At 41.3% G+C, this 57,671-nt stretch carries 53 protein-coding genes; 31 read left to right on the top strand and 22 right to left on the bottom strand.

Annotated elements, in window-relative coordinates:
* The first annotated feature begins 53 nt into the window (after positions 1 to 53).
* Together ACU0NF_RS08805 and ygfZ are read left to right on the top strand one after the other, a co-directional pair.
* On the top strand, positions 54 to 2,159 hold the full coding sequence (locus ACU0NF_RS08805) for a multicopper oxidase family protein (RefSeq protein WP_445660855.1): 2,106 nt from the start codon (positions 54 to 56) through the stop codon (positions 2,157 to 2,159).
* A gap of 128 nt (positions 2,160 to 2,287) precedes the next feature.
* Positions 2,288 to 3,013: a CAF17-like 4Fe-4S cluster assembly/insertion protein YgfZ gene (ygfZ, locus tag ACU0NF_RS08800; protein WP_445660854.1), complete on the top strand. Its 726-nt coding sequence runs from the start codon at positions 2,288 to 2,290 to the stop codon at positions 3,011 to 3,013.
* 67 nt (positions 3,014 to 3,080) lie between these two features.
* On the opposite strand, the gene ACU0NF_RS08795 is transcribed toward ygfZ, so the two are convergent.
* On the bottom strand, positions 3,081 to 3,332 hold the full coding sequence (locus tag ACU0NF_RS08795) for a hypothetical protein (protein ID WP_445660853.1): 252 nt from the start codon (positions 3,330 to 3,332) through the stop codon (positions 3,081 to 3,083).
* Between the two features lie 348 nt (positions 3,333 to 3,680).
* Here ACU0NF_RS08795 and ACU0NF_RS08790 point away from each other — a divergent pair, with 348 nt between their 5' ends.
* Entirely contained in the window at positions 3,681 to 4,487 is an 807-nt protein-coding gene (locus ACU0NF_RS08790; protein ID WP_445660852.1) for a tetratricopeptide repeat protein, read from the top strand.
* Between the two features lie 58 nt (positions 4,488 to 4,545).
* Here ACU0NF_RS08790 and ACU0NF_RS08785 read toward each other — a convergent pair whose 3' ends face one another.
* The 4 genes from ACU0NF_RS08785 to ACU0NF_RS08770 all read right to left on the bottom strand — a co-directional run bounded on the left by ACU0NF_RS08785 (position 4,546) and on the right by ACU0NF_RS08770 (position 10,153).
* Entirely contained in the window at positions 4,546 to 5,469 is a 924-nt protein-coding gene (locus ACU0NF_RS08785; RefSeq protein WP_445660851.1) for an AEC family transporter, read from the bottom strand.
* Positions 5,470 to 5,542: 73 nt separating this feature from the next.
* The gene (locus ACU0NF_RS08780) at positions 5,543 to 6,658 is read right to left on the bottom strand and encodes an NADH:flavin oxidoreductase/NADH oxidase (protein ID WP_445660850.1); all 1,116 of its coding nucleotides are present in this window, start codon (positions 6,656 to 6,658) and stop codon (positions 5,543 to 5,545) included.
* 11 nt (positions 6,659 to 6,669) lie between these two features.
* Positions 6,670 to 8,868 (bottom strand): TonB-dependent receptor domain-containing protein, encoded by a 2,199-nt coding sequence (locus ACU0NF_RS08775; RefSeq protein WP_445660849.1) that lies wholly within the window; start codon positions 8,866 to 8,868, stop codon positions 6,670 to 6,672.
* Positions 8,869 to 8,887: 19 nt separating this feature from the next.
* Positions 8,888 to 10,153, bottom strand: coding sequence for a carbohydrate porin (locus ACU0NF_RS08770; protein ID WP_445660848.1), 1,266 nt, complete (start codon positions 10,151 to 10,153; stop codon positions 8,888 to 8,890).
* A 398-nt stretch (positions 10,154 to 10,551) separates the two neighbouring features.
* Between ACU0NF_RS08770 and mutM the strand changes: the two genes are divergently transcribed.
* Together mutM and ACU0NF_RS08760 are read left to right on the top strand one after the other, a co-directional pair.
* Positions 10,552 to 11,406, top strand: coding sequence for a bifunctional DNA-formamidopyrimidine glycosylase/DNA-(apurinic or apyrimidinic site) lyase (gene mutM, locus ACU0NF_RS08765; RefSeq protein WP_445660847.1), 855 nt, complete (start codon positions 10,552 to 10,554; stop codon positions 11,404 to 11,406).
* Positions 11,403 to 11,684, top strand: coding sequence for a peptidylprolyl isomerase (locus ACU0NF_RS08760; protein ID WP_131386149.1), 282 nt, complete (start codon positions 11,403 to 11,405; stop codon positions 11,682 to 11,684). Before mutM ends, ACU0NF_RS08760 begins: the two co-directional genes overlap by 4 nt.
* Before the next feature lie 270 nt (positions 11,685 to 11,954).
* On the opposite strand, the gene mscL is transcribed toward ACU0NF_RS08760, so the two are convergent.
* Entirely contained in the window at positions 11,955 to 12,392 is a 438-nt protein-coding gene (gene mscL, locus ACU0NF_RS08755; protein ID WP_445660846.1) for a large conductance mechanosensitive channel protein MscL, read from the bottom strand.
* 226 nt (positions 12,393 to 12,618) lie between these two features.
* The gene (gene typA, locus ACU0NF_RS08750; protein ID WP_131386153.1) at positions 12,619 to 14,454 is read right to left on the bottom strand and encodes a translational GTPase TypA; all 1,836 of its coding nucleotides are present in this window, start codon (positions 14,452 to 14,454) and stop codon (positions 12,619 to 12,621) included.
* A gap of 174 nt (positions 14,455 to 14,628) precedes the next feature.
* Here typA and ACU0NF_RS08745 point away from each other — a divergent pair, with 174 nt between their 5' ends.
* From ACU0NF_RS08745 to ACU0NF_RS08735, 3 genes are all read left to right on the top strand, one after another.
* Positions 14,629 to 15,999 (top strand): uracil-xanthine permease family protein, encoded by a 1,371-nt coding sequence (locus tag ACU0NF_RS08745; RefSeq protein ID WP_445660845.1) that lies wholly within the window; start codon positions 14,629 to 14,631, stop codon positions 15,997 to 15,999.
* 65 nt (positions 16,000 to 16,064) lie between these two features.
* A complete protein-coding gene (locus ACU0NF_RS08740) occupies positions 16,065 to 17,099 on the top strand; it encodes a methyltransferase (RefSeq protein WP_445660844.1) in 1,035 nt (344 codons plus the stop codon).
* Positions 17,099 to 18,565, top strand: a complete 1,467-nt coding sequence (locus tag ACU0NF_RS08735) for an amino acid permease (RefSeq protein ID WP_445660843.1) — start codon at positions 17,099 to 17,101, stop codon at positions 18,563 to 18,565. The genes ACU0NF_RS08740 and ACU0NF_RS08735 overlap by 1 nt, the downstream gene beginning before the upstream one ends.
* 60 nt (positions 18,566 to 18,625) lie before the next feature.
* On the opposite strand, the gene ACU0NF_RS08730 is transcribed toward ACU0NF_RS08735, so the two are convergent.
* On the bottom strand, positions 18,626 to 19,462 hold the full coding sequence (locus ACU0NF_RS08730; RefSeq protein ID WP_445660842.1) for an alpha/beta fold hydrolase: 837 nt from the start codon (positions 19,460 to 19,462) through the stop codon (positions 18,626 to 18,628).
* Positions 19,463 to 19,604: 142 nt separating this feature from the next.
* Positions 19,605 to 20,741 (bottom strand): outer membrane protein Omp38, encoded by a 1,137-nt coding sequence (gene omp38, locus ACU0NF_RS08725; RefSeq protein ID WP_445660841.1) that lies wholly within the window; start codon positions 20,739 to 20,741, stop codon positions 19,605 to 19,607.
* A 378-nt stretch (positions 20,742 to 21,119) separates the two neighbouring features.
* Between omp38 and ACU0NF_RS08720 the strand changes: the two genes are divergently transcribed.
* From ACU0NF_RS08720 to ACU0NF_RS08710, 3 genes are all read left to right on the top strand, one after another.
* On the top strand, positions 21,120 to 21,641 hold the full coding sequence (locus ACU0NF_RS08720; RefSeq protein WP_445660840.1) for a GspH/FimT family pseudopilin: 522 nt from the start codon (positions 21,120 to 21,122) through the stop codon (positions 21,639 to 21,641).
* Positions 21,642 to 21,756: 115 nt separating this feature from the next.
* The gene (locus ACU0NF_RS08715; protein ID WP_445660839.1) at positions 21,757 to 22,932 is read left to right on the top strand and encodes a thiolase family protein; all 1,176 of its coding nucleotides are present in this window, start codon (positions 21,757 to 21,759) and stop codon (positions 22,930 to 22,932) included.
* Between the two features lie 216 nt (positions 22,933 to 23,148).
* The gene (locus ACU0NF_RS08710; protein WP_445660838.1) at positions 23,149 to 23,598 is read left to right on the top strand and encodes a VOC family protein; all 450 of its coding nucleotides are present in this window, start codon (positions 23,149 to 23,151) and stop codon (positions 23,596 to 23,598) included.
* Positions 23,599 to 23,672: 74 nt separating this feature from the next.
* On the opposite strand, the gene ACU0NF_RS08705 is transcribed toward ACU0NF_RS08710, so the two are convergent.
* The 5 genes from ACU0NF_RS08705 to ACU0NF_RS08685 form a co-directional block, all read right to left on the bottom strand.
* On the bottom strand, positions 23,673 to 24,158 hold the full coding sequence (locus ACU0NF_RS08705; RefSeq protein ID WP_445660837.1) for a DUF934 domain-containing protein: 486 nt from the start codon (positions 24,156 to 24,158) through the stop codon (positions 23,673 to 23,675).
* Complete coding sequence (locus tag ACU0NF_RS08700) at positions 24,151 to 25,794, bottom strand: nitrite/sulfite reductase (protein WP_445660836.1); 1,644 nt, start codon at positions 25,792 to 25,794, stop codon at positions 24,151 to 24,153. Before ACU0NF_RS08700 ends, ACU0NF_RS08705 begins: the two co-directional genes overlap by 8 nt.
* Positions 25,795 to 26,124: 330 nt before the next feature.
* A complete protein-coding gene (locus tag ACU0NF_RS08695; protein WP_445660835.1) occupies positions 26,125 to 28,533 on the bottom strand; it encodes a glucose/quinate/shikimate family membrane-bound PQQ-dependent dehydrogenase in 2,409 nt (802 codons plus the stop codon).
* A 169-nt stretch (positions 28,534 to 28,702) separates the two neighbouring features.
* Positions 28,703 to 29,968, bottom strand: a complete 1,266-nt coding sequence (locus ACU0NF_RS08690; protein WP_445660834.1) for a carbohydrate porin — start codon at positions 29,966 to 29,968, stop codon at positions 28,703 to 28,705.
* A gap of 140 nt (positions 29,969 to 30,108) precedes the next feature.
* Positions 30,109 to 31,227: a CaiB/BaiF CoA transferase family protein gene (locus ACU0NF_RS08685; RefSeq protein WP_445660875.1), complete on the bottom strand. Its 1,119-nt coding sequence runs from the start codon at positions 31,225 to 31,227 to the stop codon at positions 30,109 to 30,111.
* Between the two features lie 210 nt (positions 31,228 to 31,437).
* Between ACU0NF_RS08685 and ACU0NF_RS08680 the strand changes: the two genes are divergently transcribed.
* The 4 genes from ACU0NF_RS08680 (at position 31,438) to ACU0NF_RS08665 (ending at position 37,466) form a co-directional block, all read left to right on the top strand.
* Positions 31,438 to 32,448, top strand: coding sequence for an AraC family transcriptional regulator (locus tag ACU0NF_RS08680; protein ID WP_131269321.1), 1,011 nt, complete (start codon positions 31,438 to 31,440; stop codon positions 32,446 to 32,448).
* A 1,056-nt stretch (positions 32,449 to 33,504) separates the two neighbouring features.
* The gene (locus ACU0NF_RS08675) at positions 33,505 to 34,710 is read left to right on the top strand and encodes an acetyl-CoA C-acetyltransferase (RefSeq protein ID WP_445660833.1); all 1,206 of its coding nucleotides are present in this window, start codon (positions 33,505 to 33,507) and stop codon (positions 34,708 to 34,710) included.
* An 11-nt stretch (positions 34,711 to 34,721) separates the two neighbouring features.
* A complete protein-coding gene (locus tag ACU0NF_RS08670; RefSeq protein WP_445660832.1) occupies positions 34,722 to 36,857 on the top strand; it encodes a 3-hydroxyacyl-CoA dehydrogenase NAD-binding domain-containing protein in 2,136 nt (711 codons plus the stop codon).
* Positions 36,858 to 37,145: 288 nt separating this feature from the next.
* Positions 37,146 to 37,466, top strand: a complete 321-nt coding sequence (locus ACU0NF_RS08665; RefSeq protein WP_445660831.1) for a hypothetical protein — start codon at positions 37,146 to 37,148, stop codon at positions 37,464 to 37,466.
* Between the two features lie 75 nt (positions 37,467 to 37,541).
* Here ACU0NF_RS08665 and ACU0NF_RS08660 read toward each other — a convergent pair whose 3' ends face one another.
* Positions 37,542 to 37,973 carry a GNAT family N-acetyltransferase gene (locus ACU0NF_RS08660; protein WP_445660830.1) on the bottom strand — a complete coding sequence of 144 codons (432 nt, stop codon included), beginning with the start codon at positions 37,971 to 37,973 and terminating at the stop codon, positions 37,542 to 37,544.
* Positions 37,974 to 38,040: 67 nt separating this feature from the next.
* Entirely contained in the window at positions 38,041 to 39,267 is a 1,227-nt protein-coding gene (locus ACU0NF_RS08655) for a class I SAM-dependent methyltransferase (protein WP_445660829.1), read from the bottom strand.
* A 102-nt stretch (positions 39,268 to 39,369) separates the two neighbouring features.
* Here ACU0NF_RS08655 and trhA point away from each other — a divergent pair, with 102 nt between their 5' ends.
* Positions 39,370 to 40,011 (top strand): PAQR family membrane homeostasis protein TrhA, encoded by a 642-nt coding sequence (gene trhA, locus ACU0NF_RS08650; RefSeq protein ID WP_445660828.1) that lies wholly within the window; start codon positions 39,370 to 39,372, stop codon positions 40,009 to 40,011.
* A 144-nt stretch (positions 40,012 to 40,155) separates the two neighbouring features.
* A complete protein-coding gene (locus tag ACU0NF_RS08645) occupies positions 40,156 to 41,472 on the top strand; it encodes an MFS transporter (RefSeq protein ID WP_131385841.1) in 1,317 nt (438 codons plus the stop codon).
* A gap of 56 nt (positions 41,473 to 41,528) precedes the next feature.
* Here the strand turns inward: ACU0NF_RS08645 and ACU0NF_RS08640 are convergent, their stop codons facing one another.
* Both ACU0NF_RS08640 and ACU0NF_RS08635 read right to left on the bottom strand, forming a co-directional pair.
* Positions 41,529 to 41,873, bottom strand: a complete 345-nt coding sequence (locus tag ACU0NF_RS08640) for a hypothetical protein (RefSeq protein ID WP_445660827.1) — start codon at positions 41,871 to 41,873, stop codon at positions 41,529 to 41,531.
* An 87-nt stretch (positions 41,874 to 41,960) separates the two neighbouring features.
* Positions 41,961 to 42,971 carry a metallophosphoesterase gene (locus tag ACU0NF_RS08635; RefSeq protein ID WP_171538673.1) on the bottom strand — a complete coding sequence of 337 codons (1,011 nt, stop codon included), beginning with the start codon at positions 42,969 to 42,971 and terminating at the stop codon, positions 41,961 to 41,963.
* Positions 42,972 to 43,082: 111 nt separating this feature from the next.
* On the opposite strand from ACU0NF_RS08635, the gene ACU0NF_RS08630 reads away from it, so the two are divergent.
* Positions 43,083 to 44,717 (top strand): phospholipase D family protein, encoded by a 1,635-nt coding sequence (locus tag ACU0NF_RS08630; RefSeq protein WP_171538672.1) that lies wholly within the window; start codon positions 43,083 to 43,085, stop codon positions 44,715 to 44,717.
* Between the two features lie 37 nt (positions 44,718 to 44,754).
* On the opposite strand, the gene ACU0NF_RS08625 is transcribed toward ACU0NF_RS08630, so the two are convergent.
* A complete protein-coding gene (locus tag ACU0NF_RS08625; protein ID WP_445660826.1) occupies positions 44,755 to 45,564 on the bottom strand; it encodes a lysophospholipid acyltransferase family protein in 810 nt (269 codons plus the stop codon).
* A gap of 384 nt (positions 45,565 to 45,948) precedes the next feature.
* Between ACU0NF_RS08625 and hflX the strand changes: the two genes are divergently transcribed.
* The 8 genes from hflX (at position 45,949) to ACU0NF_RS08585 (ending at position 51,347) form a co-directional block, all read left to right on the top strand.
* A complete protein-coding gene (hflX, locus tag ACU0NF_RS08620) occupies positions 45,949 to 47,280 on the top strand; it encodes a ribosome rescue GTPase HflX (RefSeq protein ID WP_445660825.1) in 1,332 nt (443 codons plus the stop codon).
* 43 nt (positions 47,281 to 47,323) lie between these two features.
* Complete coding sequence (locus tag ACU0NF_RS08615; protein WP_131385850.1) at positions 47,324 to 47,695, top strand: hypothetical protein; 372 nt, start codon at positions 47,324 to 47,326, stop codon at positions 47,693 to 47,695.
* Between the two features lie 10 nt (positions 47,696 to 47,705).
* Positions 47,706 to 48,380 (top strand): LrgB family protein, encoded by a 675-nt coding sequence (locus ACU0NF_RS08610; RefSeq protein ID WP_171534408.1) that lies wholly within the window; start codon positions 47,706 to 47,708, stop codon positions 48,378 to 48,380.
* Between the two features lie 85 nt (positions 48,381 to 48,465).
* Entirely contained in the window at positions 48,466 to 48,912 is a 447-nt protein-coding gene (locus ACU0NF_RS08605; RefSeq protein ID WP_445660824.1) for a DUF2147 domain-containing protein, read from the top strand.
* Positions 48,913 to 49,073: 161 nt separating this feature from the next.
* Positions 49,074 to 49,520 (top strand): DUF2147 domain-containing protein, encoded by a 447-nt coding sequence (locus tag ACU0NF_RS08600; RefSeq protein ID WP_445660823.1) that lies wholly within the window; start codon positions 49,074 to 49,076, stop codon positions 49,518 to 49,520.
* A 149-nt stretch (positions 49,521 to 49,669) separates the two neighbouring features.
* Positions 49,670 to 50,119, top strand: coding sequence for a DUF2147 domain-containing protein (locus tag ACU0NF_RS08595; protein ID WP_445660822.1), 450 nt, complete (start codon positions 49,670 to 49,672; stop codon positions 50,117 to 50,119).
* A 160-nt stretch (positions 50,120 to 50,279) separates the two neighbouring features.
* Positions 50,280 to 50,732 carry a DUF2147 domain-containing protein gene (locus ACU0NF_RS08590; protein ID WP_131317880.1) on the top strand — a complete coding sequence of 151 codons (453 nt, stop codon included), beginning with the start codon at positions 50,280 to 50,282 and terminating at the stop codon, positions 50,730 to 50,732.
* A 165-nt stretch (positions 50,733 to 50,897) separates the two neighbouring features.
* The gene (locus ACU0NF_RS08585; RefSeq protein WP_131317882.1) at positions 50,898 to 51,347 is read left to right on the top strand and encodes a DUF2147 domain-containing protein; all 450 of its coding nucleotides are present in this window, start codon (positions 50,898 to 50,900) and stop codon (positions 51,345 to 51,347) included.
* 72 nt (positions 51,348 to 51,419) lie between these two features.
* Here ACU0NF_RS08585 and ACU0NF_RS08580 read toward each other — a convergent pair whose 3' ends face one another.
* The 3 genes from ACU0NF_RS08580 to pdxA are packed head-to-tail and all read right to left on the bottom strand — an operon-like array spanning position 51,420 to position 54,083.
* The gene (locus tag ACU0NF_RS08580; protein ID WP_445660874.1) at positions 51,420 to 52,253 is read right to left on the bottom strand and encodes a symmetrical bis(5'-nucleosyl)-tetraphosphatase; all 834 of its coding nucleotides are present in this window, start codon (positions 52,251 to 52,253) and stop codon (positions 51,420 to 51,422) included.
* A 15-nt stretch (positions 52,254 to 52,268) separates the two neighbouring features.
* Positions 52,269 to 53,081: a 16S rRNA (adenine(1518)-N(6)/adenine(1519)-N(6))-dimethyltransferase RsmA gene (gene rsmA / locus ACU0NF_RS08575; protein ID WP_370984669.1), complete on the bottom strand. Its 813-nt coding sequence runs from the start codon at positions 53,079 to 53,081 to the stop codon at positions 52,269 to 52,271.
* Positions 53,082 to 53,114: 33 nt separating this feature from the next.
* The gene (gene pdxA / locus ACU0NF_RS08570; RefSeq protein ID WP_445660821.1) at positions 53,115 to 54,083 is read right to left on the bottom strand and encodes a 4-hydroxythreonine-4-phosphate dehydrogenase PdxA; all 969 of its coding nucleotides are present in this window, start codon (positions 54,081 to 54,083) and stop codon (positions 53,115 to 53,117) included.
* A 325-nt stretch (positions 54,084 to 54,408) separates the two neighbouring features.
* On the opposite strand from pdxA, the gene rplM reads away from it, so the two are divergent.
* The 5 genes from rplM to ACU0NF_RS08545 all read left to right on the top strand — a co-directional run bounded on the left by rplM (position 54,409) and on the right by ACU0NF_RS08545 (position 57,350).
* A complete protein-coding gene (gene rplM / locus ACU0NF_RS08565) occupies positions 54,409 to 54,837 on the top strand; it encodes a 50S ribosomal protein L13 (protein WP_067724808.1) in 429 nt (142 codons plus the stop codon).
* Positions 54,838 to 54,849: 12 nt separating this feature from the next.
* On the top strand, positions 54,850 to 55,236 hold the full coding sequence (gene rpsI, locus ACU0NF_RS08560; protein WP_067864908.1) for a 30S ribosomal protein S9: 387 nt from the start codon (positions 54,850 to 54,852) through the stop codon (positions 55,234 to 55,236).
* A gap of 330 nt (positions 55,237 to 55,566) precedes the next feature.
* The gene (locus ACU0NF_RS08555; protein ID WP_445660820.1) at positions 55,567 to 56,220 is read left to right on the top strand and encodes a glutathione S-transferase N-terminal domain-containing protein; all 654 of its coding nucleotides are present in this window, start codon (positions 55,567 to 55,569) and stop codon (positions 56,218 to 56,220) included.
* A gap of 11 nt (positions 56,221 to 56,231) precedes the next feature.
* Positions 56,232 to 56,669: a ClpXP protease specificity-enhancing factor gene (locus ACU0NF_RS08550; RefSeq protein ID WP_445660819.1), complete on the top strand. Its 438-nt coding sequence runs from the start codon at positions 56,232 to 56,234 to the stop codon at positions 56,667 to 56,669.
* 18 nt (positions 56,670 to 56,687) lie between these two features.
* A complete protein-coding gene (locus ACU0NF_RS08545; RefSeq protein ID WP_445660818.1) occupies positions 56,688 to 57,350 on the top strand; it encodes a hypothetical protein in 663 nt (220 codons plus the stop codon).
* Positions 57,351 to 57,671 lie beyond the last annotated feature (321 nt).

The following is a 57,671-nucleotide window of genomic DNA, read 5'->3' as shown; positions in this document are numbered from 1 at the left end:
TTTCGCTCTTCAAGAAATATTCCAAGTACAAAAAAAGATAAAGGTGAGATCAAATGTTAAAAATAGCCATTATTGGAGTCATCGCTGCTGTATTAGCACTATTGATACAGAGTTGGAAAGGTGGCAATAATCCATCTAACCCTGCCAACCCATCTAACCCTGCCAACCCATCTAATCCTTCACATCCATCCAACCCTTCACATCCGGCGCATCCCCTTCCAACCGCATCGGATACCGTGATTAGCAACCCACCCTTATTACAAAAAAATGCCAAGGGTAAATATGAACTTATCGTGGCCTATAAATCGAACAAGTTATACAACCCCAATACCGGATTATGGGATCAGGTGCTGCTGCGTGGTTATTTAACCAAACCTAGTCTATTTAATAAAAAGAAAGCCGGTGATTACGTCAATGACCTGCTGGTGGGTCCGCAAATTCGTGTAAAACAAGGTGAAACGCTTGCAATCAACCTAAATAACCAGCTCCCTGTTGAATCGGCAGATACCTGTCCACACCATGTGGAAAATGTTAATGAACCGCATTGTTTCAATACCACCAATATCCATACGCATGGCTTGTGGGTAAGTCCCCAAGGCAACAGTGATAATGTTTTCCTGAAATTTGCACCCAAAGAAAAATTTGATTATCAGTACAAAATTGAAAAAAACCATCCTGCAGGTACCTATTGGTATCATGCACATCTGCATGGCTCAACCGCCATTCAGGTGTCCAGTGGTATGGCAGGTCCTCTAATTGTTGAAGGCTCCAGAGTGCCGAAAATTAAAAATGGCAAAATCACTGAAACCGGCGATATTGACATTCTCTGGAAAGATAAAGCCAAAAATAGCGATCAGAATGAAAATATCCTGCTGTTCCAGCAAATTCAGTACCATTGCACCAATCCTGACAGTTCTTCTAAAGATCCCAAGAATTGTGTCGGCCTTCTGGAAGATTATTCTGGTCTGGGAGCATTCACCTCCTGGGGAGACAACAATTATTATACCTCCATCAATGGCAAAATTTTAGGTGAGATGAAGGTAGATCAGAACCAATTTAATCGCTGGCGCATGATTCATGGCGGTATTCGAGATACCATTGGCTTGATGATTAAAGAATTGCCGAATTCTAAAAAGTATACTGCCGCACAAACCATTAAAGCCTGTTCAGAATATCAAGCCGCTGATAAAAAGGCACAGTTTGACCAGCTAAAAAGTTTAACTGTGAACACCATTGCTCAAGATGGTTTAACCATGAATTACGTACAAAGCAGAACGCTTTCTGTATTCCAGCCGGGTTATCGTCACGATGCCATGGTTGCCTTCCCGACCACTAATAAATACTGTATTTATGACATGCGGTTAAATGTGGATGATCAAATTAATGCGCCATTGCCAAACCCACAACCGCAAATCGCGCCAACCAATCCTTTAAATGCCCAACTGATTGGATGGGTCAATGTAAATGCCAGCAAAGTGAAGGGACAAACAGCTGCCGAGTACCTGAAAGATCAGGCGAAGAAAATAGGCTTAAGCAAAGAGATTCAGACTCAGTTGTCGCAACTTAATCTTTCTGCATTTACAGATCATGAGTCACTGATGACCCCAGAAATAGATCAGGCTGTCGCTGCAAGACCCAAACAGTTCAATGCCTTTTCAATCAACTTTGCGACAGGTAAATTCGGTATGCGTCATGATGAAAACGATAGAACGATCATCAGTTATGCAGACCTGTTTGAAGGACCGGGAGCCATTGAGGGTCAATATGTCCGTCAGTTAGCACTGGGGCAAACCGATGAATGGGAAATTACCAGTGACAATGCAACCCATCCTTTCCATATTCACGTTAACCCTTTCCAGATTGTCAAAATTTTAGATCCTAGAGGCAATGATGTCAGTGTGGCAGATAACGACGTGAAAGATGGTCCGGAAGGCGCTGTTGATTCGCAATACCGGGGTTTAAAAGGACTGTTCAAAGATACGATCTTTGTGAAACAGGGCTATCGCATCATTGCCAGAAGCAAGTACAAAAAGTTTGAAGGTGATTTTGTCCAGCACTGTCATATTCTGGACCATGAAGATCAAGGCATGATGCAAACGGTGCGAATCTGTGGAGACAAATATCGTTGTGATTCGCCTTTACCGGCTTCTCATCACTAATTCCTTTCTGCTTCATTCCTGCGTCACAACAGCCAGCAATTTATATTGTTGGCTTTTTTATTTGCCTCTATTTAGTGCTTGCTGCACAATAGCTTGATTGATTTGTTGTATTGAAACTGAGGCCAAGCATGACAACGTCTACTGCTTTTACATCCTTCACTTTAAATGGTGTAGATGCGCAAAAATTCCTTCAAGGTCAAGTGACTTTAAATACCGAAGCCTTAGCAGAAAACCTGACTCGCTATACAGCAATCTGTAGTTTAAAAGGCCGTATTCAGTTTGGTTTATGGCTCAAAAAAATCAATCCGGAAAGTTTTGAAATTGTGACGACTCAAGATCAGGCTGAAGAATTTTCCAAACACATTAAAAAATTTGGTGCATTTTCAAAAATGAAACTGGAACAGGTCGGTCCGGTTTTCCCTACGCTCAATGGGGACACCACCGACTTTTCTGCAACTGAAACCGATATTGCAACGTGGCAACTTCAAGCGATCGAAGCAGGTCAAGCCTGGATTGATGCCAGCACATCACAAGAGTTCCAGCCACAAGAACTTCGCTTGCATCAGCGTGAAGGCGTGCATTACGACAAGGGCTGTTATTTGGGTCAGGAAATTATTGCGCGTCTCTGGTTTAAGGCCAAACCCAAACACTGGTTGCATCTGGTTCAAGGCACAGATGAAGTTCCTGCTGCTGCAAGCAAATTGAGTAATGATGTGGAAGTGGTAAATAGCATTGCTGTTGATGCTGGTTATAAAGCACTGGTTGTTGCAAAACCTGCGGCGATTACTGAGCTTGGATTACAGGTTTTAGGCCTACCTGAAGCTTTAAATGGTGATGTAGCACGCCCGCAATAATATTCAAGTTTAAAATATCATTTTTAAAACATCATTAAAAAGCCTCCAAAATCGGAGGCTTTTTCAATCACAAATTAAAATCGTGAAAAAGTTTGTTCATGTCTTTAATCACATACTCTTTAAAATGAAATGCACGTGCATGTTTTGCATCAATACGTGCAGTGTTTCCTTCATGCTCAAAGATATAAACGCGGTCTTCTTTGCTCACCAAAAAGTTTTTGCCTAATCTCATCAGCAATGCGTCAAATTTGTCTTCATCTGCAATGCTTTCATCCAGATTAATCTGATCATATGCCCGTTTAATCGCTTTGATGAACATTCATATACTCACAATTTTATTCAGTTGCGATTTAAACAAACATTGAGAAAAAAGCAAAGTGAAGTTGCCTTCTCCAAGCCCTTTTATGGCATAAAATTTCACTTGAAGTAAAATTCTAACTATAGAAAAACAATTCATGTTAAAACGGAAAGTACTTAAGGCCGATTTAAATGACTCACTATTTACTAGGCAGTTATTATATAGATACCAACAAAATTTTATTGCAATACACAAATCATGTATTTACATTCACATAATTAAACTTATGATGTTGTATTGAGTCTTCCACATACATTCTTAAACACATAAATGGAATTATGTGATTGTTTATAAAAAGGTTATAAAACTATGAAAAAAATTATACTTGCCAGCATCATCGCCTTATCTTCACATCTTGCAATGGCAGAAATGGCAACCAACTCGGTTGATCCTGCATTTGCCAAAATTGAGGCATTGGTCAAAGCCAACGATATGAAGGGTGCATACCAGGAACTGGACAAATTGGCCAAAGCGGGTAACCCTCAAGCCATTTATAACTTAGGCTATCTGACTCAAACCGGTCAAGGCACAGCCAAAGATGAGAAAAAAGCCATTAAACTGTATGAAGAGGCCGCAAGCAAAGGTTATCCGGTTGCCAACTATGTATTGGGTAAAAACTACGTTGGCGGAACTTTAGGCCTTAAACAAGACACTAAAAAAGCCAAGCAGTATTTGCAGAAAGCATCTGACCAAGGGTTTGCTGATGCTACTGTCGATTTAGCCGTTTTACTTTTTGCTGAAGGTACACCTGCCTCAGATAAAATGGCTTTACAAAAATTAGATCCTTTAATTAAAAAAGACAACTATCAAGCGATCCATGCCAAAGCCTTATATGACATTAGTCTGGGCTTTAAAAATAAAAGTGAAGCGCCAATTAAACAAGGCTTAAAAAGTATTCAGGACTTAGCACAAAAAGGCTACATCCCTGCTCTTATGGCAGTGGCGAATATGTTTGCAAATGGCAATATTGTTCCGCAAAACCTGCCTGAAGCGAAGAAAATTTTCTCTGCCCTAGCCAAAGAAAATATACCGCAAGCCAAGGAATCTTTAGCAGCAGTGGATAAAATGATTGCTGAACAAGCGAAAAATCCAGCAAAAGCGGCCAAGAAAAGCTAAATTTTCTCCAATAAAAAAGCCCCTTAATGTGGGGCTTTTTTATGACTGGAAGAATCTGTTACCACCACATGGCAATCAGACCGCTGAGCAGCATAAAGCCCAATATCGTGCTTAACATTAAAGCGCTGAGTGCCTTATCACTGAGTCCATAGTGCTGTCCCATAATTCCAAACACAATCGGCATCGGCAGTGCTGCAAGCAATGTCCCGGCATAAAGCATTTCTTGACTGACGTTCGGTAAAATACTCAATAACGCAAAAATGGTCAGCGGCATCAAGACTATTTTAATTCCGACCAAAATTACACTTTGCAGATCGACAACTTTTAAACTCATGCCAACCAGGCTTCCACCAATCACAAATAAGGCAATCGGAGATGCGGTTTTACCCAACATCTCCAACGCCTGAACCAGATAAGATGGAAGATGAATATTCAAGACCACGCACAACATGCCAAATATAATCGAAAGAATGACCGGATTTTTAATCACATTGTGCAAGGTCTGCTTAAGCACCTGCGATGTCGCCCTATGTTGATGTATCCCTGCTTCAGCAATAATCAGCGTCAACGCTACAATCAATAAATTTTCAATAATCAGGGTCAGAGAAAGATAAATTGCTGCATGTTGCCCAATCAGCATTGTCAGGATTGCTGTGCCAATAAAACCGGTATTGGACATGGAAGCACCCATGGACAACACCCCAGATTCGGTTAGACGACAGTGGAAAAATTTGCGGTACAACAAAAAGGCAAGTGCAAAAATAATCAGTGAACCGCCGCCATAGGCGATGAAATAACTGGAATTCCAGATTTCATCAAAACGCTTACTGGCTAAGGCTTGCAGCAAAAATGCAGGTAAAGAGATTTTAAAAACAAACTGACTTAAGCCTTTTATGTGCTCGGCTAAAATAAAGTCGAATTTTACACAGATAAATCCCAATAGAAGCAGCAGGCAGATGGGTAAAATCACACTTAAAACCACAACTGCTCCTTATTGCTCTTTATTGTTAGCCAAACTTAGCGCTGCTCAATCACTGCATTTTTACAAACAAATTTTATTTTTGAAAGGGTTCAAACAGAGATTTCACACCATGCGGCTGACAGCGCAGATATTGGGGTGCAATTTTTATATGCGCACCCAAGGTCGCTGCTGCATGCCAAGGCCAACGTGGCTCATAAAGCATGGCACGAGCCAGAGCAATCGCATCGGCTTGCTCGGATTGTAAAATACTTTCAGCTTGCTCGGCTTCTGTAATCAGTCCCACTGCAATCACTGGAATCTGAACCATTTTCTTTATGGCTTCAGCAAAAGGCACCTGATAATTGGCCCCAATCTTAATCTCTTGCTTGGCATGCAGACCGCCACTTGAAACATGAATATAGACCGCATCCAACTGCTCTAAAGCTTTGGATAAACCGACCGAAGATTCAACATCCCAACTGTATTCTCCATCCATCCAGTCAGTCGCGGAAATACGCACCCCAACTGGATAATTATGCGGTACTACATTTTTAATTGCCTGAAAAACCTCAAGCGTTAGACGAATACGATTTTCAAAACTACCGCCATATTCATCAGTACGCTTGTTCGACAATGGCGACATAAATTGATGTAACAGATAACCATGGGCTGCATGCACTTCAATCAAATCAAATCCGGCATTTACAGCACGCACAGCAGCATCGGTAAAGTCCTGAATCACTTTCTGGATTTCATCTTTACTCAGCGCATGCGGTGGATGATCGGTTGGGTTAAATGGCAAATCACTGGCTGAAACGGTTTGCCAGCCATGAGCTTCATCCGGCTTAAATTGACCTTTTCCATCCCAGGGTTTATCGGTAGAGGCTTTGCGGCCAGCATGCGCCAATTGAATACCAAAAGGCATAGGAGATAAAGATTTCACTTTAGCCAACAGCGCTTTCATTTGGGCACGTTGCAAGTCATTCCACAATCCCAAATCTGCATAACTGATTCGTCCTTCAGGCTGAACGGCAGTCGCTTCAATAATGCATAAACCCGCACCAGATAATGCATAATTTGCCCATTGCTGTTCATGCCAATAGGTCACTTCGCCCTGTTCAGTTGCCGAATACTGGCACATCGGCGCAACCACAATTTTATTATCAAGTTTTAAAGAGCCAAATTGGATGGATTCAAATAATAAAGACACACTTATTCTCCTTAAAATGCTTTAGTTAGGCTTAAACCTGCGCTCCAGTTCAAGCCATCCGCTGGTTCAAAGAAACGGCCATTCCCGTCATTAACAATGACAGAGCCTACATACTCTTCATCAAATAAATTATCAACGCGTGCAAAAGTACGCACTTTCCAGTCTGCATTTTTCCAGACATAACCGACATTGGCACTGGTGAGGGTATAACTTGGTGCAGCATCTGAATTGATGTCATCGACATATAATTTATCGATATAGCGAACATCTAGTCCTGCATTAAAGCCAGTTTCAGGTTGCCAAGCCAAAGCGGCAAAAGCCTGATTTTTAGCGACACCCGGAATGTAATTTCCTTTCGCCACAACCTTTGCAGGATCGGTATTGGAAATGTCTGCATCAAAAGTAGCATCAATAAAGCTATAACTGGCTTGGGCAGTCAAATCACGCCAGAGCTTTTTATTCCATGACAACTCAACGCCTTGGCGCAAGGTTTTATCGGCATTGCGGAAAGTATTACGCCCATTGTTCGATTCGCCTGAAACAATGTCATTCTGTGTTTCACTTTGGAACACGGCTGCCGTGAAATTACCGAAACGATTTTGAGATTTTAAGCCCAATTCATAGTTATCACTGGTTGCAGGATTTAAATCAAAGTTGATCCCTGAGGTCCCCACCGTTGGATAAGCCATCTCGGTAAAAGTCGGGGTTTCAAAACCTTTTGCATAACTCATGTAAGTCGAGAATTGCGGTGTCATTTCCCAGGTCAGTGCAACTGAAGGCAACAGCTTTTTATAATCTTTTTTACCGCTGTCATCGCCATTATCACTATCTGCTGGATATTCAGCTGCCTTAAAATAGGCATCTTTAGATTCGTAATGGACATTACTATAACGCAGGCCCGTATCTAAACGCCATGCAGGTAAGAACTGCCATGAAGCCTGAACATAAGGATCAAGATTCCATAGACTGTTTTTCTCATCACGGCGTAAATTACCTTTTACCCCATACCGGTTATTGGCATCAAAGTTTTCATAACCTTGGCGGTCTTCATCCATATAATCGAAAGCCAGCCCTGCGGTCAAGCGGGTATTTGGCAACAAATCTTTTCCTGTCCAGCGCAGATCAGTTCCGTAATAGTCGCGAGAGAAATCAATGACCCCACCTGCATGTCGAGGGTTTTGCTGGCTACTCGAAGGAATGGGATTACCTTCATCATCCAAGCCTAATTCTAGTGAAGTTTCGCCTTTAGGAATTGATTGGTACTGCGTGACTTCACGATGTCCTGCATAAACCATCCCGTATAATTCATGCTGATCATTTAACGGCTTAGACCAGGTCAAACCTGTTTGGGTCTGATTAATTTCTTTACGAACATCAAACTGTTTTAAGAATGGGACTTGCTGTTTAGGATTTTCTTTCCATTGAGCTCGGGTCAACCCTTGTGGATCATCGGCATTAATATCGACATGATTTACAATCCAGTTCACTTTAGAACCATCATCCAGGTCCCAAGTCAGTTTGGCATTGCTTAACACTTTTTTGGCAGCGCTATGCTCACGGTAGCCATCAGTATTAAAATAAGATGAACTTACAACATAGCTCGGTTCATTGGGTTGATCTGCCCCGCCCTGCAAGACAATATCCGCACGACCTTTATCATGACTACCGCCGGAGTAGCCTAACTGGATAGAGTCTCGACCTTCGCCTTGTTTAGTGCTGGTTAAAATCGTCCCGCCAGAAGAGTTACCATAAAGTGATGAAAAGGGTCCACCCAATACTTCAATATGATCCAGACTCCCTAGATCAATATTTGAGGTTTGCCCCTGACCATCAGGCATGGTGGCTGGAATACCATCGAGATATAAGCGAATGCCACGTACCCCAAAAGTTGAACGTGCGCCAAAGCCACGCATAGAGATTTGTAAATCCTGCGCGTAATTTTCACGGTTATTCAGTTGTAAGCCGGGAACCCCTTTTAAGGTTTCAGATAAATTGACACCGAGATTATTTTCATTGTTATTTTGATCAATTCGATACACGGAAGCCGGCGTTTGCAACCAGTCGGTATCTGTACGTGTCGCTTCTATTTTTAAGGTGGGCAACAAAACAGGTTCCGTAGAACCTGTTTCAGCATAGAGGCTTTGGCAGATGCATGCCGTCAGGCAAAGTAAAGTCAGATTGATAGGAATCAGGTGATATCTACCTTGCATGGGCGCTCTCTATGTCATATTAGAATACTACTTTAGAGCTTAAACCAAGAACCAAGGCATCGTCTACGTTATTTGTAGCGCCTGGGTTAATAACATATTGAATATTTGGGCGAAGCATTAACCATTTGGTTGGATAGTAGCTGTAGTTCAATTCAACATTGTATTCAGCACTGGCATTAAATGCAGTATTAGTCACACGGTCGTTTACGTGCACACGGTTTACACCCAGACCTAAAATATCATTCGGCTGAGAATCGAATAGGCCAATATATTTCACACCAATTTGTTGTGAATTGTCCACTTTGGTGGTGGTACGGTCATGCCAGGTAAAGTTAGCAAAGCTATGCAAGCCTTGACGGCCGGCACCAGTCGATGTCAATTGTTGTTCTACTGCCAACCAGCCACCATAGGTACGATCTTCAGCGACTTCACCTTTTGCATAAGCAACGTCATATTGATTTTTAGCGTCATCTGCAGTGTTGTATATTCCACCTACACGGTAGCTACCCGGCAAACCATTCACAAATGATTTAGGTTGCCATACCACTTCAACTGGAATGGTTACCCCATCAGCATTATCGGTATCCAAATTCCAGCCATGACGCTCTAAAGCATTTTCAGGGTTGTATTCATATACCCCAACTTGAGTAAACACTTCAGGCGTTACCTGATATTTCACACGACCACCCCATTGTGCAACAGGTGTGTTCATCCAAATCAGGCCTTGCCATTTACCCATTTGCGCAGCACAAAATGCTGTGCTTTGGAAATCGCAGGCCATCACGTTAAAGTCCATACCCAGACCTAAACGACCCACCTTGACGCTCACGCCTTGCTCTTTGAAATTCTTTTCAATCGACAATTCGCTTAAACGTGTTTTTTGGTTACCGCGGCCAAAGTTTGCCTGAACGTTTGCAAGTTGCGGTGCATTTTTATCTTGTAAATCATCAGCTGTTGTACTTTGCCCTTGACGTGCACTTAGCGCAGCACGAATAGTCACGCCATCCCAGCCCGCAAGTTTTTCCATATCGAAATTTGAGCCTAACCATAACTGGCTTGCTACAGTTGGACTATTGCCCTCATCACGACCGCCGTCTGCTAAATAGGCAGCATCAGCCGCAATATTGGCATCAAATTTTATACCTTGAGCAGCAAGTTCAGTACGTTTACCGTCCCAGTCACCCAACAGATATTGACCCTTTGGATCAAAAGCATTTTCAGCATGAGTTTGGGTCATGGCAACCAACATCACAGTTGGTAATAAGGCTAGACTAAATTTTTTCATAAGGAAAACCACAGCAACGTTGGATAGGCTACAATTCAAATAAATTGTATATATTGTGTGAAAATTACATAATTTATAAACATTAATCTCATCATTTTTTTTATCATAGAGAAAACAAAAAGTTATACGTAAAGTAAAATAAATAACCAATAGTTTAATTAAACTTAAATATATTAATATTATTCAATAAATTATATAAAAAATTAAATTTAAAAAATAATGATGCCAGTTAAAAATGGCATTTAAAATTAGACCAATTGGTATATTTTTAACCAATTTTAAAAGGGGATATCTATAAGTTAGATCATAAATTTTGCCGACTGCATTTCAAAATAAAAACTTGCATTCACTCTCTTGCAACCCGATATTAGCTTTATCTACTCACACTAGAATCCAACATGCCCGAATTACCAGAAGTCGAAACCACCAAAACCAGTTTATTGCCTTTAATTGATCAAAAAGTTATTTCTGTTCAAGTCCGTGAATCACGTTTACGCTGGCCTATTCCCGAAGATATTGAAAAACTTAAGGGACAAAAATTACTAAAACTCACCCGACGTTCTAAATATATTCTGGCGGAGTTTGAACACGACACTATGCTATGGCATTTAGGCATGTCTGGCAGCTTTCGTTTGTGTGATGCCAACACGGAATTGCGTAAGCATGACCATTTGATTATTCAGTTTGAAGATGCAGAACTGCGTTATCACGATCCGCGTCGTTTCGGCTGTATTTTATGGTTAGATGCACAGTCTCAAAGCAAGCTGATTGATACTTTAGGTCCAGAACCTTTAAGTGATGCCTTCAATGCGGAATATTTAGCGGAAAAGTTTCAGAAGAAAAATGTCGGTGCCAAAGTGGCAATTATGGACAATCATATTGTGGTCGGCGTTGGGAATATTTATGCGACTGAAAGCCTGTTCAATTTGAGCATTCACCCTGCTCAGCCTGCATCCAGCTTAACCCGTCTTGAAATTGAAAAACTGGTCATCGAAGTTAAGCGAATTTTAAAACAAGCCATTGATTTAGGCGGCTCTACCCTACGGGACTATACCAATGCAATGGGCGAAAATGGTTATTTCCAGCAAACCTTGTTGGCTTACGGTCGTGCTGGTGAAATGTGCGTAAACTGTGAAACCACTCTGGAAAATTTAAAGCTTGGACAACGCGCCAGTGTATTTTGTCCGCAGTGTCAGCCTTTAAAAAAAGTTAAAATAGCGCCCAAGACTCCCTCTAAAGTGAATAAAGCATGAAATCTGCCATTGTCCGTCATATTTTAGTCAAAGATAAAGAGCTGGCTGAACAGCTGAAAAAGAAAATTAAAGCCGGTGCAGATTTTGCCAAACTTGCCAAACAGCATTCGACCTGTCCGTCGGGTAAAAAAGGTGGTGAGCTTGGGGAAATTAAAAAAGGTCAGCTGGTCGGCCCAATTGATAAAGCCGTGTTTACGCTGGCGGAGCGCGAATTGCATGGCCCGATTAAGAGTCAGTTTGGCTGGCATTTGTTAGAAATTAAGTTTCGAATGGATTAAGCCTAATTTAAAATTCCTTTCCTTTTAGGGGATAAGGAATGTATTTCGTAATGAAGATGTCTGTTTTTAAATATAGATTTATTGTGTCCTAAATTCCCTCTCCTGAGCTAGAGATAAAGCACTGCTTTAGATCTAGCGCAAGTGAGGGTTAGGGAGAGGTGAAAAAATTCTAAACTCCCTCACCCTTGCGCGGCAGTGCCGCTCATCTCCCATTGGGAGAGGGTGAAAAAAACGGCACCCATCGTGCCGTTTTTATTTTAAAAAAAGGAATTAAGCTTGTGGACGTTTTTTCAACTCATCACGAATTTCGCGAAGCAATTCGATATCGGCTGGAGTTGTTGGAGTTTCCTCTACCGGTCCTTCCTGTTTACGTAAACGGTTCATGAGTTTAACCAACAAGAACACGACCCACGCCAAGATCAGGAAGTTAATTAAAATCGTTAAAAAGTTACCGTAAGTCAGTACGTTTATACCCGCCTTGGTTAAGGCATCTAAAGATTGTAAATTATCGGGGTTAGCGCCTAATACAAAGAATTTTTGCGTGAAGTCGACACCACCACCGGTAATGATTGTGATTAAAGGCATAATAATGTCTTTAACCAATGAATCAATGATTTTACTGAAAGCGCCACCAATGATGACACCAATCGCTAAATCCATCATATTGCCTTTAATGGCGAATTCTTTAAATTCTTGAACAATACTCATGTCTTTCTCCAGTTTATCTTTAAAGCTATTTCTTTATTCATTAAAATATTTTGAGAACTGTATCACATTGCAGTGCACTGATAACAGCGCATAATTCCTTGTAATTTACTCGGAATTACTTATTTTGAATATACGGAATTGCTAATTACAAACAAAAAAATGCTACCCATAAATGGGTAGCATTTCTTCATAACATCACTCTAAATGAGCAAAATTATTTTAAATCTTATTTACCACGGTTACGTTTACGTTCGCCTTCAGTCAACCAACGTTTACGAATACGGATTGATTTAGGTGTTACTTCAACTAATTCGTCATCTTCAATAAATTCAAGCGCTTGTTCAAGCGTGTATTCAATTGCAGGTACTAAAGTTAACGCTTCATCTGTACCAGATGCACGTACGTTAGTTAACTGTTTCGCTTTAGTCGGGTTCACAGCCATGTCGTCAGAACGTGAGTTAATACCTACGATCATACCTTCATAAACTTCTAACTGTGGACGTGCAAATAGACGACCGCGGTCTTGAAGTGTGAACAATGCATAGCCAAGACATACGCCTTGAACCATAGAAACCAACACACCGTTTTGACGTTTCGCAACAGTACCTTGTTTCATTGGACCGTAATGCGAGAAGCTTGATGTCATGATCCCTGTACCAGAAGTCATGGTCAAGAATTCAGAACGGAAACCGATCAAGCCACGTGAAGGAACAGTTGCTTCAATACGGATACGGCCTTTGCCGTCAACTTCCATATTGGTCATTTCGCCTTTACGGAAGCCCATTTGTTCCATTACAGAACCCTGGTGCTGTTCTTCAACGTCAAATGTTACGTTTTCATACGGTTCTTGCATCGCGCCGTCAATCTCTTTCAAGATTACTTGCGGGCGAGATACACCCATCTCGAAACCTTCACGGCGCATGTTTTCAATTAGAACTGAAAGGTGAAGTTCACCACGACCAGATACTTTGAAACGATCTGGAGAATCAGTATCTTCAACACGTAATGCTACGTTATGAATTAATTCGCGATCTAGACGTTCACGGATATTACGTGAAGTTACGAATTTACCTTCGCGACCAGCAAACGGTGAGTTGTTTACCTGGAATGTCATAGATACTGTAGGTTCATCTACAGACAATGGTGGTAAAGCTTCAACGTTTTTAGGATCACAGATTGTGTCAGAGATATGAAGTTCATCAATACCTGTAATACAAACGATGTCACCTGCATTCGCTTCTTCGATGTCTACACGGTCAAGACCGTGGTAACCCATAATTTTTAAGATACGACCGTTACGAGTCTTACCATCTTTATCAATTACAGTTACTTGTGTGTTCAATTTAACTGAACCACGTTGAATACGACCTACACCGATAACACCAACGAAGCTGTTATAGTCAAGTGAAGACACTTGCATTTGGAATGGACCGTCAACGTCAACTGCTGGTGGTTCAACGATGTCTACAATTGTTTGGAACAATGGAGTCATGTCATCAGCAAGTTCTTCAGGAGAAGGACCCGCAACACCACGAAGACCAGAAGCATAAACAATCGGGAAGTCTAACTGTTCGTCAGTACCGCCAAGGTTATCAAACAAGTCAAATACTTGGTCAATTACCCAGTCTGGACGCGCGCTTGGTTTATCAACTTTGTTGATAATTACGATTGGTTTCAAACCACGTGCGAACGCTTTTTGCGTTACGAAACGAGTTTGTGGCATTGGACCTTCTTGTGAGTCTACAAGAAGCAATACGCAGTCAACCATAGAAAGTACACGTTCAACTTCACCACCGAAGTCGGCGTGTCCCGGGGTGTCCACGATGTTAATACGGTATTCTGTGTTTGTACGAGCATCGGTCCATTTAATTGCAGTGTTTTTTGCAAGAATGGTAATACCACGTTCAGACTCGATAGCGCCCGAATCCATCACACGTTCGATCTCGCCCGCGCGATCGCCAAGAGCACCTGATTGCTGTAAAAGTTTGTCTACAAGAGTCGTTTTACCATGATCGACGTGCGCAATAATGGCAATGTTACGGAGAGTTTTAATATCTGACATGTATAATTCGATACGCTTTAAATTTGAGGGCAAATTATACAGAAAAATACAAAGTTTTAGTAGTGACAGTTTATTGACAGTTACAAGTTTTTTTGACAAATCACACTTTTTTTCATTTGTAATGTCCTGTAACTCGATTAGAATAACGACAAATTGCTGCTGTACCTGTCTTACATGTCTGATTTGAATAACTCTCCCGAGCAACAAGATCGCCTTGATTTGGTCTATGGATTAAACGATCGTCCTAAACCTTTCATCGCTTTTTTAGCTGCACTGCAACATTTACTTGCAATTATTGTCCCAATTGTCACGCCCGGTTTGCTGATTTGCTTAGCTCTCGGTGTTTCAAAAGAAGACACCAACATGATTCTTTCGATGTCATTGGTGATCTCGGGTATTGCAACCTTTCTACAATGTAAAAAAGTCGGTCCTTTTGGCGCAGGCTTGCTCATTGTTCAAGGCACCAGCTTTAACTTTATTGGTCCAATTATCGGTATTGGTTCAGCGATGGTCGCTGCGGGCACCCCGGTTGAAGCCGTGATGGCTTCTATTTTTGGTGTGGTGATTGCAGGCTCATTTATTGAAATGAGTGTTTCACGCATTTTACCATGGGTGAAAAAGCTGATTACGCCACTTGTTACCGGTATTGTTGTTCTGCTGATTGGTTTGACCTTAATTAAGGAAGGCCTGATCAGTATGGGTGGTGGCTACCAGGCGATGAGCGATAAAACTTTTGCTAACGCTGACAACCTGATCATGTCATGTACGGTACTGGCAATTATCATTGTCTTGAATCGTATCCGTATTACCTGGGTAAAAAGCTCGGCAATTTTGATTGCCTTAATTATTGGCTATACACTTGCCGGTTTCATGGGACACCTGGATTTTTCCGGCTTGAAAGATGCCCCAATTGTTCAGATTCCAACCCCAATGCATTTTGGTTTAAGCTTCTCCTGGAGCTTGTTTATTCCAATGGCATTTATTTACCTGGTGACATCACTGGAAGCGATTGGTGACATTACCGCAACTTCCAAGATTTCAAACCAACCGGTAGATGGTCCGAAATGGATGGAACGTATTAAAGGTGGTGTACTTGTAAATGGCGCCAACTCTTTCTTGGCGGGTATTTTCAACACTTTCCCAAGTTCTGTATTTGCACAAAATAACGGTGTCATTCAACTGACTGGTGTTGCCAGCCGTTATGTGGGGATCTGGATTGCAGCATTACTGGTGATTCTTGGCTTGCTTCCTGCAGTTGCAGGTGTCATTCAAGCTGTACCGCAAGCCGTTTTGGGTGGTGCTGTTATGGTGATGTTCGGTGCTGTTGCAGCTTCAGGGATTAATATCCTTTCAGGTGTGCAGCTTGACCGTCGTGCATTATTGATTATTGCAATCTCGCTTGCCCTTGGTTTAGGGGTTGCACAAGTTCCACAAATTCTGGAACATCTTCCTGAATTATTCCGTAACATCTTCAGTTCTGGTGTTGCGACAGGTGGTATTGCAGCATTGTTATTAAATATTATTCTTCCTGAATCGAAGAAATAATTTCATTTCAGCATCAACTCTGCCCAGCACTGTCTGGGCAGAGTTTTTCAATGGCGAGATAAAAAATGGATCCAAGAAGTGAAGTTGTCATTCGACAGCATGAATATCTTTCTGGACGTGTATTGCTGGTTAATGCACCAACGGATGACTTACTTTCCAATTTAGAAAAAGACATCACTCCATGTTTATGGACATGGAATAATAATGAATTTCAATATTTTCAGTCACAACAAGCCAATGTGCATTTTGGTGTTGACCTTCCTGAAGGCAGTTTTGATCAAGCGATCATTTTTGTACCCAAGTCAAAAGAATTATTAAATTACCTTCTGCATAATGTCGTCAGCCGTTTAGGTCTAGGCGCTTCTATCTTCCTGGTCGGTGAAAAGAAAGCCGGCGTTGAGCGTGCAGCCAAGCAATTACAGCCTTATGGTAAAGCACTAAAACTCGACAGCGCACGCCATTGTCAAATGTGGCAAGTCACTATTGACTCTACAGTGACTGCGAAAACCTTGGCAGATTGGGCACAGCAATATACAGTAGCGACGCCAAATGGCGATTTAACCATCTGCGCCCTTCCGGGTGTATTTAGCCAAAACCGTTTAGACGTGGGCACAGCTGTACTCTTGCCTTTTTTATCGCAAGTAACTTCAGGTAAAATTGCCGACTTTGGTTGTGGTGCAGGTGTAATCAGTGCTTATTTAGCCAAACTGAATCCGAAAAATCGAATTTTTGCGATGGATGTTGATGCATTTGCTTTGGCTTCTACCCGAATGACCTTTGAAAAAAATGGTCTTTCACCAGAGCAACTTGAAATTACTGCAGTGACCGGAATTGAAGATGCGCCGCTATTCTTGCATGCCATCGTCAGCAATCCTCCTTTCCATCAGGGCATCCAGACCGATTACAACGCCAGTGAAAGTTTATGTAAAATGTCACGTCGTCATTTAAAATCGGGCGGCGAATTATGGATTGTGGCAAACCGCTTTTTGAATTATCCATTATTAATTGAACAGAATTTTGGTCAATGCACGACTAAAGCAGATCAACAAGGCTTTAAAGTGCTGTTCGCCAAGACTCAAAAAAATGTTAAGGAACAATGATGAGCGAAACTGATCAACCACACCTACAGCGTAAGCTTGGTGCTCGCCATCTCAACATGATCGCCATTGGTGGTTCCATCGGTACAGGTTTATTCCTGGCTTCTGGTGCAACCATTGCCAATGCAGGTCCCGGTGGTGCATTACTGGCTTATGCCCTGATTGGTTTAATGATTTATTTCTTAATGACCAGTTTGGGCGAACTGGCCACGCATAACCCCACTTCAGGTGCATTTTTCACCTATGGGACTAAATATGTGGAAGGTGGCTTTGGTTTCGCTTTAGGCTGGAACTATTGGTATAACTGGGCCATTACCGTTGCTTTTGAACTGGTTGCGGTACAGTTCATTATGAAATTTTGGTTCCCTGATATTCCAGGTTTCTACTGGAGTGCCATTTTCCTTGCCATTATTTTTGCTATTAATGCATTAACGGTTAAAGGCTTTGGTGAAACTGAATTTTTATTCTCTCTGGTCAAAGTGATTGCAATTATTGTCTTTATCATTATTGGTATAGCCATGATTGCGAAAATCATGCTGACACCCAATATGATGACCTTCTCCAACTGGACCAAAGGTGATGCACCTTTTGTGGGCGGCTTACAAGCGATGATTGGTGTGGCGATGATTGCCGGTTTCTCGTTTCAGGGAACCGAGATGGTCGGAGTTGCCGCGGGTGAATCTAAAGATCCGAAAAAGACCATCCCTGTTGCCATTAAACAAATTTTCTGGCGTATTTTATTGTTCTATGTCGTGTGTATTTTTATCATCGGTACATTAGTTGCCTATGATGATCCTCGTCTTTTACAAGCGGCTGCAAGCGACAACATTACTCTTTCGCCCTTTACATTACTGTATGAAAAAGCAGGTTTTGCTTTTGCTGCCGGTTTGATGAATGCGGTGATTTTGACTGCAATATTGTCTGCAGGTAATTCTGGCATGTATTCATCTACCCGTATGCTTTTCGATATGGCACGTCAAGGACGCGCACCCAAATGGTTTGCTAAGCTTGACCCTCGTGGCGTACCGATGAATGCGCTTTATGCCACCACTGCAATTGCTGCGCTGTGTTTCTTAACCACATTTATTGGCGAACAAGAAGTATTTAACTGGCTGCTGAATATGTCAGGAATGTGTGGTTTTATTGTCTGGTTAGGCATTGCCATTTCACATTATCGTTTCCGTAAAGGCTATTTAGCACAAGGCTATAAACTCGAAGATTTAGCTTATACAGCCAAGTTCTTCCCGTTCGCACCATGGTTTGCCTTCATTCTCTGCTCGATCATTATTCTAGGTCAGAACTATGAAGCAGTGATTGGTGGGAAAATTGACTGGTTAGGTTTACTTTCAACTTATATCAGTATTCCGCTATTTCTTGCGATCTGGCTAGGTTATAAATGGAAACATAAAACCAAGCTGATTCCATATAAAGAAATGGATGTTCAACCTGTAAATGTAGAACGTGATTAATTTCCTACTTCAATAAAAAAACAGCCTTCTGGCTGTTTTTTTATTTCTATATTTTTATTTCTATAATAGTGAGTCATTTGCCAAAAATTGTTTTAACGCAAAACTGACTTCATTTTTATGGGTGGTACACAAACCATGCGGTGCCCCTTTAATTTGCTCTTCTACACCCTGTTTTAAAAGCTTTAGTGCCTGCTGACTACAAACTTCTGGGGGTACAATGTCATCTGCAGTTCCATAAAGCACCAAAGTCGGCACATTGACCTGTTTTAAATCTTCGCGTAAATCGGTTTCTGAAAAAGCCTCAATACTATCGTAATGTGCTTTGATTGAACCTTGCATCGCGATACGCCAGAAATTTTGCATCACACCTTCAGAGGTTTTATTGAGCAATTTGTCGTAACCATAAAATTTCTTGGCAAAATCCAGATAAAAATCAGCTCTGTTATCCAATAAATTTGCACGCATTTCATCAAAGACTTCCGGATCAACACCGTCTGGATAGTCATCTTGTTTAATCATTAACGGCGTCACAGCAGCAATCAAGGCAAGTTTAGTGACCTTCTGCTGTCCATATTTTGCAGTATAGCGTGTGACTACTGCGCCCCCCGTAGAATGCCCGACTAAAGCAAAATAATCCAAATTTAAATGTTCAACCAATTGATGTAAATCTTCTGCATATTGATCAATAGTATGTCCAGCCCACGGCTGACTTGACCTTCCATGACCACGCCGGTCAAATGCAATGACTCGATAGCCATGCTCAGCTAAAAATAACATCTGGTCTTCAAAAGCATCACTCGATAAAGGCCATCCATGTAAAAAGACAACTACAGCACCTTCTCCCCAATCTTTATAATAAATTGAGGTACCATCTTTAGTCGTTAACATCTGGCTCATTGTTTTACCCTCTTTTTATTGTATAGGGGTATTTATTAGAACAAGATAAAAATAAAACAGTGTATTAAACAAGTTATGCTTATGTAGCAGATATAAAAAAAGCAGCCCTAAGGCTGCTTTTTTAAATCAGTTCAATAACAGATTATTGAGCTGCTGGAGCTTGTTCTTGAGTAGGTTCTGCAACAACTGTACGGCTACCAGAAATAGTCGCGAATACACGACGGTTCATAGCACGGCCTTCTTTAGTGTTGTTGTCAGCAATCGGTTGATCCCAAGCGAAACCTTGAGTAGCCAAACGAGCTGGATCTACATTGTATTCATTTACAAGTGAAGATTTAACAGAGTTAGCACGAGCCAATGATAAACGTTCGTTCAATGCACGTGGACCAGTGTTATCTGTATGGCCTTCGATGCGAGCAGTAGCGTTTGGATATTCAACTAACTTCTCAGCAACTTTAGCAATTTCTGGTTTGTATTGATCTTTGATGTTTGATTTGTTTGTATCAAAGAACACACGAAGTTCCATGTTAAGGTCTTCAGTCAACTCTTGTGGAGCTGGTTGAACTGGAGCTACAGGTTCAACTGGTGCAACCTCAACTACAGGAGCAGCTGGTTTCAAGTGACCACCAAGAACAACATTAAGACCAGCTAAAGCTGTGTAGTTCCAGAATTGTTCATCGAAGTTATAAGTACCACGACCTTCAGCACGTAAAGATAAAGCATCATTTAAACGATAGAATGCACCGATACCCGCATTTGCTAAAGTACCTTCTTCCGTGTTACCGCGATCACGAGTAGCGCCTTCGCGACCTACGCCATCAAATTTGTATTTGTAGTGACCTGCACCCGCTAATACATATGGTTTGAATTTGCTGTCGTAATCTTTAGTAATCAAGTCAGAGGTAACATAGAAGTTACCATTGATTTGAGTTTGTTTGTATTCAGCACCAGACTCTACTTGACTAAGTGCTTGTTTTGTAGAACCTGCTGGTACTTCAATCGCGTTAAGTGATTTGTTAACATCACCCTTAACTTGATTATATTCAGCTTCAAAACCTAACCATGGAGTTAATTCAAGACCAAGTGCAGCACCAACGAACAAGTCGTCTTGCATTTCGCCTTGACCAAGTTTAGAAGATAACAACTGAGATTGACCATTGTTGTGTTTAGTATCTTGCCAAGTATAACCTAGCATTAATGGTGTAATAGTTACGCCAGCGTTAGCAGCAGCCAAAGGTGCAGCAACGAGCATTGCTAATGCAATACGACTCATTTTCATGAAATTATCCTCCAGAGATAACAATTGTTTTCAAGTTCAAGCTCAAGCCTAAATTTGGGCTATTCTGAGATGGGCTTTCTAATACCCCAGTTTTATTTTTAAGCCATTCACTTTGAATCATACAAACACTTTATTTCTTTTCCAAGTGCTTGATAATTTTAATCAAGTAAATTATTGACAAAATTACTTACAATTTCCGTTGTAATTCGGTAATTTTTTACTCAATTTATTCTTGTGAATAGCTTATTGTCACTTGCCAATTATTTTAACAGCTTTCTTAAAAGTTGAGTAATAAATCTTACTCGCAAAAAAAACTATTAAAAACAAAACATTAATAACACAAACAACTAAAAAAAAACATATTATAAGGTTAATTTAATGATTTCTATACAAAAGAAGGGTTTTACCCTCGTTGAACTCATCGTTACGCTCGCTGTTTTAGCGATTATGACTAGCATAGCCTTGCCTTATTTTCATGAAACAATGGCTAAACAAGAAATCAAAAATATTACTCATAAACTTATTTCAAGTATTCAGTTGGCGAAATCGCATGCCGCTATACACCACACCAATGTCGTTATTTGTCCTAGCCAAAATAAAGTCAATTGCCAAGCGAGCTATTGGAATTCAGGTTTTATTGTCTTTTTAGATGTCAATAAAAACAGACAAGTGGACACTGAGGAAAAAATTATCGATACAGAATCAACTGAGCTGAAATATGGAAATTTGGATTGGAGAGGTACTTTAAGTATTCCAAGCTTAACTTTTCAGGCCTCAAATGGACTTCCGAATGGATCAAATGGCAGTTTTTATTATTGTTCTACTTATCAACAAACTCACTATAAAATTTTATTGAGCCGTATGGGACATACCCGTATTGAAAATCCGCTTACTTGCTAAAAACTTGTCAGTCTAAAGCTGTAGGACAAACAGTCTTTATTCCTGCTCATTTTTCAATATACTGCTTATGTTTGGAAAACAATCCACTAAAAAGTAAATCTCGGAGAGACAAAAAATGACAGACATCGTAATTGTAAATGGTGCGCGTACGGCTATGGGCGGTTTTCAAGGTAGCTTAGCGGGTGTAACAGCACCTGAACTTGGTGCAGCTTCAATCAAAGAAGCCATTGCTCGTGCAGGATTACAACCAGCTGATGTCGAAGAAGTCATTATGGGCTGCGTGCTGCCTGCCGGTTTAAAACAAGGCCCTGCGCGTCAAGCAATGCGTCAAGCCGGACTGCCTGATTCAACAGGTGCAGTTACCATCAACAAACTGTGTGGTTCAGGTATGAAAGCCGTCATGCAAGCTGCCGATATGATTAAAGCAGGCTCTGCTGAAATTGTGCTTGCAGGCGGTATGGAATCAATGAGCAATGCACCTTATGTATTGACCAAAGCACGTGCAGGTTACCGCATGGGGCATGGTGATGTGAAAGATCACATGTTCCTCGATGGTCTTGAAGATGCTGAAACAGGCCGTTTGATGGGTTCTTTTGCTCAGGATATGGCGAATACCCGTGGCTATACCCGTGAACAAATGGATGACTTTGCCATTCGCTCCTTGGAACGTGCTCAAACTGCAGTCAATGAAGGCTACTTCGCTGATGAAATTGTTGCTGTGACGATTTCTACACGTAAAGGTAATGTAGTGGTCGATAAAGATGAGCAGCCATTTAATGCCAACATTGCAAAAATCCCTACACTTCGTCCTGCTTTTGCTAAAGACGGTACCATTACTGCAGCTAATGCCAGCTCAATTTCAGATGGTGCTTCTGCCCTTGTACTTACTTCAGCAGACAATGCCTCTGCAAAAGGTTTAAAACCTTTGGCAAAAATTGTCGCGTATGCATCAAATTCACAGCACCCTTCTGAATTTACCATTGCACCGGTTGGTGCAATTCAAAAAGTACTCGACAAAAGTGGTTGGGATGCTTCTGATGTTGACCTTTGGGAAATCAATGAAGCATTTGCCATGGTGACCATGTGCCCTATGGATGATTTCAAGCTTGATCCAGCAAAAGTTAACATTCATGGTGGTGCATGTGCACTTGGCCATCCAGTAGGTTCAACCGGTTCACGTATTATTTTAACCTTGATTCATGCCCTTAAACGTACTGGCGGTAAAAAAGGGATTGCTGCACTGTGTATCGGTGGTGGTGAAGCAACTGCTGTGGCGATTGAGCTTCTATAACAAGTCTCCCTTTCTAAAGGTGAGCAGCATTGCTATGTAAGAGAGGGAGTTATTACTTTCCTATCCCTCTCTCTAACTCTCTCCCATAGGGAGAGAGGACATAAAATCCCTCTTTTGAGGGATTTTTTACGCTTACACTTTTTTATATTTTCATCATCAAAATTTAAGCTTCAGCCTGCTAGATTAGAACCATCAAAACAACAACAAAGGCCTATCATGCAACTTAACCATTATCTGAATTTCCAAGGCGAAACTGAAGCTGCCTTTAACTTTTACAAGTCAGTTTTTGGAGGCGAGTTTTCAAATCTTACCCGTTATGGTGAAATGCCGCCTGAAGAAGGTGTAACTCTTTCTGAGGCAGACAAGAATCTTATTCTGCATGTATCATTGCCAATTGATGCCTTTACAGAATTGATGGGATCTGACACCAATGATCAGTTCTGTGCACAAACCAATACCGTTTTCACCAAAGGTAATAATCACTATATTTCAATTAATCTGAATGCCCATGAGCAAGCAGAAGCCAAACGCCTGTTTGATGCTTTATCTGTGAATGGTCAAATTGACATGGCTTTAGAGAAGACATTCTGGGGTGCGCTGTATGGGGCTTTTACTGATCAGTTTGGCATTAAATGGATGGTGAATTGTCAACTAGAAGCAATGTGATATTAAATTGCTCTAAATCCCCCACATAAAAAGCCGGAATTAATCCGGCTTTTTATCACAGCAACTTAATTGAATTAAGCACCTGTTTGATAACGTGCCTGCGCAACAGCAGTCGATGCTTGGTACGGATTTTTAAAATCATTTAAACCCGCAGCAGCTTCCTCAATATCTTTACCTTCTTTAATCACGAAAGTATCGAAGCCTGAACGTTTTAAATAGTTCAGTACATCTTTAAAGATATCGCCAATCGCTCGAAGCTCACCCTGATAACCTTGGCGGCGTAAAAGCGCTGCAAATGAATAGCCACGGCCATCGTTAAAGCCTGCAAACTCGATAAAGATTGCATCAAGCTGATCCAGCGGAAATTCATTCACTTCAGGAGACGCATCTACAGTGATGTAAAGCGCTTTTTTACCTGAAACATTGGCAATTTGATCTAACTGTTCAACCGTTAAAACCACGTCACCTTGTGGTAATACGCCATCTTCACCCATCAATTGATAGGTATTGTCCGTAATCGTGCCATCTTTAGAGAGCACTTGTAGTGCGGTATTAAGCATATGCACGCTCCTTGAATGGTTGAATGCCAACACGACGGTAGGTTTCGATAAATTCTTCACCGTCAGCACGCAAATCAAGATAAGTATTCAGGATTTCTTCGATCACATCCGGTACACGGTCTGCTGCAAATGATGGCCCTAAGATGTCACCGATTGAAGCATCATGATCGGCATTACCACCAAGCGTGATTTGGTAGAATTCAGCGCCTTTTTTATCGACACCTAAAATACCAATATTACCGACATGGTGATGACCGCAGGCATTCATACAACCTGATATGTTCAAGTCGATGTGACCGAGGTTATATACGGTATCCAGGTCATCAAAACGGCGAGAGATAGCTTCAGAAATTGGAATCGATTTCGCATTTGCGAGCGAGCAGAAATCACCGCCTGGGCAGCAAATGATGTCGGTCAAGAAACCAATATGTGCACGTGCCAGGTTGTTCTTTTCAAGAATGGTCCACAATTCGAACAGGTCTTTTTGCGGCACATCAACCAATGAAATATTCTGTTCGTGTGTGGTACGAAGTTCACCAAAGGTATATTTGTCTGCAAGATCTGCAATCAAATTCATTTCTTCAACAGTCATATCACCTGGAGCAATACCGGCACGTTTCAGTGAAATCGTCACAATACGATAACCTTTCACTTTATGTGCATTGGTGTTGATGTTGAACCATTGCTTGAATTTAGGATGTGCAGCAAACTGTTCAGAGAAATCTTCATCTGCATAATCTTGATAATTAAATGGCGTGAATTCTTCATCCAGTTTTTTCAAGATTTCAGGCTGAATTTTCAAAGTCTGAATAGTATGGGCAAATTCAGCTTCAACTTTTTCAGCAAATACTGCAGGCGTTAAAGCTTTCACCAAAATTTTGATACGTGCTTTATATTTGTTGTCACGGCGTCCGTGCAAGTTGTACACACGTAAAACTGCTTCTAAATAAGCAATTAAATCTTCACGTGGCAAGAACTCACGAATAAAACTGCCAATCACTGGAGTACGGCCCAAGCCGCCACCGACTTTAATTTTATAGCCGATCTCGCCTGCTTCATTTTTCACGATATACACACCGATATCATGGAATGAAACTGCTGCACGGTCTGTTTCAGCCAGAGCAGATACCGCAATTTTAAATTTACGCGGCAGGAAAGCAAATTCCGGGTGGAAGGTTGACCATTGACGAATCAATTCACAGGTTGGACGCGGGTCAGCAATTTCACCAGCAACCACACCTGCATACTGGTCAGTTGTAGTATTACGAATACAGTTACCCGATGTTTGAATGGCATGCATTTGTACAGTTGCAAGCTCTGCCAACATGTCAGGCACATTTTCTAGTGCAGGCCAGTTAAACTGAATATTTTGACGTGTTGATACATGTGCATAACCACGGTCATATTCTTTAGCCAAATCCGAAATTTTACGAAGCTGGTTCGAGTTCATCAGACCATAAGGCACAGCAATACGTAACATTGGCGCATAGCGTTGCACGTATAAACCGTTTTGGAGACGTAGCGGACGGTATTCATCTTCCGTCAATTTACCCGCTAAATAACGTTCCGTTTGGTCACGGAACTGTGCAACACGTTCATTGATCAGTTGCTGATCGAAATCAGTATATAAATACATGGCGTACAGCTAGTAGGTTCATTATAACGGCTGACAGCATAACGAGATTTAAACTATCAACAAAATGCGTTTTTTACATATTTAATAGCGGTTTTATTGATAAGCATGTCTGGATTTCACTGATATAGCCAGTTACAGCCAAATCCTGCTGCTTTTAATTAGATTTGATGTTGTTTTCACTTGTTTATCATTATTTTTCATATAAAGAATAAATCTGAAAACTTCCACGATTAAAGAGATCTATTTTTAGATGAAAAAATTAAATTTTAAAAATGATTAAATTGACTCAATAAAAAAGCCTGACGAATCAGGCTTTTTTAATTTTAATGATTATTTCTTTTGATCAGGTAAAGCATAGGCTACTAAATAGTCACCCATTTTAGTACCAAATGAACCATGACCACCGGCCATAATCACAATGTATTGTTTACCGTTAATTTCATAGGTCATTGGAGTCGCCTGTCCACCTGCTGGTAAACGGCCTTCCCACAATTGGTCACCATTGGTCACATTGAAGGCACGGATATAGTTATCCTGAGTACCAGCAACGAACATCACGTTACCTGCTGTAGAAATTGAACCACCTAAACCAGGAACACCAATTTTAAGTGCTGGCAACTGGAACAGGTTCGGTAAGCTGTCGCGGATTGTACCGATACGTTTTTTCCAAACCACGTCATGTGTATTTAGATCAACACCCGCTACAAAGCCCCACGCTGGCTGTTTACAAGGTAAGCCAAGTGGTGACAGGAACGCTTTAATTTCTACACCATAAGGCACGCCGTACATCGGCTGAACACCAGCCTCAGTACCTGCACCTTTAGCCGTTTGTTTACGGTTCGGGTCTGCAGGAATCAGTTTGGTTACAAATGGCAAGCCAATTGGATTCATCAAGGCAACTTGACGGTCCTGGTTGACAGACATGCCGCCCCATTCAAACACACCCAAGTTACCCGGGAACACCAAAGTACCGTTTTCAGAAGGCGGTGTATAAATGCCATCATAGTTCAATGATTTGAAGTAAACACGGCACATCAACTGGTCAAACATGGTTGCGCCCCACATTTGTTTATCCGTCAATTTATCTTGTGGTGCAAGATCAAAATCGGAGAACGGTTGAGTTGCTGAATAACGCTCACCTTTGGTTTGTGGACCACGTTTTACAGTTTGTGGCACAGCACGTTCTTCAATCGGAACGATTGCTTCACCAGTACGACGGTCTAAAACAAAGGCATTACCTGTTTTGGTCAACACATAAATTGCAGGAACAATATTGCCTGATTTGTCTTTAATGTCAGCCAAAGAAGGTTGTGATGGTACGTCCATATCCCACAAATCGTGATGTGTGGTTTGGAAGTTCCAGATCAACTTACCTGTTGAGGCGTTGATCGCAAGCATTGAGTTTGCATAACGCTCATCAAGCTCGGTACGGTTACCACCCCAGATGTCCGGAGTACCCACACCGGTTGGCACATAAACGATGTCTAATTTTTCATCGTAAGCCAAAGGTGCCCAGGCATTCGGTGAGTTTTGAACATATTTTTGACCAGGAGCCGGGATAAGATTTGGATCTTCTGCGCCGGTATCAAATACCCAAAGAAGTTCACCGGTATTTACGTCATAACCACGAATTACGCCAGAAGGTTCTTCTGTTGAGTAGTTATCAGTGGTTGAACCGCCAATGATGATAGTCGTACCAGTAATAACTGGAGGTGAAGTCGGTACATAACCGCCTGGATATGGGAATGGCATGTCTTTTTGAAGATCAACTTCACCATTTTTACCAAAGTCGGTACAACGTTGACCATTGTCTGCATTGATTGCCACAAGACGGCCATCATTCACAGGAAGAATGACTTTACGTGGACAAAGTGCAGAGCTTGATTTTTTGCTTTCTAAACTTTTTGCAAATTGAACAGTGTTGCTTGCATCAAAATAAGATACACCACGACAGGTTAAATGCTGGAAGGTGTTATCCGCTTTTAACTTCGGATCGAAGCTCCATTTTTCCTTACCCGTAGCAGGATCAAGCGCAATCAGACGTTGATGTGTGGTACACATAAACATGTTGTTGCCAATTTTAATTGGAGTCACCTGATTGGTGGTTTCGCCCGAGTCATTCTCAGTTTTCATTTCGCCGGTACGGAAGGTCCAAGCAACTTCTAAATCTTTAACGTTGTCGCTGTTAATTTGATTTAGAGGAGAATAACGCACACCCGCCTGAGTACGACCATAAGCTGGCCAATCTTCAGGTGCTACACCAGTAGTGGCTTGCGCTTGTTTAGGCTGTTCAGTTTTAATTTCACCATGAATTTCTTGCGGATCATTAAAAATTGAATAGATCATCACAACAATGGCAATGATCAAAGTACCAGACAATGCAATCTTACCTGTTTTAGCATCACTGATCCCGCGAGAAACCGCAGGAATCAACAACCACAAACCCAGTAAGCCCAAGATATCGAAACGTGGTGCAAGTGCCCAGAAGTCAGTACCTGCTTCCCAAACACCCCAAATGACCGTACCCAGCATTAATGCGGCATAGACCAAAAATGCTTTCGAATTCGATTTCTTAAGAAGAACCGCTGTTACCAATAATAATAAACCGGCAACGATGTAATAAATTGACCCGCCTAGCACAACTAGCCAGATACCGCCTATCAGCAGGATTAACGCAAATATCGCCAAAATAATGACGCTAAATGTACGCATTCCTGTTCCTGTAGATGGATTACTCATATTAACCACCTTAATCTTTGATTTTTAGTATGGTTAATCAAAAAGATTCTTCATAACCCTTTTGATTAACCGTATGTACATCAGTTACAAAAACAAGCCTTTTTAAAAAAAATTAGAGGTAATCACAGTTGGTGATGACCTCTCAATTTTTTAAGACGCTGTATGAACCTTAGAATGCAGTTTGGAACTTGATTCCGCCAACCCACGCATTTTCGCCGTTCTTATACGCGCCGACATGACGAATATATTGAACGTTTGGACGGATCGTTAACCAGTTGGTTGCATGTAAACCGTAGTAAATTTCTGCATCAATTTCTTCACTACGTTGATCATTCAGATCATCGTTCATGTTGATACGTGCAACACCGACTGCAATTTCGTCTTTAGGACGAGAATCCATCGCGCCTTTATAAACAAGACCCATGTTTTGCATATCGCTCACATTGTTGGTTTCAGAATCATGAACCGTTAAATTCACAAAACCGGTTAAACCACGAGAAGCGTCACCTTTATGGGCAATCAATTGTTGCTTCGCAACAACCCAACCGCCTTGATGATGATCTTTTTGATCCTTATTACTAATTACATCTGCATCAGCAGTGCTGTAGTAATAACCGGCACGGTATTCACCTGGAAGTTTTTCAGTACCGATTTTCGGTGTCCAAACCACTTCTGCAGGAATGATCGCGCCTTTTGAACCATCTGTGCTTAAGTTAAAGCCTTTACCGCGTTTTAAATTCTCAGGGTTGTATTCATATACGCCGACTTGAGCATAAACTTCTGGAGTGACGTTATATTTCACACGTGCAGCCCATTGGCTTACAGGCCAGTTGTACCATTGATCGCCCACCCAGTTACCGACTTGCGAACCACAAAGCGCCAGGTTCTGGAAATCACAGTCAAAGCTATTGAAGTCTTCACCTTCACCAAAACGACCGACTTTGACATCTAATTTCTGCTCCAAGAATTTTTTCTTGATCCAGAAATCAGTTAAACGCCAAGTCTGACCACGGCCCCACACTTCTTGTGCAGAACTTAAATGACCATTTCCCACACCAGTAGATTGACCATTTAAAGCATCAGAAGTATTTGAAAGATTACGGCCATTTCGTTCAGTTACGGTAATTTGAGCTTCAGTATCTTTCCAGCCAGCAATCTTTTCTAAGTCTAAGTGCGCACCAATTGCAAATTGGTCTGCGTATTCAGTTCCGTGACTTGAGGCATATTTTGCATCGAGCAAAGTGGCCATTTCACCGGTATAACCGAAGCTAAAATCATAGCCTTGATTTTGCAATGCAGTACGCTGGCCATTCCAGTCACCGAGCATCCACGGGCTTTCTGCATCAAATGCATCATTTGCATGTGCTGCAGAAACACTAGATAAAAAGGCAGTTAATGCAACAGAAACTGCCTGAGCTTTAGGAGAAAAGTGCATATAAGAAACCATGATATATTTATATGTATTTTGTATATATTACGCCTATTTTTTGTGAAATTGGTCAATTTTTTCTTCACAATCTTTTATCCCGTCAATTAAATATTTTTAACCACTTGATAAAAAAGAAGAAAAAATGATCACCACTTTCCTTCTCCAAGTCGCTGTCCAGCGAAGTTATAGACATTTTTTGACCGGGAAAACTTAATTGGACAGCTTAACTGTTGCTCTGTCTGTTCTGAATTTGTATCTAAAGGCACCTCGACTGTCCATTGTCGTTGCTGCGCAAGTTCCGAATCAAGCGCCTCATCCAAATGCATGACCGGTTCAACGCAAACGTCGTGCGCTGCAAAAATTGCCTGCCATTCAGCAAAAGCTTTAGATCTTATTTTGTCCTGAATGGTCTGCTTAACCAGTTGCCGGTCTGCCTCATCGAAAGAAGCGCTTTTTTCTAGAAGTACCGGAAGTTCCAAAATCGCGGCCAAGCCAGACATAAACTGAGGCTCTAAACTCCCGACAGATAAGTAGCGGCCATCTTGGGTCTGGTAATAATCATAAAAAGTTCCGCCATTCAAATGCCCTTTTTCAGCATATTGTTGAGTTTTCCCGGCCAGTGATGCTGCTGCGGCCATATTATTCATGGTCACCACACAGTCGGTCATTGAAATATCAATATATTGACCCTGCCCGCTGCGTTGCCGTTCAATCACCGCAGATAAAATTCCAATCACTGCATGAAAAGAGCCTCCGGCAACATCTGCAATTTGAATCCCCATTGGTGGTGGACCACTGTCTTGTCGACCGCTATGTCCTGCAATTCCAGAAAGTGCCAGATAATTGATGTCATGACCGGCTTTATCTTTATAAAGTCCGGTTTGCCCATAACCGGTAATGGAACAATAAATCAATCGCGGATTAATTTTGGCCAGGGTTGCATAGTCCAAACCCAGCCTTTGCATGACTCCAGGTCTAAACTGCTCAATCACAATGTCGAATTCAGAAATTTTCTGCTTAATAGTGGCAATATTTTCAGGATCTTTTAAATCCAGGGCGATAGACTGCTTATTGCGGTTCAAATAGCTGTGCGCGGTCGCTTGTCCATTGGCATACGGCGGGAGTAAACGGATTAAATCCGGACGTGTTGGCGATTCCACATGAATGACTTCCGCGCCCATGTCAGCCAAATATAAGGTGGCGAATGGTCCAGGCAAAAGCGTGGAAAAATCGAGAACTCTTAATCCTTTTAAAGCACCGTCCATATTCTTTTTACTCACTTTATGTTGATTTTTCACCCATCTTAGAAATATAAATGCAATGAAACAATGTCATGTTCAGCCATTTACCTTGATCATTTCGGCAATTTAAGATGTAAATAAGGTAAAACATCTATTGTAAATTGCCACCCAAACACTTTTTAGCGTCATTTAGGTCAACAGCAAGTGAATACAAAAGAGACTGAAGGATTTAACATGAGCCGCGATACGATTAGTATCCATTTCGTGAATGCGGCTCTAACAGGCGTGAAGCGTCTAGGAATGGACGTCGAAACTCTATTGTCGCATGTCGGCATAGAGGCAGAATTACTACGCCAGCCTAAAGCGCGTATCTCTCCAGAACAATACACACGCTTTATTAAAATGTTGTGGATGGTGACCCAGGACGAACATGTCGGCTTCGATGTTCAACCGCGGCGTTTGGGCACTTTCGCCATTATGTGTCAGTTGATTATTCACGCGAAAACTCTAGGCGATGCTTTGGAGCTTTCATCACAGTTTTATAAACTGTTTGGTGATGAATGGTCAGTAACCCTGGAACGTGACAAACATGAAGCGCGTCTTGTTCCGCTCATTCCAAAAAGTATGGATCCTGATCATTTCATTACTGAAAGTATGCTGATGATTTGGCACGGTTTGGCATCTTGGCTGATTGAACGCCGCATTCCATTGGAGCGCGTACATTTTGGCTATCCACGCCCTGCCCATGCCGATGAATACGATGCACTGTTCTTCGCACCGGTGATGCAGTTTGATGCACCACGTACCGAAATTACCTTTGCAGCCGATTATCTGGATTTACCGCTTCGTCAAACTGAAGAAAATCTGGAAGAATTCTTAAAAGCTGCACCGGCTCAATTGCTGGTCAAATTCAAAAACACCAACTCTTTAACCTCACGTATTCGTGAAGTCCTCAAGAGCCAGATTGGTGAAGAAATGCCAACCTTAAATGATGTGGCCTCTATGCTGTACTTGTCTCCGCAGACTTTACGTCGTCGTTTGGCTGCTGAAGGTAAAAGCTATCAAGGGGTTAAAGATGCATTACGCCGTGATGCTGCGATTCATCTTTTACTCAACCCGGGCTTAACCCTAGAAGATGTAGCACAACAAGTCGGTTTCAGTGAAACCAGTACTTTCCACCGTGCATTCAAGAAATGGACGGGAGTTACACCGGGACTATATCGCCAATTACACGGCTATCATTAATCCGTCATGCGACTCACTGTTTGTCATAAAAAACCGCCATTATGAATGGCGGTTTTTCGTCACGCGACAGATAAGTTGTCATAAAAAATCCTCAATAGTGGGCGAGGTTTTTATGACACCGATTTTTAAAAAATTAATATTTTCTAGATTTTAATCGGTTGTAATTTTCAGAAGGATTATCGAAAGAGTTAAATAATTAAAATATTTAATTGCAATTGTGGAACATGAAAAATAAAGAAAATGCTGCTCTTTAGCTTTAGAATCCAGAGCTTAAAAATTATTGTTTCAGTCGTTTTAATCATAGCTATTTTATGGGGCATACAATGGATGTTTCATGGCTTCCCAGTAGGAAGTTGAGTCTTCTATTATTTACTCCTAAAACACCGTACTATCTTTTTAAAATAATTAGAATTTTGGGGCAATAATGGATCATTTAGAACGTTTCATTACAGCATTGTACTACTCTGCAGGTGGGATCATTTTAGGTCTAGGACTAGCAATCTATTCATCTCTATATCTAAGTCTTACGGTTAGCTCAGCTAAAATTGTCATTTTTACAGTAATTTCCTGTTTCGTTATAGGCTATTTATTTCCTAATAACGTTGGCAATATTTTTAGATGGATTTGGAACTTTTTCGTTCATTAGAGGCTATATTCCCCTCCTATTTAATATAATGGCTGTTATATGAAAGACATTTGTTAGAACCCAATTAAAGATCTTGAGTCTAAAAAATCATTTATGGAAAAATGACACAGCTTGAGTCGTCTTACACTCATAATGACATCGCTTGAGTCGCACTATGATGTCATTATGGTTCGTTAAAAAACTAAGATACTGATTTGATTATCATGCTAATGACAAGCTATGTGTCGTTTGACCTAATCTTTTAGATTGATGCAATTCCTCTGCCCAGACTCGAATGTCTGGGCTTTTTTATGGCCGAAAATTGGCAAAAAAGCTCATTTGATCTGATCCGTTCTCGTCATTGCACTTCAAAAATTAATCATTACACTCGAAAAGTATAACAATTTAAAAGTCATAACAAAGGAACAGCTATGAGCGAGGCCTACATCATTGATGCCATTCGCACACCACGCGGAAAAGGAAAAAAAGACGGTTCACTGCATCAAGTGAAACCGATCACCCTACTCACTACCTTACTCAATGAACTGAAAGATCGTCACCAGCTCGACACATCTAAAGTCGATGACATTGTGCTGGGCTGTGTCACTCCGATTGCTGATCAAGGTGCTGACATTGCCAAAACCGCCGCGATTGCTGCAGGTTGGGACAATGATGTGGCAGGCGTACAGATTAACCGTTTCTGTGCCTCCGGACTGGAAGCCGTGAATATGGCGGCCATGAAAGTGCGTTCCGGTTGGGAAGATATTGTGGTGGCCGGTGGTGTCGAATCGATGTCGCGTGTGCCGATGGGTTCAGATGGTGGTCCTTGGGCACTTGACCCTGAAACCAATATGGCCTGCGACTTTGTTCCACAAGGCATTGGTGCTGACCTGATTGCGACCATTGATGGTTATAGTCGCGCAGATGTCGATACTTTTGCCGAAAACTCACAAAAGAAAGCTGCTGCAGCTCAAACAGCCGGCTATTTCAATCAATCGATTGTGCCAGTCAAAGACAAAGCTGGGGTAGTGATATTGGACAAAGATGAATTTATTAAACCGACGACTACAGCAGAAGGTTTAGCCAAACTGAATCCAAGTTTTGCCATGATGGGGCAAATGGGCTTCGATGCAATTGCCTTGCAAAAATATCCAGAAGTCGGTCAGATTAATCATGTGCACCATGCAGGAAATTCATCCGGCATTGTCGATGGTGCAGCTGTTGTTTTAATTGCCTCAGAAAAAGCGGTTCAAGAGCAAAGCTTAAAACCGCGTGCCAAGGTTTTGGCTACTGCACTGGTCGGATCTGATCCAACCATCATGTTGACCGGTCCTGCCCCTGCAGCACGTAAGGCATTGGAAAAAGCCGGTCTTACGATTGACGATATTGACCTGTTTGAAGTCAATGAAGCCTTTGCTGCCGTGGTAATGCGCTTTATTACCGAACTGAAGGTTGACCCGGCGAAAGTCAATGTCAATGGCGGTGCAATTGCCATGGGTCATCCACTCGGTGCAACCGGTGCGATGATTTTAGGTACGCTGCTGGATGAACTGGAACGTCAAGGCAAAAAACGTGGTTTGGCTACGTTATGTGTCGGTGGCGGGATGGGCATCGCAACCATTATTGAGTTGGTATAAGGAGAATAACAATGAGCGCAATTCAATATGAAAAAAATGCGGACAATATCGTCATTTTAACCTTAGATTCTCCCAACCAATCTGCCAACACCATGAACGCAGATTTCCGTGTTGCACTGGAAGATACTGTTTCCAGACTACAGGCAGATGCAGAAATTTCAGGGATTATTTTCCGTTCAGCGAAAAAAACCTTTTTTGCCGGTGGTGATCTGGATGAACTGATTCAAGCAGAGCCGGAGCATGCCACAGCATTCTTCAACATGATTGAAGAGATGAAAGCCAAACTGCGTTATATCGAAACACGTGGTATTCCGGTGGTTGCTGCACTCAATGGCACAGCGCTTGGCGGTGGCTGGGAACTGGCTTTGTGTTGTCACCATCGTATTGCACTGAATGACCCGAAAGCCAAGTTTGGCTTACCTGAAGTGACTTTAGGTTTACTGCCGGGCGGTGGCGGGATCGTGCGTACTGTACGACTACTCGGTTTGCAAAATGCCTTTCCACTGTTGATGGAAGGCAAACAATTTTCTGTCGATAAAGCCAAATCTTTGGGCTTAATTCACGATATTGTGGAAACTGAACAAGAACTTTTAGACAAAGCCATTGCCTGGGTCAAAGCCCATCCAATCTCACAACAACCGTTTGATGTGAAAGGCTACAAAATTCCAGGTGGCGACCCCAAAACCCCTGCTGTTGCTCAAGTGCTTGCGATTGCACCCGCCATGCTGCGTGATAAAACCAAAGGTTGCTACCCTGCCCCTGAAGCGATTATGGCAGCAGCCGTTGAAGGTGCACAGGTCGATGTCGATACTGCACTGACCATTGAATCGCGTTATTTCACCTACCTTGCGACCGGTCAGATTTCCAAAAATATGATTGGCACGTTCTGGCATGGTCTGAACGCGATTAAATCAGGTGCCAGTCGCCCAAAAGACATTGCCAAATGGAAAGCCACTAAAGTCGGTATTTTAGGTGCAGGCATGATGGGTGTTGGGATTGCTTATGTCACTGCATCGAAAGGCATACAAGTCATGCTAAAAGATGTATCTCTCGAGGCTGCTGAAAAAGGCAAAGCCTACAGCCAAAAGCTGCTGGATAAAAAAGTTGCTCAAGGCCGTTTAAGCACTGAAAAACGCGATCAAGTTTTAGCACTGATTACTGCAACCGCTTCTGCAGAAGATTTGCAAGGCTGTGATTTGATCATTGAAGCGGTGTTTGAAAATCCGGAACTGAAAGCCAAAGTCACCCAGGAAGCTGAAAGCTATTTATCGGGTAATGGCATTTTTGCATCGAATACGTCTACCTTACCGATTACAGGACTCGCGAAAGCTTCTAAAGATGAGAGCCATTTCATTGGTCTGCATTTCTTTAGCCCAGTCGACAAAATGCAATTGGTGGAAATCATCAAGGGGGAAAACACCTCAGCTGAAACTTTGGCTAAAGCTTTTGACTTCGTACAACAAATTGATAAAACCCCAATTGTGGTGAATGACAGCCGTGGCTTCTTCACCAGTCGTGTCTTTGGAACTTTTGTGCAAGAAGGTTTACGACTGCTTGCTGAAGGGGTTCATCCTGCCCAGATTGAAATGGCGGCACTCAAAGCCGGTATGCCTGTTGGTCCACTTGCCATTCAGGATGAAGTATCCTTAACCTTGTCTGAACATGTCGCGAATGAAACGCGTCAAGCTCTGCAAGCTGAAGGCAAAGATCTGCCACGTTCGACTGCAGATGATGTGATTGAAGGCATGATTCATCAATTTAACCGTAAAGGTAAAGCTGCTGGCGCAGGTTTCTATGAATACCCGGAAGGAGGTAAAAAACATTTATGGGCGGGTTTAAGCCACTGGAAAAAAGACGTGGATATTTCCGAACAGGAAATGATTGACCGTTTGCTGTTTGTTCAGGCGTTAGATACTTTGCGCTGCTTTGAAGAAGGCGTGTTGGAGTCGGTTGTGGATGCCAATGTCGGTTCGATCTTTGGGATTGGTTTTGCGCCATGGACCGGTGGCGCAATACAGTATCTGAATCAATATGGTCTGGAAAAAGCATTGATCCGTGCCAACACACTTGAGGCCAAATATGGTGAGCGTTTTAAGGCACCCCAGTTGCTGAAAGATAAAGTGCACTCTGGCGAGAAAATTTCATAATTACATTTGTGCGATAAACCATGAACGCCCTTGCTTTTTATTGAAGATCAGGGCGTTCATGCATTAAGGGTTCTTTTTGAGCATTAAAAATACCGATCCATCTTTAATTCCTTGCCTAACACCGATATAAACTTTGATTTCATTCAAATAAAGATCCATCTCTTAGCATTAATTTTAATCCCTTATTTAAATGAATGGTTTAATCACTTATGAGTCGGCTTTCATTCTATTCTGTGTTATAAAGTTACATAGATTCCGATTTATTTTTATCCATTTTGGTATTTTCTCATGACTGACAATTCTTCTCCTGAAAAATCCCCTTGGGGTTGGAAAGCCTTGATTATTGCTTGTATTTTAGGTGCTTTTTTCATGGGGTTTTTCTATCTTGCAGTAAGCAACGAACCAGATTACATGCCGAGCCAACAGCAAAAAAATACCCAGCAGCATGCATTTAAAAATGCACCGGCAATGTCTGAAGAAGCTTTGGCAGAAGCTAAAAAGCAGAAGGAAGCGAACTCTGCAACAGTGGAAGATCATCAAATGTCGGCAGAACAACATGCTGCAATGACAGAAGCTGAAAAAGCAGCTGAACATGAGCATGGTCATTAATTCTTAAATTAATAAAAGTAAAAAAGCCACTTTGATAGTGGCTTTTTCTATCTTCGAAACTGAAGATTTAAATATCTAAGAGCGAGTGAATAACAATCGCATATCAATATGCGGAATACCGCAATCCAGATATTGCTCCCCTTCAACATTAAAACCCAAGCCTGCATAAAACTGAATGGCATGTACTTGTGAAGACAATTTTAAAAATTCGCGCTGTTGATGTTTGGCTTGCTGAATAATCTGTTGCATCAGCAATTTTCCAATGCCTGCGCCGCGATGCGATTTCAACACTGCCACACGCCCAACGCTGTTATTTTGTAATAATCGTGCTGTTGCAATCGGCTGATCTTGATCGTAAACCACGAAATGCACGGATATGGCATCTTCAGCATCCCATTCATCTTCAACCGGGATCTGCTGTTCCTGAATAAACACCTGCTCACGAATCAGTTTTGCATCATTTTGCAGTTCATCCCAACGACCTGTGCGTATGGTAAATTGGCTCATCAAAAATTATCTTCCTAAAATAAAAGCAGCATTGCGACTGCTTCATCCATTTTAAACTGATATCAAATTAGCACTTGCAGCCAATATTCTGCTGATCCCACTGGTTGTTGAGCAACAATTCAAGGGAATGCTTTTGAATACCATACATCTCTTTTAGAGCGTGAATCTGAGCCAATACTGCCTGATCGGGCTGTTGATAATCTTTACGTTTGGTCGCCAAGATCATTTTATTTTTACTGGTATGTTCCAAAGCCACAAACTCGAATACTTTGGTTTCATAGCCATAGGCTTTAAGCAATAAAGCGCGAATGGTATCGGTGAGCATTTCTGCCTGTTGACCCAAATGAATGCCAAATTGCAACATTGGTTTCAGCACTTCCGGACTTTTGAGCTGTGGACGCAATTCTTTATGGCAACACGGCGCGCACATAATCATTTGGGCGTTTAGACGAATACCGGTGTGAATGGCAAAGTCGGTCGCCACATCACAGGCATGCAAAGCGATCATCACATCCAGGTGTTCAGGTTGATAGGTGCGTACATCACCCTGGAAAAAATCCAGTTGAGCAAATTGGGACTCTTTAGCGACCTGCTGGCAAAACTCCACCATTTTCGGATTTAGCTCCACACCAGTGACAAAGGGCGTTTGACCCTGCTTTTCCAGATAATCATATAAGGCAAAAGTGAGATAACCCTTACCCGAACCAAAATCGACCACACGCAAAGCATGATCTTGCTGTGTAATTTGATCCAAAGCACCCGAGAAAATTTCTACAAATTTATTAATCTGTTTCCATTTACGTGCCATGCTGGGAATAATTTGTGCTTTCGCATCAGTAATGCCTAAAGGCTGTAAAAAATAACTGTCTTGATCGACATAGCGATGTTTGGTGCGGTCATGCCCTTGCTGATTTTCTATGTTTTGTACCTTTGCTGCAGATTTATTTTTACTCACCGTCAGCATGGCTTTTTTCTTGTTCTTTTTGAGCTGCAGCTCTTCTTCAGTGGTCAACAGATTGGCTTGTTTACATTGAGCCAATAAATCTTGAACCAGCTGGCTGGCTTCTGCTAAAGGATAGTTCTTGGTGACATCCTGAGTCTTATAACGATACAGGCAACTTAAAACAGACTGCCCTTGCAGTGAAATGACTCGCAAGGTCATTTTCTCCAGATTTTCAAGTTCGCCTTTATACTGGCTAAGAATCATTCGATCAAAACTTTGTGTTTCAATGGCTTGCTGAAAAGCATCTAAGAATTGTTGTTCCTGAATAGAAGGAGAAGCCAATTGAGACATACAGATCACTCGAGTAAATTAAGTGCTCAGTGTAAAACTTCTTACTTTAAAGGTAAAACTTCATTACTATACAAGTGTATTTTTAATTACAGAAAATAAGCGATGAGCACATCTAACTTGCAGAGCTACGATCCACATGAAGAAAAAATAAATGCGATTAGTCATGCACTTGGCGCAATTCTAGCAGCTATTGCCAGTATTTTTATGCTGGTGAAAGGCAGCTATTTACCGCTAGGACAGTTTATTGGCCTATGTGTTTATGCATTAAGCCTGATTTTACTTTTTGCCGCTTCAAGCTTATATCACTATGCCGAATCGCCACAACGTCGCGGCTGGTACAAAAAACTGGATCACACCGCAATTTATTATCTGATTGCTGGAACCTATACCCCCTTCTTGTCTATCGCACTTCCAACGGCAAAAGCGCAGTACCTGTTAATTGCACTGTGGGTCATTGCTGGCATTGGTACACTATTCAAGTTAGTTTTCATTCATCGTTTCCAGAAAATCTCACTCATTGCCTATCTGGTTATGGGATGGCTGGCATTGCTGGTAATGGATGATATGCAACGCTTTTTAAGCGATCAAGCATTAACCTATCTGATCATTGGCGGAGTTGCTTATACAATTGGTGCATTGTTTTATGCCTTAAAAAGAGTAAGATATACGCATGCTATCTGGCATGTTTTTGTATTGATTGGCGCTGGATCACATTTCTTAGCGATCTGTCTTTACGTGATATAACCCTCTACTTCTACATTTTTTAGTAACCCTAAATCCGTGGACATGAGCCGGTATTTCGTATTTTTTTAAGAAATTACGCCTTTTTTAAAAAGATTACGCTTTTAAAACTAATCTTTTTTATTTTTAGTAAGTGTAAGGTTTCTCATGGCGTCATCAAATTCTATTCCTGCTTCGGAAGAAGTAGCTACAAACTCAAAATTCCGCGTACTCACTGCGAGTCTTGTTGGTACAACAATCGAATTCTTCGATTTTTATATTTACGCAACAGCGGCAGTTCTTATTTTTCCTCATTTGTTCTTCCCTGCAAGTACAGATCCAACGACTGCGACCATTCAGTCTTTAGCAACCTTTGCTATTGCCTTTATTGCCCGTCCAATTGGTGCTGCTTTCTTCGGACATCTGGGTGACCGTATTGGTCGAAAGGCCACACTGGTTGCTGCATTGCTCACCATGGGTATTTCAACCGTGTGTATTGGCTTGCTTCCAACCTATGCACAGATTGGCATTGTTGCCCCATTATTGCTTGCACTTTGTCGTTTAGGACAAGGGCTGGGTCTTGGCGGCGAATGGAGTGGTGCGGTTCTTCTTGCCACTGAAAATGCACCTGAAGGCAAACGTGCCTGGTATGGCATGTTCCCGCAACTTGGTGCACCCATCGGCTTTATCTTGGCTACAGGTTCGTTCCTTACTCTGGGTGCATTCATGTCTGAAGCAGACTTTATGCAATGGGGCTGGCGTATTCCGTTTCTTGCAAGTTCTGTACTGGTCATTGTAGGCCTCTGGATTCGTTTAAAACTGCATGAAACACCTGCATTCCAAAAAGTTTTGGACAAGCAAAAAGAAGTTAACGTTCCATTTAAAGAAGTCATGACCAAACACTGGGGCATGCTGATTCTGGGCACGATTGCTGCCGTATGTACCTTCGTGGTGTTCTACTTGACCACAGTATTTGCATTGAACTGGGGTACGACTAAGCTCGGTTATACACGCGCTGAATTCCTTCAATTACAACTGGTTGCCACTTTGTGTTTTGCAGCATTTATTCCACTCTCTGCAGTTTTTGCCGAGAAATTTGGTCGTAAGGCAACTTCAATTGGCGTATGCATTGTTTCAGCATTGTTTGGTTTAGTGTTCGCCAACATGCTTGAATCTGGCAGTACCATTGTTGTGTTCTTATTCTTGTGTATTGGTTTAGCGATCATGGGTTTAACGTATGGTCCAATCGGTACAGTACTTTCTGAAATGTTCCCAACTTCAGTTCGTTATACAGGTTCTGCATTAACCTTTAACCTGGCAGGTATTTTAGGGGCATCTTTTGCACCCTTAATTGCAACAAAGCTTGCAACTACATATGGCTTATATGCTGTGGGTTATTACTTAACCGCTGCATCTATCCTGTCACTTCTGGCTTTCCTGGCTATTCGTGAAACAAAAAATGATGACGTAAACAACCAAGTTTAATTTCATCAAAAATAAAAAAACCAGCGTGATGACGCTGGTTTTTTTATGCTGTTTTTTCAGATCTGTTCATCGCTTAACATTTCCTGATACAGCTCTTCAAACACCTTGCGATCGCCACCGGCATTGTAATAACTTGGAATAATGTAAGTCACCAGTTGACGGTATCTTTCCGTTGCATATAAATGCTCCAGAAAAGCTTCCACATGATTTTCATCAATCGCAAATGCCCTAATCAGCTGCTGAAACTTTTGGTAAAATCTGCTGGCAAACGCAGGCGTATTGACCACATCGTTTTCGGCTTGCTGAAAAGCCTGCTCTAAAGCAATCAAGCCGGCTTCAAGCTGTGCCGATTGAGCCGCCGTTAAAGCAAAAAACTGACCGACCTCTTCTGAAAAAGACATACTCTTCTCCTGTTTTATTCTCATTGTTATAAATCAATCTTGTTTTAGGGTATGTCAAAAATTGTTCCGGCAATCAATCTTTAATATTTAAATCAGCTCAATGACATCAATCGTTGGCGGTACCCGAAAACGAAACGGTACACCGACCATTCCTGTTCCAACCGTAACAAACACATCCGCATTTTCATGCTGATATAAACCTTTCTTATGTCCCAGTATAGAGACTTTTTTCATGATGTAATTGGTTAACCAAGGCAGTTCAACTTGCCCACCATGGGTATGTCCAGACAGCATTAATGGATGTGTGGGCAATTTTGGCACCATATCCACCGTATCAGGATTATGCGACAAAATGACCCAAGGCTTATCTTGAGGCAAGTCAGGCATATAGCGCATATCGGTTTTACCTGCCCATAAATCACCTACCCCCAATAAACGAAATTCATCAAATTCCACCATCTGCCCTTCAATATCAATCACATTGTTGACCTTTAAGGCATGTCTTAATAATTGCTGAATTGGAGGACCAGGATATTGTTCATCATGATTACCATTGACCGAATAAACCGGTGCATTAATCTGTTTTAAAATGGCCAGTTCATCGGCAAGTGTGTTTTCGGGTTCATAGGTCCAGTCCCCGGCCACGACCACCAGATCCGGTTGCTGCTGATTGATCTTCTCGACAATAATTTTCAGTTGACGTTCATGCCCAGAAAATAGCCCGATATGTAAATCAGCAATCAAGACCAGTTTGACCGGACGCTGCATTTTCTGTTCGGGATTCAACTGATATTGCAGGGTTTTAACACAGACATGATGCGGTTCAATAAAGCGTGCATAAATGAGCACGCTACTGAGCAAGAAGATAAATACAGCCTGGTGAATAGTGTAATAGCCACTCCAACCGGCATACAGGCTAAAGAAAAATAAAGGAAGCAGTAAATAAGATAAATAAAATGCCAGTAAATGGACAAAAGCTTTAAACGGATGAATGGTTTCCGTACGCGTTTGACTGAGCCATGCTTGTGCCACACCCCAACATCCAAGCACAAAAAAAATGATATAAAAATAAAACACGACCGAGTCTGTATCCCACATAATAATTTCTCTAGCAATAACGAAGATATGACATCATTCATCTATTCTAATATTTATCTTTTCACAGCTGGCAATTATACTCAAACCCAATTTTGGTATTGTTTATAACTTATGGCGCAATCTTCCCCTCCCACAACTCAACTCGATACTGGTAAATTGCGTAACTTTTCGACTTATAAATCTGCAGTATTGTTGAGTTGTAGCCTGATTGTAGGGATTCCCGCATGTACCACCCTGCCCAAGCAAACACCGCAACCGATTGAATATGCGTTCGATACCGAAACCAAACAAACCTCATTGGCTCAAATCATTTTACCGCTCAGAGAACAAAACCCCGATCTTACCGGTTATCATGTTTTATATGATCCGCTAGAAGCTATAGCGGCACGCGTACATCTTATTGATAAAGCAGAAAAAACTTTAGATTTACAATATTACATCTGGGACAACGATAAAATTGGCTCACTGGCTTTACATTCCATCATTAAAGCAGCCGACCGCGGTGTAAAAGTCCGCTTACTGATGGATGACAACAACGCCAAGAAAATGGAAGGCATTTATCTGGCACTCGATCAGCATAAAAATATTGATGTCAGACTCTATAACCCTTATCGTTTTCGGCATTACCGTGCCATGGACATGGTACTGGATTTAAAACGCATTAACCGCCGTATGCATAACAAAAGCTTTATTGCAGACAACCAGATTGCTTTAATCGGTGGTCGCAATATGAGTAACCAATACTATAACGTCAGCGACAGTTATCAGTTTTCTGATGTCGATGTGATGCTGGTCGGCTCTGCATCCGATGAAATCATTCATTCTTTTGATGAATACTGGAACGATGATTATGCATTTCCAGTCAAAAAGATTGTCAATCCTCGGCATTATTCCTTGCGTTTCGACAGTCTAAAACAGCAACTGGAACAACATTCACAAACCATTACCGTTCAGAACTATCTGGATTTAGCGAACCGTTCACACGCCTTTGAAAAATGGCTAAATAGCAGTATCCAGTTTGACTGGGTCAAAGCTGAAATCGTGAATGATTCACCGAGTAAAATCAGGGCAAAAGCCAAAAAAGAACAACATCTGAATTTTCAGCTGCTGAATCGTTTAGAAAAACCGGAACAGAGCGTTGATATTATTTCAGCTTATTTCGTCCCTGAAAAAAAGGGCGAAAAAATGCTGAGTGAATTGGCTCAAAATAATATCCATGTGCGCGTGCTCACCAACTCTTTCACAGCCAATGATGTGTTTTTAGTGCATGCTTTTTATGGCAAATATCGAAAAAATTTATTAAACAATGATGTCGAGTTATATGAGTTTCTGTCTGCGCCGGAAACTGAAAACTTGAATGCCAATACCGATGAACTGGCAGAAAAGGCCAAGGTCAGTTTAAAGGGTTTAAGCCGTTCCAGTCTGCATGCCAAACTGATGGCGATTGATCAAAAGCAGGTTTTCATTGGTTCTTTCAATTTCGATCCGCGTTCTGCCTACTTAAATACGGAAATTGGCGTATTGCTGGACAGCCCGAATTTAGCCAAATCCGTGCACCAAACCATGGATCAAAATTTATCTAAATATGCCTACAAACTAGTTCTAGATGCCAACAATAAAATCAACTGGAAAATTAAACGTCATGATGGCAGCATCAAAACTTATCACAAAGAACCGAAAATGAAATGGTGGCAAAAAGCAGGTGTTAAGGTGATTTCGTGGTTGCCACTCGAAGGCTTTATGTAAGCCTTCACTTTATCTGGCATTGGTTTTTTCTGCCCGTTCAAGTTGGGCTTTTAATCACTTTTTGATGTAACCGTGCCAAGCCTTCAGTCATTCTATCTTGAACTTCCTGAGTCAGCGTTTCGACCGTATGCCCTTCAGGAGATATTGCCGGCAAGGCCATTAAATGCGCTTTCACTTTAGGCATTTCCAAGACCTTTTTGACGTGGTCGGCAAAGCTTATATCGTTAATAAACGGCGCCACCAGATCCAGTTGTCCGTGTTGATTCACATAACAAATTAAGCATATTTGCACAGGATGATTGGCTTCAATGGCTGCACCTAGAATCCGTCCATAGATTTTTTTAATTCTTGAGCCATCTGAAGTGGTCGCTTCAGGGAAAAACAATACTGGAATATCCTGTTTTAAAAATTCGGTAATTTGCTGTTTAATTTTAACCGAATCGCCAGATCCGCGTTTAATAAACAGTGTTCCACCGCCCTTGGCCAGTTTGCCAAGTAACGGCCATTGTTCAATTTCTGCTTTGGCTAAAAAGAATACCCGCGCACCAGAACCCAAAACGGCAACGTCAAGCCAGGAAATGTGATTGCTCACCCACAGCGCCGGCTCACGCGGAATCACACCATGTATCTGAATTTCAAGATTAAAAACTTCGCATAACTTACGGCAAAAATGCTGTACATAACGTGTATTACACGGATTATTCGGGTCTTTATATAAACGGTGTCGAAAAACCAGATAAAATCCTTGTGCAATCGCAGCGACAACCGCCAATAACTTTTTACTATATAAGAAAAATTTAGGCATACTATTTAACGGCGAACTTTCAGTTACAGAGGGTTGAGTCATAGATTAATCACTAATTTACCAGACACAGTATTCATCATTTATTTTCTGTCATTCTATACTGTTCATTTTGATCTTGCATTGATCATAAAAACCGAACTTTGCTTTTTTGAATTGAGTGATGAAAACTCATAAACACCCAGCATTGATTTAAAACAAAAATTATACGAATAGACCGGTATCATTTACCATGCCAATTGATCATAAAATAATAAATATTATCAGTATCTTAATATTAATTTAGAAATAATAAATCGTCGATTTAGGCAAGATATTTTGATTTATTCAATGTTTTGTTGGCTTAGTTGAGTAAGCATGCTGCATTTTTCACTATCCGTGCTTATTTTCTACTAGAATGAAGTTTTAACGTAGTTGAGATAGCATTTAGTGGAATATATTGAGCGACATCAAGGTGGCGAACGTGCCCTATTAGTAAGTGTCTCTGTACAAATTTTAGATGACCTTGATGCAGAAGAATTTCGCTTATTGGCCCAATCAGCGGGTGCTGAAATTGTAGAACATATTACCGCTCAACGTATCAAGCCTGACCCAAAACTGTTTATTGGCTCAGGTAAAGCAGAAGAAATAGCGGAGCAAGTCAAAGAATTAGCAATAGATTTGGTCATTTTTGATCAGACCCTGAGTCCTTCCCAAGAACGTAATTTAGAACGCGTCATTCAATGCCGCGTGATTGACCGTACACGGCTGATTCTCGACATTTTTGCCCAACGTGCCCGTACGCATGAAGGTAAACTTCAAGTTGAATTGGCACAATTAGATTATTTGTCTTCACGACTGGTCGGGAGCGGTATCAGTTTAGATAGTCAAAAAGGCGGGATCGGTTTACGCGGACCGGGTGAAACACAACTGGAAACGGATCGTCGTTTACTCCGTTTACGCATTGGACAATTAAAAGACAAACTAGAAAAAGTTCGTCAAACCCGTATGCAAGGTCGTTCTGCACGCCAGAAAGCGGCTATTCCAACGGTATCCCTTGTCGGTTATACCAACGCGGGGAAATCGACATTATTTAACCTATTGGCGCGCTCTGATGTTTATGCGGCAGACCAACTGTTTGCAACACTCGACCCAACTTTACGCCGTTTAAATTGGGATGGGATTGGTGCCTTGGTTCTGGCCGATACCGTGGGTTTTGTCCGTAACTTGGCCCATGCCTTGGTCGAATCCTTTAAAGCTACACTTGAGGAAACGGCTGAGGCGACCTTGCTGCTGCATGTCATCGATTCCAGCAGCCCAGATATGCTGGAACAAATTGAAGCCGTAGAATCCGTGTTAAAAGAAATTGGTGTCGATGTCCCAGTACTGCGCGTTTATAACAAAATTGATCTTAGCGGTGAAGATGCCAAAATTGTGTATGCCAAACCGCATTTGCCCGATCGTGTCTATGTCTCTGCGTATGCCAATCAAGGTTTGGACTTGTTACGCCAAGCCGTTCAGGAATGCTTGATGGGACAGTTGCAAAGTTTTGAGCTGGTGTTAAAACCTGAATATGGAAAATTGCGCACTCAACTGTATGCCCTAAATGTCATTCAGACTGAACATCATGATGATGAAGGTAACCTGCATTTACACGTGATTATTGCCCCACAAAAACTGGAGCAACTGATTAAACAGGCCCATTTACCGATTGATGAAATTCTGGGAAAAAAAGCCATCCAATTTAAAAAACCGCTTGAGGAATTTGAAATCAAAAGATAAATCGGTTAAAACGTGATAAGTATAATTTTAAAGTTTGGTAAAAATGGACTGGATAAAAACAATCGACTGGCCAGCATGGATTGGGACGCTGGCCTTGATCATCTGCTTCCGTGAGGGAGCAGTATGGTTAATGACACAATTTAATCATCCTGAACTGGGTAATTTGGTCGGCTTGATTAGCTTGTTGATTAGCTTGTCTATTTGGAGAAATGTCCACAAATTACCTGCGCGTTTAGTCGATACCAACAACAAAATCATGAAAGAAAGTGCCTTTGCTTTTTTACCGATCAGCGCCGGTTCACTGATTATGTTGGTGCACATGGGAAAGGAAATTCCTGTTTTTCTTGGGGTGATGGTTATCAGTACCCTGATTCCATTATGGGTTTACGCAAAAATGGCCAAGCGCTGGTTATAGGGGAAATATGATGTTAGCAGTACTCTACGGTTTTATATTGACCCTGTTCGCTTACCTGATTGCCAAACCTTTAAATAAAAAGCTTCCACAAGTTCCTGTCATTGTCATCGGCATGTTTTTCATTATTGGCTTGCTGTTTGTGTTTGGGATTCCTTACGAATCTTATATGACACAGGTCAATCCGCTGTTTAATCATTTGCTTGGCTATGTCACCGTTGCCTTGGCCATTCCGCTTGCAGCCATGCGTTATGATGACTTACCCCTCAAGGCTATTGTCGGCATTTTAGTTTTTGCCAGTATTAGTGCGGTGGCTTTACCGATGGGACTTGCCTATTTACTACATATGTCTGACGCTAGCATTATGGCATTTGCAACCCGGGCGGTAACAACGCCAATTGCCATTAATATCGCCACACTGTTACATGCCCCACTGACCTTGGTCATTTTAATTGTCATTTTATCAGGCGTAATTGGCGCTGCTTTTTCGCCCTTTATCTTGCGTCATATTAACGATGAAAGAGCCTCTGGTCTGGCATTAGGCTTGGCCGCACATGCCATTGGAACTGCACAAGCATGGCAACGAGGCAGTGTAGCAGGCCGTTATGCGGCTTTTGGCATGGCAGTAAATGCCGTCTTCACTGCGATCTGGTTGCCAACTTTTATACTCTATTTGCAAAAGATGTGACTGGGACTTCATTAATATACATTTATATAGCCAAAATTTGACCTTATGATAAAAACCGTTCATAAAGTTATCGAAAGGTTTTTTGATGAGAAATTTCAAAATTTTAGCAGCGCTACTTCTATCTGCCAGCAGTAGTGCTGTTTTTGCGGAAGACATTTCAGGAAGCTGGAAAAATATTGATGATAAAACCGGTTCTTCAAAAGCGATTCTGGAGATTCGTCAAGAAACCAACGGCACTTATACCGCAAAAATTGTAAAAGTCACTCCTCGTCCAGGCTACACAGCCAAAGAAACCTGTGTAAATTGCCCAGCGCCTTATACAGACAAACCTATTTTGGGCATGGATGTTCTAAAAGGTTTAAAACCAGCAGCAGGATCCAATTTTACTCACGGCAAAATTATTGATCCCCTGAGTGGTCACATCTACAGTATGAAAGCGAAATTAAGCCCGAATGGTAAGCGCTTAACCCTGCGTGGTTATGTCGGAGTTTCAGCTTTGGGCCGTAGCCAGACCTGGATTAGAAACGACTAAATATGACAAAAAGTCGCACTATGTAGCTTTATTCTTCACTATTATTTAAATCATTCACATTATTTTTCATTTTCATGAACTAATAGGTTGACTGATCTTTAAACGATCATTATATCTTTATATAGATAATAAAAATATTTTCCACATTCACAGGAATTGATATGAAGAAGAATCTATTATGTGCGGTTTTTGCTAGTGCAATTTTTAGTGGGAATGTGTTAGCAGATGATATTAGCGGAACCTGGAAAACCATTGACGATAAAACAGGCTCATCAAAAGCAATTTTAGAAATGCGCCAAGAAAGTAATGGTACTTATACAGCAAAAATTATCAAAGTAACCCCGCGCCCGGGATATACCCCAAAGGAGACCTGTGTAAACTGTCCCGCACCTTATACCAATAAGCCCATCTTAGGCTTAGATATTTTAACCGGCTTGAAAGCTGCCGATGATAACCACTTTATAAATGCCAAAGTTCTTGACCCACTCACCGGTAGAATTTACAGCGGCAAAGCGAAATTGAGCGCTAATGGTAAACGTCTCACGCTACGTGGTTATGTAGGCATTTCTGCACTTGGCCGTAGCCAAACATGGATTAAACAAGATTAAATTATGCTCATTACAATTCAGCATAGATGGTTAATGTGGTACGAATAAGCGCTTAAATTTTTATCCCAAAAGATTGCTTAATTTCGTATCGCTCCTCCAGCTTAAAATAAGTTAACAGGATCGTGAACTTATATAAATAAGGAAATTTTATGAAAAAAATAGCAATCGCGACTACATTTTTTGTAGCACTCATCAGCAGTTTTTCGATTTTTGCTCAGGAGATCGCCGGTACCTGGATCCAAATTGATGATAAAACAGGTTCGCCTAAGGCACTGATTGAAATTGAGAAACAAAACAATGGATCTTATTCCGGAAAAATTATCAAAGTCACCCCGCGCCCGGGTTATACACCCCGAGCAACATGTTTCCGTTGCCCACCTCCCTACACAGATCAACCGATATTGGGCTTAGAAGTGTTTAAAGGTTTACAACATGTCAATGGAAATAATTATGCCAACGGCCGGGTACTGGATCCTTTAACAGGAAAAATATATGGCTTGAAAGGACGAGTTTCCGCCAACGGTAAACGTTTTATATTACGCGGTTATGTGGGGATTTCTGCCTTGGGCCGCACTCAAACCTGGATTAAAAGTGATTAATCCTGAAAAAAAGCCGCATTATGTGGCTTTTCATTCATTATTATTTAAATATTTCACATTATTTCGATTTTTTATGACTCTATATATTGACTAATTCTTAAACGCTCATAATATGGTCTTATGGATAAAAAAATTACTCTCCACAGTCGAAGGAATTGATATGAAAAACAATATTTTACTTGCTACTACTTTCGTTGGCTTACTTTTCAGTGGAAATGTATTGGCACAAGATCTGTCGGGGACTTGGCAACAAATTGACGATAAAACCGGTTCACCTAAAGCGCTGATTGAAATTCGCCAAGAAGCCAATAATACCTATGCGGGTAAAATTATTAAAGTTACACCTCGTCCAGGTTATACACCTCAAAAGTTATGCAACAACTGCCCGGCACCTTATACCAACAAAGCAATTTTAGGCATGGATGTCCTCACTGGCTTAAAGCATGTTGAAGGGACCAACAACTATGAAAAAGGCCGTGTGATTGATCCGCTTGCAGGCAAAGTCTATGATGCTAAAGTCAAACTCAGTGCCAATGGCAAACGCTTAACCTTACGTGGTTATGTCGGGATCTCCGCACTAGGACGCAGCCAAACCTGGCTTCGTGCAGATTAACCAATCCAGTATTTAAGCTCAATAAAAAGCCACAGTGATGTGGCTTTTTTACATTCGTCAATAAAATGATTTTATTTTTCGCATACTCTCCAGAATATTGACTAATCGCATAAACCGCCTAATATACCGAATTGATAAAAATCATGAATTATGCAAAGGTTTTATATGCAAAAGAATATATTGCTTGCAACTGTAGCGAGCCTGTTTTTTAGTGGCAATGTTTTTGCTGAGGATATTTCTGGAGTTTGGCAGCAAATTGATGATAAATCAGGTGCGGCCAAAGCGATCATCAAAATTCATAAAGAAGCCAATCAGACCTACACAGGTAAAATTGTTAAAGTTACGCCTCGTCCTGGCTATACGCCTCGTGATACATGTAATAACTGCCCTGCGCCTTATACCAACGATCCAATTCTGGGTATGGAAATCATTAAAGGCTTAAAGCATGTATCAGGAACAAATAACTATGAAAAAGGGCGTGTGATTGATCCGCTTGCAGGCAAAGTTTATGACGCAAAAATCAAGCTGAATGCTACAGGTAAACGTCTAACCTTGAGAGCCTATATGGGTGTTTCAACCTTGGGACGTAGTCAAACCTGGATTAGACTTGAGTAAATTGCAACTCAACAAATACCCGTAAAAAAAGCCACATTATGTGGCTTTTTTATTTTATAAATCATTCAAATATTACATCACTGGATTATCGACTTTAAATATTTCTTTATCTTCCAGGCGATAGGCAATCAACTGTTTACCCCAGACACAGCCACCATCGACATTTTGAATCTGAGGATTAATGGTTTTACCCTGTAATGCCGCCCAGTGTCCAAAAATCAGTTGATGGGTTTTCGCAGCTTCTGATTCAAACTCAAACCACGGTCTAAAACCCTGAGGCATAGGATCATCAAGTGTATCTTTAAAGCTAAACTCCAAACGGCCTTCACTGCTGGTTAAACGCATACGGGTTAAATAGTTGGTAATACAACGTAAGCGTGCATTCCCCTCCAGATCATCTGACCAAAGATCAGGTTCTTTGCCGTACATATCAGCCAAGAAAGCATCGACCACGGCAAAATCTTCGTGACTAATGATCGCTTCAATTTCTTTAGCCAAGGCCGCTGTTTGCTCTGCCGACCAAATGCATGGAATACCTGCATGCGTCAAAATAGTTTGATCATTCGGAAAAAGACACAAGGGTTGTTTGCGTAACCAGTCAATTAAATCATCACTGTCAATCGCATCAATCACATCACGGGTATTATCTTTGTCTTTTAACTCTTTTAAACCGCGTGCACAGGCTAAAAGGGTCAGGTCATGATTGCCTAATACCGTTGCTGCGACATCGCGATCGACCAGCTTTTTAACAAAACGTAGGGCGCCAATCGAATTTTCACCACGAGCAACCAGATCACCCGCAAACCAGATGAAATCCTGATCGGGGTCAAACCTAATTTCTTTTAGCAATGCTTTTAAGGCTTCAAAACAGCCTTGAACATCACCAATAACATAGTTGTATCGAATATCGGAACGTGCCACTTAAGCCACCATTTGATCTGACAAAGCAACAAATTGAGCCATGCTTAGAGTTTCTGGACGTGCCATCGGATCAATACCGGTTTTCTCGAAAGCATCTTCCACCAACATACCTTTCAAGCTGTTACGCAGTGTTTTACGACGCTGAGTAAAGACATGTGAAACCAGACGCGCCAAGGCTTTTTCATTTTTAGCAATAATCGGTTTTACCGCGTAAGGCTCTAAACGGAATACCGCAGAGGTTACTTTAGGTGGCGGATTAAAAGATCCGGGTGGCACTTCAAATAAAAACGTCGGTTTACAGTAATACTGAATCATCACCGACAAACGGCCATATTCTTTGGTATTTGGTGCCGCGGTAATGCGGTCTACCACTTCTTTTTGCAGCATGAAGTGCATGTCTTGCACTTTGTCACCAAACTCCAAGAGATGGAATAACAGTGGAGTTGAAATATTATAAGGCAAGTTCCCAACCACACGTAATGGACGGTCTTCCTGAAACAATTGAGAATAATCATATCTCAATGCGTCGGCTTCAATAATGGTTAAACGTTCAGGATGCGGTACACGACCCGGTAGACCTGCTGCCAAATCACGATCCAGCTCAAGCACGGTTAAGGCATCACATTCGCCAATCAATGGTGAAGTCAACGCGGCTAAACCCGGTCCAATTTCGAGAATGTTCTGACCTGGACGCGGATTGACTGAGCGTACAATTTTGGCAATGACACGCTGGTCATGTAAAAAGTTTTGACCAAATCGTTTTCGAGCCTGATGCCCTTCTTCTTTTGGGTTTAAGGCATTAATTTGATACATAAAAACATTTCCAACGTGAGTGATGAACAATAATCAGTGGCGCGCCAAATCGAGGGCTAAATCGACAGCAACGTGCAGGCTGGAACTTTTCGCAAGTCCGGTACCGGCAAGGGAGAGTGCTGTGCCATGATCGACAGAAGTTCGAATGAAAGGTAAGCCCAAAGTAATATTGATGGCTTCACCAAATCCTTGAGATTTTAACACAGGTAAGCCTTGATCGTGATACATCGCCAGAACGGCATCTGCATCTTTTAAATTTTCAGGCGTGAACAAGGTATCGGCTGGAAGGCTCAAGCTCATATTGATGCCTTGTGCTCGATAGCTTTCAAGCACCGGATTAATCACTTCAATTTCTTCCATGCCCAAATACCCGCCCTCACCTGCATGCGGGTTTAAGCCACAGACCAAAATATGCGGATGCTCAATCTTAAACTTGGTTTTTAAGTCATGAGTCAGAATATCAATCACCTGGTGCAGACGCTGTGGGGTAATGGCATCTGGAACGTCACGTAAAGCGAGATGTGTGGTCACCAGTGCCACACGTAAGGTTTTGGTTGCGAGCATCATTACCACACGTTCAACATCAGCAAATTCCTGGTAATATTCGGTGTGGCCACTAAAGTGAATGCCGGCATCATTAATAATCGATTTTTGTACCGGTGCTGTGGCAACGCCCACACTTTTACCCTGCATGGCATAATCAGCGGAACGACGCAGTTGTTCTAACACATAAGCAGCATTTTCCGCATTCAACTCACCCAGTACAACATCAGTATTGAGTGGAATATGCTCAACATATAACTGACCTTGTGCTGAAGATTCTGACTGTCCTTGATACTCAATCAGTTCGATGATTTGATTTAGGGTTTCAGCACGTTTTTTTAACAGATTCAGATCAGCCAAAACCACAATAGGACGTTCATCAATACGCATTGCCAAACTTAAACAAATGTCTGGACCAATTCCTGCTGGTTCACCACTGGTTACATATAAAGGAAGCATATTTTCGTCTCATCTAACCTGCGCTCGAATAGCATTATTATATACAGGTTAGATAAACAAGTTTTTCCCTAAGCTCTATTTTCTAACAGAAAATACGGATCGGTTCTTCATCATGCACTGGGAAAATACACAGTTCCATTCATTCTGTGAAAAATATAAAAATAGTTATGATTATTCTTTGCACATTACCGGTTTTACCTATAAAATATAGCGCTTGAAATTCTACATTTTCATTTGTGATTCTTCACGTATTCGTTTAGAATCGCGTCTCCTTTTGTTTGGACAGATTCCATAGTCCAAACCAACTATAATAGGTAGTGGTTTAATGAAAACTCTCAGCGCTAAGCCAGCTGAAGTTCAACATGACTGGTATGTTGTTGATGCTTCTGGCAAAACTTTAGGTCGCCTTGCGACTGAAATCGCTCGTCGTTTACGCGGTAAGCATAAAACTTCTTATACTCCTCACGTTGACACTGGCGATTATATCGTTGTAATCAATGCTGAAGAAATTACTGTGACTGGTAAAAAAGCTCACGATAAGAAATACTATCGCCATACTGGTTTCCCTGGTGGTATCCGTGAGACTAACTTCGAGAAGTTAATCGCTCACAAACCTGAAGCAGTTTTAGAAAAAGCTGTTAAAGGTATGTTACCAAAAGGTCCTCTTGGTTATGCAATGATCAAAAAAATGAAAGTGTACGCTGGTACTGAGCATCCACATACAGCTCAACAGCCACAAGTTTTGGACATCTAAGGGATACAGCACATGGCTACTAATTATGGTACAGGTCGCCGTAAGACCGCAACTGCACGTGTTTTCTTGTCAGCTGGTACAGGCAAACTCGTAATTAACAACCGTTCTATCGAACAATATTTCGGTCGTGAAACTGCTCGTATGGTTGTTCGTCAACCACTTGAGCTTTTAGAAGTTACTGAAAAATATGACCTTTACATCACTGTTGCTGGTGGTGGTATTGGTGGTCAAGCAGGCGCTATCCGTCACGGTATTACTCGTGCATTGATCGCTTCTGACGAAACTTTAAAACCTGCTCTTCGTCAAGCTGGTTTCGTTACTCGTGATGCTCGTGAAGTTGAACGTAAGAAACTTGGTTTACGTAAAGCTCGTAAACGTCCTCAATTCTCTAAACGTTAATTCGTTTACCGAATCGGACAAAAAGCCTTGGTTTATCCAAGGCTTTTTTATGTACTGTAATTTTATAACTAACATTTATTTTTCTATTGTTCATGCACATCTTTGCCCCATACTCCCTCATGACACCAGAAAGACTTACTCAGATAGTAGTTGGCAACACCAATTAAAATAAAAAGCAGCATTAAACCCAGTTTAATTATCATATTCTCTTATCCTTCAGTTATTTTCTTATAATTTACATCGTCTTCAATCGATTCATCTTTTATGCTTCGTGCTTTTTAGGTTGAATTTTAGTATCCTATTCTATTCATTTTTGCTTTGTTTGGGATTATGTCCGTCGAAACCGCACCTGTTCAAGGAATTACACTCTATAGCCATGCAGATGACTTTCGTTCACACTGGATCCGTTATGTCCTTGCCGAGAAGCAAATTAAATACCATCTTATTATTGTGGATGAGGACGATGAAGATCTCGCCAGCTTAAATCCATACAATCAAGTCCCGATGCTGATTGAAAATGAACTTAAACTATTCAATACCAGCATTATTTCCGAATATCTAGATGATCGTTATCGTCAAAACAAGTTATATGCTGATGCACCTATGCCGCGTTCGGAACAACGCCAGTATATTTGGCGATTTGAACAAGACTGGCTAAAACTTGCAGATGTCATGTTGCGTCACTCAGATAGCTTAAATGTAAAAGAGAAAGCAAAAGCGCAAAAACAACTGCGTGACATATTGATCTCACTAACTCCATTATTTCAGCATTTTCCATATTTCATGTCAGAAAATTTTACAATTTTAGATTGCATGTTAGCGCCAATCTTTCTACGGTTACATTCAATGGGAATTGAACTCCCTAAACAACATTGTCGTCCCATTTTATTATATTGCCAACGGATATTTAGCCGTCCTGCTTTTACCAAGTCGATGACCATGCAGGAAAAAAATAAATATCGTGAAATTTTAGTGAATCAATAGAGTATCTTTCAATGTCTGATCAGGAATTAAACCTCACTCCCACCCGCCCATATCTTGCTCGTGCAATTTATGAATGGATTTGTGACAACAACCTTACCCCACATTTACTTGTTGATGCCACACAACCCAATACCATGGTTCCAGAACAATTTATTCAAGATGGGCAAATTGTTTTAAATATAGCCCCTCATGCGGTACATAAATTAAATATGAGCAATGAGACCATTACCTTCTCTGCTCGCTTTGGTGGCGTATCACGTGATATATATGTACCCTTAAATGCAGTGATAGGCATTTATGCACGTGAAAATGGTCAAGGCTTATTCTTTGATCCAAATGAATATGAAGATATCCAAATCCCTGAAGATACTTTAAAATCAACAACACTTTCAGAAGAAACCGAACAACCCAAGACTAAGAAAAAACCGAGCCTACGGTTATTAGACTAAAAAATATGGAGTAAATTGATGGCTTTTGATTTAGTACAATATTTTGCTGAGCAGATTAATAGTCAAAAGCCTCAGCTTCTCGCGCAACACTCTAGAGAAGACAGAAAAGAGCATTTGTTAGAAATAAATGCGCTTGTATTGGGTAAGTTGATTACACTTTGGCGCTCTAATGACAAAAAAGTTTATCAGGAAATTTCCTCACCCGATGAACTCTTTATTCAAGAGGTTGCACGTCATCTAACCACTTCTTCAAAAAACCAATCCACATTAGCTAAACATGAATTAGAGCCAGCAGTCACAGAGATATTGCGCTTACAGCTGGCAGAGCTAAAGCAACTCAATGACATTGGCAATCTGGAAGTCCGAGGATTACGTGAATTACTTTTAGGACAAATTGAACATCTTTCAGGTCAAGCTCGTGATTGGGTTTGGTCAACAAACGACCTGTTAGAGTTAAAAGGCTCTAAACCAATTATGCAAGAAGAGATATCATTAGACTCAACAATGAAGGAGTTTAATCAAATGGTGAGTCAACAACATACTGATGCTAGTGAAGATCAGCACAATGCTGTAGCGGTAGTAAATACTACAGTTCCAGGATGGTCAAAAATTTTAGAACCTGTAGTTGCGATTATTATTCTCTGGGTTTTATATTCTGCTGCAACTCAAATGTTTAACTAAAATATTTAAAATTCTAGTTAAAGATAAAAATCACCTAAAAGGCGATTTTTTTATTTAAGCCATTATTAATCCCTTTTTACCTAGAGCACAGGAAATTTAATTTTATTTATCATGAAGGTATGAAATAAAAACCGGAATTCAGGCTGCTGCTGATCTTCTTCGCTGGTTTCGGGAACCTTTCTTTTCTGCTTTTGCTTTGTTTCAAGTCTGCTTTTTTTTATTTATTCCGCGCATAAAAAAATCCCCCTCGGCGTATGCGGAGGGGGATTTTCAGGAATAATGAGCTGGCGATGACTTACTCTCACATGGGTAACCCCACAC

This window comes from Acinetobacter sp. F16, from assembly GCF_052712855.1.
The sequence above is the reverse complement of the archived record's forward strand: the minus strand, read 5'-3'. Positions and strand labels throughout refer to the sequence as shown.

Coding starts and splice junctions, on each gene's coding strand:
- ACU0NF_RS08805 (WP_445660855.1), top strand. CDS start 54: ATGTTAAAAATAGCCATTATTGGAGTCATCGCTGCTGTATTAGCACTA.
- ygfZ (WP_445660854.1), top strand. CDS start 2,288: ATGACAACGTCTACTGCTTTTACATCCTTCACTTTAAATGGTGTAGAT.
- ACU0NF_RS08795 (WP_445660853.1), bottom strand. CDS start 3,332: ATGTTCATCAAAGCGATTAAACGGGCATATGATCAGATTAATCTGGAT.
- ACU0NF_RS08790 (WP_445660852.1), top strand. CDS start 3,681: ATGAAAAAAATTATACTTGCCAGCATCATCGCCTTATCTTCACATCTT.
- ACU0NF_RS08775 (WP_445660849.1), bottom strand. CDS start 8,868: ATGCAAGGTAGATATCACCTGATTCCTATCAATCTGACTTTACTTTGC.
- ACU0NF_RS08770 (WP_445660848.1), bottom strand. CDS start 10,153: ATGAAAAAATTTAGTCTAGCCTTATTACCAACTGTGATGTTGGTTGCC.
- mutM (WP_445660847.1), top strand. CDS start 10,552: ATGCCCGAATTACCAGAAGTCGAAACCACCAAAACCAGTTTATTGCCT.
- ACU0NF_RS08760 (WP_131386149.1), top strand. CDS start 11,403: ATGAAATCTGCCATTGTCCGTCATATTTTAGTCAAAGATAAAGAGCTG.
- mscL (WP_445660846.1), bottom strand. CDS start 12,392: ATGAGTATTGTTCAAGAATTTAAAGAATTCGCCATTAAAGGCAATATG.
- typA (WP_131386153.1), bottom strand. CDS start 14,454: ATGTCAGATATTAAAACTCTCCGTAACATTGCCATTATTGCGCACGTC.
- ACU0NF_RS08745 (WP_445660845.1), top strand. CDS start 14,629: ATGTCTGATTTGAATAACTCTCCCGAGCAACAAGATCGCCTTGATTTG.
- ACU0NF_RS08740 (WP_445660844.1), top strand. CDS start 16,065: ATGGATCCAAGAAGTGAAGTTGTCATTCGACAGCATGAATATCTTTCT.
- ACU0NF_RS08735 (WP_445660843.1), top strand. CDS start 17,099: ATGAGCGAAACTGATCAACCACACCTACAGCGTAAGCTTGGTGCTCGC.
- ACU0NF_RS08730 (WP_445660842.1), bottom strand. CDS start 19,462: ATGAGCCAGATGTTAACGACTAAAGATGGTACCTCAATTTATTATAAA.
- omp38 (WP_445660841.1), bottom strand. CDS start 20,741: ATGAAAATGAGTCGTATTGCATTAGCAATGCTCGTTGCTGCACCTTTG.
- ACU0NF_RS08720 (WP_445660840.1), top strand. CDS start 21,120: ATGATTTCTATACAAAAGAAGGGTTTTACCCTCGTTGAACTCATCGTT.
- ACU0NF_RS08715 (WP_445660839.1), top strand. CDS start 21,757: ATGACAGACATCGTAATTGTAAATGGTGCGCGTACGGCTATGGGCGGT.
- ACU0NF_RS08710 (WP_445660838.1), top strand. CDS start 23,149: ATGCAACTTAACCATTATCTGAATTTCCAAGGCGAAACTGAAGCTGCC.
- ACU0NF_RS08705 (WP_445660837.1), bottom strand. CDS start 24,158: ATGCTTAATACCGCACTACAAGTGCTCTCTAAAGATGGCACGATTACG.
- ACU0NF_RS08700 (WP_445660836.1), bottom strand. CDS start 25,794: ATGTATTTATATACTGATTTCGATCAGCAACTGATCAATGAACGTGTT.
- ACU0NF_RS08695 (WP_445660835.1), bottom strand. CDS start 28,533: ATGAGTAATCCATCTACAGGAACAGGAATGCGTACATTTAGCGTCATT.
- ACU0NF_RS08690 (WP_445660834.1), bottom strand. CDS start 29,968: ATGCACTTTTCTCCTAAAGCTCAGGCAGTTTCTGTTGCATTAACTGCC.
- ACU0NF_RS08685 (WP_445660875.1), bottom strand. CDS start 31,227: ATGGACGGTGCTTTAAAAGGATTAAGAGTTCTCGATTTTTCCACGCTT.
- ACU0NF_RS08680 (WP_131269321.1), top strand. CDS start 31,438: ATGAGCCGCGATACGATTAGTATCCATTTCGTGAATGCGGCTCTAACA.
- ACU0NF_RS08675 (WP_445660833.1), top strand. CDS start 33,505: ATGAGCGAGGCCTACATCATTGATGCCATTCGCACACCACGCGGAAAA.
- ACU0NF_RS08670 (WP_445660832.1), top strand. CDS start 34,722: ATGAGCGCAATTCAATATGAAAAAAATGCGGACAATATCGTCATTTTA.
- ACU0NF_RS08665 (WP_445660831.1), top strand. CDS start 37,146: ATGACTGACAATTCTTCTCCTGAAAAATCCCCTTGGGGTTGGAAAGCC.
- ACU0NF_RS08660 (WP_445660830.1), bottom strand. CDS start 37,973: ATGAGCCAATTTACCATACGCACAGGTCGTTGGGATGAACTGCAAAAT.
- ACU0NF_RS08655 (WP_445660829.1), bottom strand. CDS start 39,267: ATGTCTCAATTGGCTTCTCCTTCTATTCAGGAACAACAATTCTTAGAT.
- trhA (WP_445660828.1), top strand. CDS start 39,370: ATGAGCACATCTAACTTGCAGAGCTACGATCCACATGAAGAAAAAATA.
- ACU0NF_RS08645 (WP_131385841.1), top strand. CDS start 40,156: ATGGCGTCATCAAATTCTATTCCTGCTTCGGAAGAAGTAGCTACAAAC.
- ACU0NF_RS08640 (WP_445660827.1), bottom strand. CDS start 41,873: ATGTCTTTTTCAGAAGAGGTCGGTCAGTTTTTTGCTTTAACGGCGGCT.
- ACU0NF_RS08635 (WP_171538673.1), bottom strand. CDS start 42,971: ATGTGGGATACAGACTCGGTCGTGTTTTATTTTTATATCATTTTTTTT.
- ACU0NF_RS08630 (WP_171538672.1), top strand. CDS start 43,083: ATGGCGCAATCTTCCCCTCCCACAACTCAACTCGATACTGGTAAATTG.
- ACU0NF_RS08625 (WP_445660826.1), bottom strand. CDS start 45,564: ATGACTCAACCCTCTGTAACTGAAAGTTCGCCGTTAAATAGTATGCCT.
- ACU0NF_RS08615 (WP_131385850.1), top strand. CDS start 47,324: ATGGACTGGATAAAAACAATCGACTGGCCAGCATGGATTGGGACGCTG.
- ACU0NF_RS08610 (WP_171534408.1), top strand. CDS start 47,706: ATGTTAGCAGTACTCTACGGTTTTATATTGACCCTGTTCGCTTACCTG.
- ACU0NF_RS08605 (WP_445660824.1), top strand. CDS start 48,466: ATGAGAAATTTCAAAATTTTAGCAGCGCTACTTCTATCTGCCAGCAGT.
- ACU0NF_RS08600 (WP_445660823.1), top strand. CDS start 49,074: ATGAAGAAGAATCTATTATGTGCGGTTTTTGCTAGTGCAATTTTTAGT.
- ACU0NF_RS08595 (WP_445660822.1), top strand. CDS start 49,670: ATGAAAAAAATAGCAATCGCGACTACATTTTTTGTAGCACTCATCAGC.
- ACU0NF_RS08590 (WP_131317880.1), top strand. CDS start 50,280: ATGAAAAACAATATTTTACTTGCTACTACTTTCGTTGGCTTACTTTTC.
- ACU0NF_RS08585 (WP_131317882.1), top strand. CDS start 50,898: ATGCAAAAGAATATATTGCTTGCAACTGTAGCGAGCCTGTTTTTTAGT.
- rsmA (WP_370984669.1), bottom strand. CDS start 53,081: ATGTATCAAATTAATGCCTTAAACCCAAAAGAAGAAGGGCATCAGGCT.
- pdxA (WP_445660821.1), bottom strand. CDS start 54,083: ATGCTTCCTTTATATGTAACCAGTGGTGAACCAGCAGGAATTGGTCCA.
- rplM (WP_067724808.1), top strand. CDS start 54,409: ATGAAAACTCTCAGCGCTAAGCCAGCTGAAGTTCAACATGACTGGTAT.
- rpsI (WP_067864908.1), top strand. CDS start 54,850: ATGGCTACTAATTATGGTACAGGTCGCCGTAAGACCGCAACTGCACGT.
- ACU0NF_RS08555 (WP_445660820.1), top strand. CDS start 55,567: ATGTCCGTCGAAACCGCACCTGTTCAAGGAATTACACTCTATAGCCAT.
- ACU0NF_RS08550 (WP_445660819.1), top strand. CDS start 56,232: ATGTCTGATCAGGAATTAAACCTCACTCCCACCCGCCCATATCTTGCT.
- ACU0NF_RS08545 (WP_445660818.1), top strand. CDS start 56,688: ATGGCTTTTGATTTAGTACAATATTTTGCTGAGCAGATTAATAGTCAA.